Consider the following 56,076-nt stretch of genomic DNA (forward strand, 5'->3'; position numbering starts at 1 on the left):
CCGTGCGCGGGAGGCCGAGGCCATCAGCCCTTCACGGAGCCGATCATCACACCGGACACGAAGTGCTTCTGCAGGAAGGGATAGACGAACAGGATCGGGACGGCCGCCACCATGGTGATCGCCGATCGGAGGGCGATCGGCGTTGTGCCCTGCGCGCCCGCCGCTGCGGCAGCCGCGCCGCCCGCCTGTCCACCGCCGTTGATGCCTGTCGCCATCGAGCTCGACAGCAGCTTCTGCAGCTCGTACTGCAGAGTGGACAACCACTGCTCGTTCGAGTTGTAGAGCAGGGTGTCCAGCCAGGAGTTCCAGCTGCCCACTGCGACGAACAGGCCGATGACGGCAAGGGTGGGCTTGCACAGCGGCATGATGATCTGCCACCACGTGCGGAACTCGCCCGCGCCGTCGATTCGCGCCGACTCGACGATCTCGTCGGGGATCGACTTCATGTAGGTGCGCAGCAGGATCAGGTTGAACGCGCTGATGATCGTCGGCACCCAGTAGGCCTGGAAGGTGTTCAGCATGCCGAGGTCTTTGATGAGCAGGTAGTTCGGGATCAGTCCGGCATCGAAGTACAGCGTCAGCACGAAGATCAGGGTGATCGAGCGGCGGAAGATGAACTCCTTGCGGCTGAGCGCATACGCGAGCATCGAGGTGAAGAACAGGTTCGTCGCCACGACCACGATCGTCTTCAGGACGCTCATGAAGAACGCCTGATAGAGCGTGCTCATGTGGAACACGACGCTGTAGTTCTGCAGCGAGAACACTCGGGGCCAGATGCCGATCCCCCCGCGGACGGCGTCCTGGCCGTTGTTGAACGAGATGGCGAGAGTGTTGAGCAGCGGGTAGACCATGAGCCCCGCAAGGACGATCAGGAAGGTCGTGTTCAGCGTCGTGAACACGATCCGTTCGGCCGTCCACTTCTTCTGGGGCGAGCGGGAGCGCGACTTGGTCTGGGGCGCCTCAGCGCGCGATGGGCGGAGCGTCACCGGCTCCGGGGCAAGTGTGTCTGCCATGAGGTCCTCCTACACCAGCGTCTCTTGGTTGAAGCGCTTGGCCGCTAGGTTCGCCGAGCCCACCAGGATGATGGCGACGATGGTCTTGAAGATTCCCGCGACGACGGCGACGCTGTAGTTGCCCAGCTGGTAGCCGTAGCGCAGCACGAACACGTCGATCGTCTGGGCCCGCTGGGACACCAGGCCGTTGCCGAGGAAGTAGGGCAGCTCGAAGTTCGTCGACAGGATCCAGCCGCTGTTGATGATGAGCAGCACGATGATCGTGGGGCGGATGCCCGGAAGCGTGATGTTGAACATCTTCCGGTAGCGGCCGGCTCCGTCGACCTCGGCGGCCTCATAAAGAGTCGGGTCGATGGCGGTGATGGCGGCCAGGTACAGGATCGTGTTCCAGCCCAGCTCCTTCCACAGGTTCGTCCCGGCGACGATCTGCCAGAAGTAGTTCGGCTGGGTCAGGAACAGGATCGGGTGGCTGATGACGTGCAGGTTCAGCAGCGCCTGGTTGATGAACCCGCCGGAGCTGGGCAGCGACAGTGCCACTGAGGCCAGGCTCGCGACAATCACCCAGCTCAGGAAGTGCGGCATGTAGGTGATGTTCTGCAACACACGCTTGAACGGCAGGTTCTTGACCTCGTTGAGCAGCAGCGCCAGGACGATGGCCCCGACGGTCCCGACGACCAGGGAGAGCAGCGACTGCCCCAGCGTGTTGACGATGACATTGGCGAACTGCTTGCCGTTGACGCCCGTGAACAGGTTGCGGAAGTTGTCGAGGCCGACCCACTGCTGGTTCCAGATGCTGCCGAGTCCGGGCCGGTAGTGCTGGAAGGCGATCACCCATCCATAGGCGGGAACGTACTTGAACAGGATTTGGTAGAGAAGCAACGGGACTGCCATCGCCATCAAGGCGCGCTGCGCCCAGATCCTGTCCCAGGTGATCTTGCGCTTGGGCTCCTTCGCGATGTTCTTTTGGGCCTTTCGGTCCTTTCGCCTCGATGCACGCGAACTGGTCGCGAGCGGAAGGGCCGTTTCCGGCCCGCTAGCAGCGGTCGCATACGTGCTGACCGTGGTCTCAGTCATCTGTCCAACCTCGTCGTCGGGAGCAGTGGATGGTGATCATGAACGTGTCATGGTGGGGGGCTCGCGCCCCCCACCACGAATGCTCGCGACGAACTGTTACCAGTTCTTCAGGCGGTACTTGATGCCCTTGTTGATGGCGTCCTCGTAGCTCTTGACATCGATCTGCTTGAAGACGTCGGTGTAGGCCTTCCAGTTCTTATCGAAGGCGGACGTCTTGCCCGCGATGATCTTCGGCAGGTGCTGAACGGCGGCGTCGGTCATCTGCTGGTTGGCCTGGGTGGCGGCGTCATCGAGCTGGATGTTCCACGCGGGGTAGTACTTCGGGTTCTGCGGAGGCTTGTTGACGAACTCCATCCAGGTCTTCTTGTTGTACTTCTGCATGAAGGCCTTGTCGTAGGCCGACAGCGTCGCGTAGAACTCGGTGGGCTGGTCGTCGGGGCTGAAGGCGTTGCCGTCCGAGAACGTGCCGTTGTGCTTGGGAACCATGTCCATGAACGCCATGAGCTTGTTCTTGGACTGCCAGGTGAGGTCCTTGGACTGGGCGCGCTGCTGCTCCGTGCGGGTGAACTTGCCGTCGCTGCCGACCTCGTAGTCCTCACCCTCGATGCCCCACGAGAGCACCTTCTGCCATGGCTCCGAGAGCATCATGTCGAGGAACTTGAGCGCCTCCTTCTTCTGCTTGCTCGTGCTGGAGACACCGAAGCCCTGGTTGACGTTCATCACGGCACGGTCGGCGTAATACGGAGTGACACCCTCGTAAACGGGCATGAGCGGGACGTAGGTGTACTGGTCCTTGCCGGCGCTCTGCAGCGACGCGGTGGCGGTACCGAACTGCCACCCCTGGTCCTGCATGCCGAGGACGACGCCGCTGGCCAGCTTCGCCTGGAACTGGTCGTTCGTCAGGGTGAAGGTCTCGGGGTCGACGATGCCCTCGTTGTACTGCTCGTTAAGTGCCTTGTACCAGGTCTTCGCGATGTCCTTGTCCGCGTAGATCGTCGCGTGGTTCTTCTTGTCGACGATGACGCCGCCGTTGTTCGGCGAACCGGCCAGCATCGCCGGCGGGTTGGTCAGGATCCACTCCGATCCGGTCGGTGCGGGCGCCTCGAAGCCGACCGTCGGGGCGCCGTCGGTCGTCGGGTGCTTCGCCTTGTAGTCGGAGATGAGCTTGAAGTACTTCTCGATCGTCATGTTGCTCAGGTCCGGGTAGCCGGCCTCCTCGAGCACGCGCTTCTGGATCCAGAACGCGGCCCCGTTGTACGTACCGCCGGTGATGTCGCCGTAGAAGCGGTTGTAGTTCGGCAGGATGTACAGGCCCTTGTCCACCACGGTGCCCGAGTAGCTCATCTGGTGGATGTACGGCTTGACGTAGTCCTCGACGTTCGGGTACTTGCCCGTCTTGAGCATGCTGTCGAGACGCTCGAGCGCGCCGCCCTCGATGAACCGCAGCTTGAGGTCGCCGGTGCCGATGAGGTCAGGGAAGTCGCCGCCGGCGAGCATGACGCCGATCTTCTGGTCGGAGTTCTCCGGGGTGACCAGCTCGTACTTCAGAGTGACGCCGAGCTTGTCCTTGAGCAGCTTGGTCAGCTTGTTGTCGGCAGCCGGAATCTGGTGCGTCGACTCGATGTACACCGTGAACGTGGTGGGGTTGCTGGGGGTCAGCGTGCCCGACTTGTCGGCGAGGTCACCCGCCGGGATGACGGCCTTCTTCTTGGGGCCGGTCGTCGAGGCTGCACCCTTGGGCGTACATGCGGCGAGGGTCAGTGACACCGCTGCGGCCGGGGCAAGCGCCAGCATCTTCCTTCTTGTGATGCGCACAGAAGTTCTCTCTTCCTTGAGATCGGTTCCGGTCGCCAATGACGGGAACCCGTGCAAATCGGACGCGAGTCTGTGTCTCGCGCCGTCATCCCGAGCGGGATTTTAGCGATAAAGTAGAAGCGCGGCCGCGAGAAGTCAAACCCGCTCGCGTCTCACGGCGTCTCGAATTGGTAACAGAGTCGTCGCGCGAGGTGAGGGGCCGCATGAGTGTCATCGCGGTGCCGCTCTCCACCCGGCCGTTCGAACGAGCGCCCCGGGTGCACGTCTGGAGCGCGCAGTCGGGCGACGTGGCGGAACACTGAACGTCAGAGGAATTTTATCGATATACTCGGCGCTGTCTGGCGACGTGGCCAGGCAGTTCGCGTCCGGCGAGCTAGGCGCCTCTTCATCTTCCCGGACTAGCAGGACATTGCGGCCGAGGAGGATGCGCATGGTGAAGATGGCCGACGTGGCCCGCGAGGCCGGTGTGTCGGTCATGACTGTGTCCAACGTCCTCAACGAGCGTATCCCCGTCGGTGAGCCGACCCGCGCCCGCGTCATGGCGGCCGTCGAAGCCCTCGGGTACGAGGTGAACCTGACTGCGCGGAACCTGCGCGCAGGGCGTACCGACACGGTTGCACTCGTCGTGCCGAGCTTCCACGACTACTTCGGCGAGCTCGCCGACGAGGTCGCACCGCTCATCGAGGCAGGAGGACGGCACCTCGTCCTCGAGCGCACGAGCGCCAACGCGGAACAGGAGATGGAGGCGCTGAGCGTCGCACGGCTCCAGATCTACGACGGCGTCCTGCTGTCTATCGCTGGGCTCGACCTGGAACTGCTCGGGCGGGTCCGCACCACCAAGCCGATCGTCCTGCTGGGCGAGCGTGACGTTCCCGACCACTTCAACCACGTACGCCTCGCGAACGAATCAGGTGCCCGACTCGCCACGGCGCACATGATCGAGCACGGAGCGCGCCGCATTCTCGCCCTCGGGTGCGCGTTCGACGCAGCACACGTGATGGCCACGGACCGACGCGTCGGGTGGGAGCGCGCGCACCACGCAGCCGGACTCGAGGTCGATCCGGCGCTCGTCGTGCCGGTCGGCGACTACACCTCGCTCAGCGCCTATGAAACGATGCGCGAGGTCATCGCCAGAGGGACGGCCTTCGACGGCGTCTTCGCCGTGACCGACATCGTCGCCCTTGGGGCGCTCTCCGCCCTCGTGGAGAGTGGTCTGCGCGTGCCCGTCGACGTCCAGCTCGCCGGGTTCGACAATCTCGACATGTCGCGCTTCATCCCTCCCGGCATCACCTCGGTCGACGCCAACCACAAGGGCGTCGCAGAGGCGGCGGTCGGGCTGCTGCAGCGCCAGATGGAGGGCCGGGCAGGTCCCGCCGAGCACCTCGTCGAGCCCGTTCGCCTCGTGGTGCGTGGATCCACCCGCGGTGGCGCCTAGCCACACGGCTGCGACAGATCCTCCGCGCCACCCCACATCGCCCCGGTCAAAGGAGACCCATCCGCGCACCCCAGCGCCGACACCCTCACTTCTGTGACCCCAGACAGCACTTGACGCAAAGGAGCGCCATGACCATCACCACTGCCGTCATCGACCTGGACCTGCCGGGAGCCACCATCAGCCGGCACATCTACGGGCACTTCGCCGAGCACCTGGGCCGGTGCATCTACGGCGGGTTCTGGGTGGGCGAGGACTCACCGCTGCCCAACGTGCGGGGAATCCGCTCTGACGTCGTGGATGCGCTGAAGGCGATCCGGATCCCGAACCTGCGCTGGCCGGGCGGGTGCTTCGCGGACGACTACCACTGGCGGGACGGCATCGGCCCGCGCGAGCGCCGCCCGCGGATGGTCAACTCTCACTGGGGCGACGTCGTCGAGGACAACTCGTTCGGCACGCACGAGTTCATGGATCTGTGCGAGCTGCTGGGCGCCGACCCATACGTGTCGGGAAACGTGGGCTCTGGGTCGGTGGCGGAGATGTCGGACTGGGTCGAGTACCTGACCCGTGCGGACGACTCCCCCATGGCGGCGCTGCGCCGGGCGAACGGGCGCGACCAGCCGTGGCGGGTGCCGTTCTGGGGGCTCGGCAACGAGGCGTGGGGCTGCGGCGGCAACCTGCGCGCCGAGCAGTTCGCCTCACTGGCCCGCCAGTACGCCACCTATGCGCGCAACCACGGCGGCAACTCGCTGTACCGGATCGCGGCCGGAGCGAACGCCGACGACCTGCATTGGACCGAGACGCTCATGCGGTCCTTCAACGATCTGACCTCGGACCCCGCGGGGCACGCCGGCCCGTTCCAGGCCGTATCGCTGCACTACTACACGATGTCGGGCTCGTGGTCCGACAAAGGCGACGCCACCGGCTTCAGCACGGACCAGTGGTACATCACCATGGCCCGCGCCCGGCACATGGAGGAGTTGCTCACCCGCCACTCGACGGTCATGGACCGCTACGACCCGCACCGCAAGGTCGGCCTGGTCGTGGACGAATGGGGCACCTGGTGGAACGTGGAGAAGGGCACCAACCCCGGTTTCCTGTACCAACAGAACACGCTGCGCGACGCGCTGGTCGCCTCCGTTCACTTCGACGCGTTCCATCGCCACGCCGACCGCGTGGTCATGGCCAACATCGCCCAGACGGTCAATGTGCTTCAGGCCATGATCCTGACCGACCCCGATACGAACGCGCTGGTGCTCACCCCGACGTATCACGTGTTCCAGATGAACGCCGGCCACCAGGACGCCGCCGCGCTGGCGGTCCACCTGCGCGACGCCGATACCCGCACCGTCGAAGGCGACGAGCTCTCGCTCGTCTCGGCGTCCGCGTCCGTCAACGGGGACACCGCCCTGGTGTCGCTGTCGAACCTCGACGCCGAGATCGACCGCAGCGTGGTGCTCGACCTCCGGGGCCGCGACGTCGTCGGGCACTCCGCGCGAATCCTGACGGCGACGGCGCTCGACGCACACAACACGCCGGAGCGTCCCGACGCCGTCGCACCGGCTGCGCACGCGGGCGTGCGAGCGCACGCCCGCGGACTCGAGGTGGATCTGCCCGCTCACTCCTACGTGACCGTCTCCCTCGATCTGCGCTGATGGATGGCCGCCGCCGGGACGGTTGCTTCACGAACCCCGTCATCTTCTCCGACGTGCCCGACCCCGACGTCGTTCACGACGGCACGCACTATTACATGGTCAGCACGACCATGTACTTCGCGCCGAGCGTGCCGATCATGCGCTCGGACGACCTCGTGCACTGGTCGATCGCCGGATACACCGGCCCGATCCTCGATGACGTGGACGCTCTCGCGCTGCGCAATGGGCAGAACGCCTACGGGCAGGGCAGCTGGGCCGCGAGCATCAGGTTCCACGAGGGGACGTATTACGTCTCGGTCGGCAGCCTGACCACGAAGAAGACGTACATCTACGCGACGCCGAGCATCGAGCACGGGCCGTGGACGCGATCGGTGCTCGACGGCTACGCCCATGATCAGTCGCTCCTGTTCGACGGCGAGGACACCTACCTTGTGTACGGCGGCGGGGTGATCGACCTGCGCCGGCTGGGGCGGGCGGCGGACGGGACCTTCGTGTGGGACGGTCCCGCACAGCGGCTCGTCGAGGATGCGAATGTCGACCAGACGAGCGGGCTGAACGCCGAGGGCGCGCACGCCTACAAGATCGGCGATCACTACTACGTCTTCATGATCGAGTGGCCGACGGACGGGGTCCGCCAGGAGGTCGTGTGGCGGTCTGCGGCGCTGACGCCGCAGTCCCAGGGCGGAATCTGGGAGGGCAGAGTCGTGCTCAGCCAGGCGGTGCCTGTCGCGGGGCGCGCGGGCGGAGGCGCCGCGCAGGGCGGCGTCGTCCAGACGCCCGAAGGGCACTGGTACGCCATGGTGTTCCAGGACGAGGGGCCGCTCGGTCGATCGCCTCAGCTCGCGAGCGTGACCTGGGGCGAGGACGGGTGGCCGGTGTACACGTTGGACGCCACGATGCCGATGCCCCGAGGGGCGTCGCCGGCGAAAGGGCCCAGCCTGCTCGTCACCGACGACTTCGACAACGAGCCCACGCCCGCCGGCTACTGGAACACGGTCAACGCCGGAGCGCTGACGGCGTCGCAGGAGAACGCCTGGAACAGGTCGAACCTGGCGCTTCCGTGGCAGTGGAACCACAACCCGGACAACCGGTTCTGGTCGCTCACCGAGCGGCCCGGCCACCTGCGGCTGACCACGGGCAGCGTCGCGTCAGGCATCCTCGATGCCCGCAATACGCTCACGCAGCGCATGTATGGGCCGGCCAGCTCCGCGGCGATCTCGCTGGACGTCTCGGGGATGAAGGACGGCGATGTCGCCGGCCTGTCCGCCTTCCAGCAGAAATACGGGTACGTGGCCGTCGCGATGCAGGACGGCGCCCGTCGGCTGGTGATGCGCCGCGCGAACGGGCAGGGGAAGGTCGCATTCACGAGTGCTCCCGTGCCGCTCGCCGGCGAGATCGTCTTCCTACGGGCCGACGTGGACTTCCGCGGCGCCGCCGACCGTGCGTCGTTCGCCTACTCTCTCGACGGCGTCAGGTGGATGCCGATCGGCGACGACCTGGCGATGGAGTACAGCCTCGCGCACTTCACGGGCTATCGATTTGCGATCTTCTGCTACGCGACGGCCCAGACCGGCGGCCACGTGGACGTCGACTGGTTCAGGGTCGACGACGACATCGAACGGACGAGGCCCTGACGAGACCACCGATGCCGGTCTCGTATTCGCCGAGCGGCGCATTCCCGAGAAATGAATGCAGCCGGGTGGCCGATGAAGTGCCCCGTATTGGATTCGAACCAATGGCCTTCTGCTCCGGAGGCAGACGCTCTATCCCCTGAGCTAACGGGGCCAGGGCGACCTCAGGCTATCAGAGGCCGGGCGTGCAAAGGGGCGGATGCCGGAAGCATCCGCCCCTTCGCGCACTAAGGAGCTACGCCGCGATCTTGCTCGCGACGGCCTTTCCGTGGCGCTCGGCGGCCGCGTGCGCGTCGGCGAGGTTCTTGCGGGCGAGGTCGACGAGCTCGGCCATCGCCGGCGTGGTCTCGGCGAGCGTGAGCTCGGCCTCGATGACGGTGACCTCGTAGCCCCAGACATCCTCGAGGACGCGCTTCAGCCACGCGGTGGCGTGGTCCCAGCCGAAGCGGGGCGTGCCCTCGCCGTAGCCGCCGCCGCGCGCGATGACCAGGAAGGCGGACTTGCCGGCGCCGGCGGGCTGCTCAGCGCCCGGGCCGAAGCGGCCGTCGGTGAGCACGAGGTCGAACCACGTCTTGAGGTGCTGGGTGACGCCCCAGTTGTAGAACGGCGCGCCGATGATGGCGACGTCGGCCGAGGCGAGCTCGTCAGCCAGCTCGGTCGCGAGCGCGACGGCGGCGTTCTGCTCGTCGGTGCGCTGCTCGGCGGGCACGTAGCCGGCGAAGGCGGCGGTGGCCCAGGCATCCGACGGCAGCGGGTTGAGGCCGATCGAGCGCGTGGTGACGGTCACGTCGCCACCGAGCTCGGCGACGATCGCGTTCTCAAGCGTCTCGGAAACGGCCCGCGAGACCGAGCCCTCTGGCTTGATGCTCGCGTCGAGGCGGAAGACAGTGCTCATGGGAATGCTCCTCGTGATGGCTAGGTTGTATAAGCCAGCGTTATTCACAGCAGATGTTCTGTGATCTATACGATCATAAGCACAGACGATCTGAGAATCGCAACAGAGTGGCATACGGGCGGATAAAGTGAGCGACATGGCAGGCACCCAGGAACGACAGGCCGATCTCGGCTGGTCACTCGGCACCCTGCTGCGCGGCTATCTCAAGCTGTCCGCCGACGCGCTCGGCGACCTGCCCGGCGGCGCGCGCGGGTTCCAGGTGCTGTCGATCGCCGGCTCTGGCTCGTGCAGCAATCAGGCCGCCATCGCCGAGTCCACGGGGCTCGACCGCACCGTGCTCACCTACCTGATCGACGACCTCGAGAAGGCCGGCCTCGTCGTGCGCACGCCCGACCCGAACGACCGCCGGTCGCGCCGCGTGACGCTGACGGATGCCGGGGCCACCCGCCTCGCCCAGCTGACCAGCCGCATGAACCAGGTCGAAGATCAGCTGCTCGCCGGGCTGCCCGCTGAGGACGCCGCAGCATTGCGCGACATCCTGGTGCGGGCGGCTCACTCGCTCGATGCGGACCCGCACGAGGTCTGCAGCACGGTGGACGAGGTGGCTGCGGAGGTTTCCGCGTAGGAGATCGTTTCGAGACGCGCGCTCCTCAGCGCTCGTGCACTTCGCGCGTAAGCGCACGCGGGTCTAGGGTCGGCGTTCGCCCGTTCTAGGCGGTGACGAAATCGATCAGCTGCTCGACGCGACCGAGCAGCGCCGGCTCGAGGTCGGCGTAGGTGCGCACCCGGCCCAGGATCCGCTGCCAGAGCCGCGCGATGTCCTCCTGAGTCTCGTGCGGCTGTCGCAGCGCCTGGGCGATGCCCTTCTTCCACTCGATGCTGCGCGGAATCTCGGGCCAGGCTTTGAGGCCGATGCGTTCCGGCTTCACGGCCTGCCAGATGTCGACGAACGGATGCCCCACCACCAGCACCTCGGAGCCGTACGGCCCCGTCGCCACCGCCTCGGCGATGCGGCTCTCCTTCGACCCCTTCACGAGGTGGTCGACGAGCACCCCCACACGACGGCCGGGGCCGGGCTGGAATTCGGCGAGCAGCTGCTCGAGGTTGTCGACGCCCTCGAGGTACTCGACGACGACGCCCTCGACCCGCAGGTCGTGACCCCACACCTTCTCGACGAGCTCGGCGTCGTGCCGGCCTTCGACGAAGATGCGACTGCCCCGTGCGACGCGCGCCTTGACCTCGCCGGCATGGAACGAGCCCGACGCACTGCGCGCGTGGCCTGTGGGGGCGGCCTTCGGTGCAGGCTTGGTCAGCACGACAGGGCGGCCGTCGACGAGGAATCCGTGCCCCAGGGGAAACACGCGCACCTTGCCCAGCCGATCCTCCAGCTGCACGAGGCCGCCCTCTGCGATGCCGACGACGGCGCCGACGAAGCCGCCGTCGACCACCTCGACGACCAGGTCGCGCTCGGCCGGCGTGGGCACGGGCTGCACCACTCCGCGGCGGCGCCAGTTCTTGTCGGCGAGCACATCTGAGCCGTACGGGTCGTCCCAAGTCACCCGATCGAGGCTACCTATCGAATCGTTTCGAAACGGGGCGACTCGCGACTAATCTGAGCCTCATGGCGACGAAGACGTTCTTGTTCATCGGTGGCACCGGCACGATCTCGGCGAGCAGTGTTCGGCTCGCCGTCGAGCGCGGCCACCGGGTCACTGTGCTCAACCGCGGGCGCGAGTCGAGCCGGGCGCTGCCCCCTGAGGTCGAGACCCTCGTCGCAGACATCCGCAACCCCGAGTCGGTGCGCGCCGCGCTCGGAAGCCGCGAGTTCGACGTGGTGGCCGAGTTCCTCGCCTTCACTCCGGAGCACCTGCAGACGGACCTCGGGCTGTTCGGCGGTCGCACGGGCCAGTACGTGTTCATCAGCTCGGCGTCGGCCTATCAGACGCCACCTGCGCGCCTTCCCGTCACCGAGTCGACGCCGCTCGTGAACCCGTTCTGGAAGTACTCCCAGGACAAGATCGCCTGCGAGGACATCCTCGTGGCTGCGGTGCGCGAGCGCGGGCTGCCGATCACGATCGTGCGCCCATCGCACACCTACGACGAGACGCGGCTGCCGACGACCGGCGGCTGGACGGACGTCGCCCGTATGCGTGCCGGAAAGCCCGTGGTCGTGCACGGCGACGGCACCAGCCTGTGGACCATCACCCACGCGCGCGACTTCGCGGTCGCCTTCGTCGGCCTTCTCGGCAACCCGCTCGCGATTGGCGAGACGTTCCACATCACGGGCGACCACTCCCCCACCTGGAACCAGATCTACACCTGGATCGGCGAGGCCGCCGGCGTGCCGGAGCCCGAGCTGGTGCACGTCGCGAGCGAGACGATCGGGCGCGTGCTGCCAGACCAGCTCGCGGGCCTCATCGGCGACAAGGCGCACTCGATGGTCTTCGACAACTCGAAGGTGAAGGCGCTCGTGCCCGAGTTCACGACGACGGTGCCGTACTGGCAGGGCGCCGCCGAGGCGATCGCCTGGTTCGACGCGCACCCCGAGGCGCAGCAGACGGATGCCTCGCTCGACGCCGCCTTCGACAAGCTGGTCGCGCACGCGCGTTCGCTCTGAGCTCGCCCGTTCGCTGTGACGCCGCCCGCGTGCGCCACTGGCTTCCGCTGTCCGCTACTCGGATCCGAGTGGCGCATGGCGGAACCTGGTGGCGCAACAGCGTGCGTGCGATCGACCCTGCCACGATCGCGCGCTGCTCGATAGGGTGACCACATGCCCGCGCGCTTCCTCGTCGTGCCCCAATGGCAGGGCTCAGGGTCGTCGCGAGCGATGCGTCTCGCCGACGGCGCCAATGCCATCGCGGGCGACCTGCCCGCGGCCGCCACGACTCCGGTCGAAGTGCGTATCGAAGCCGGGGAATCCCTCGGCACGGGCGTGCAGCGCTACTCGTCGATCCGTGCCGTCGCCGACCAGGTGCGCGCGGCGCTCGACACCTTCGACGACGACGAGACCGTCTTCCTGATCGGCGGCGACTGCGGCGCGGATCTGGCGACCGCGACGCGAGCGGCCGAGCGCACTCCCGGCGTGCTGCTCGTCTGGTTCGACGCGCACGGCGATCTGAACACGCCGGATTCCTCGCCGAGCGGCGCCTTCAGCGGAATGGTGCTGCGCACGCTGCTCGGCGACGGCGCAGAGGGGCTCGCTCCGGCGCCGGCGCCGTTCGAGCCGGGCCGTGTGGTGCACGCCGGTGCCCGGTCGCTCGACGATGCGGAGGCGGAGTATCTCGACACTTCGCGTATCCGCGCCGTCACGGTCGCCGAGCTTGCGACGCCCGACGCGCTCGTCGAGGCGGCTGCGGCCACCGGCGCGACCAAGATCTACCTGCATGTCGATCTCGACGTGCTCGACCCTGCGGTGATCGAGGGCGTGGGGTACCCGGAGCCGTTCGGGCTCGAGGTCGAGCAGCTCACCGCAGCGATCCGTGCGCTGCGGGCGCGCTTCGAGCTGGTCGGCGGCGCGGTGACGGGTTTCGCTCCGGCGTCGCCTGAGGCTGCAACATCCGATCTCTCGGCCATCCTGCGCGTCCTCGCGGCGCTGACCCGCCCGCTACCCGACCCACCTGCGGAGGAATCATGAGCACCAGCTACGACGTCATCGTCATCGGCGGCGGCGCGATCGGCGAGAACGTCGCCGACCGGGCCGTGCAGGGCGGCCTGAGCGCCGTCATCGTGGAGGCAGAGCTCGTCGGGGGCGAGTGCTCGTACTGGGCATGCATGCCGTCGAAGGCGCTCCTGCGCAGCGGCTCGGTGCTCGAGACCGTGCGCACCGTGCCCGGCGCCGCAGAGGCGGTCACCGGGAAGCTCGACGTCGAGAAGGTGCTGGCCCGCCGCAACACGGTGACGAGCAATTGGAAGGACGACGGCCAGCTCGAGTGGCTGGATTCCGCGCACATCGACCTCGTGCGCGGCCACGCCGTGTTCACCGGCCCCAAGGCCCTGAAGGTCACAGCCGCCGACGGCACCGTGACCGAGCTCGCCGCGAACCACGCGATCGCCGTCTCGACCGGGTCGCTGCCCCAGTTGCCCGACACCCCGGGCCTCGCCGAGGCGCAGCCGTGGACGAGCCGCGACGCCACGAGCGCCCAGACGATTCCCGCCTCGCTCGCGATCATCGGCGGCGGGGTCGTCGCAGCCGAGATGGCGACGGCCTACACCTCGCTCGGCGCGCAGGTGACGCTCATCGCCCGCGGAAAGCTGCTCGGCAACCAGGAGCCCTTCGCCGGCGAGAAGGTCGCCGAGGCGCTCACGAAGGCCGGTGCCGATGTGAAGCTCGGCGTCGCGGTCGAGCGGGTCGAGACCGACGCGGCGGCGGCCGGCGGGCACACCCTGCTGCTCTCCGACGGCAGCGCCGTCGTCGCCGAGAAGATCCTGGTCGCGACGGGCCGCGTGCCCCGCACGAGCGACCTGGGGCTCGAGGCCATCGGCCTGCCCACGGGCGAATACCTGAAGACGGATGACTCGCTGCGCGTGCTCGACCCGGGCGGCAACCCGATCGAGTGGCTGTATGCCGCCGGCGACGTCACGGGCCGCGCGCTACTCACCCACCAGGGCAAGTACCAGGCGCGCATCGCCGGCGACGCGATCGCCGCGCGCGCCCTCGGCAAGCCGGTCGACACCTCGCCGTGGGGCGTGCACTCTGCCACCGCCGACCATGCGGCCGTGCCGCAGGTGACGTTCACCACGCCCGAGGTGGCGTCCGTCGGGCTGACCGCCGCCGAGGCCGAGAAGCGCGGCATCCGCACCCGCGTCGTCGACTACGAGATCGGCTGGGTCGCGGGCGCGACGATCCATTCGGACGGCTACGAGGGCACCGCCCGCATGGTCGTCGACGAGGACCGCCGCGTGCTCGTCGGGGTCACGTTCGTGGGCGCGGATGTCGGCGAGCTGCTGCACTCCGCAACGATCGCCGTCACCGCCGAGGTGCCCATCGAGCGACTCTGGCACGCGGTGCCGTCGTACCCGACGCTCAGCGAGGTGTGGCTGCGGCTGCTCGAGGCCTACGGGCGCCCGACGGCATGAGCGCCCTCTCGCGCCTGATCTCCTTTCCTGGCTACGTGTTCGCGACCTGCGTCGGGCTGGTCTGGGGCTTCCTCTGGAGCACCGGCGAGGTGCAGCACCGTGGCGGCCTGTTCGTCTTCACGGGCATGCCGAGCTGGACCTTCGGCCGCGGGGGCTCGTGCGTCGGCGCCTGCTATCTGACGGCGCACAACGTCAGCGATGCGATCCTCGAGCACGAGGCCGTGCACAAGCGGCAGTGGCAGCGCTACGGAATGCTCTTCCCCTTCCTCTACGCGCTCGCCGGGCGCGACGCGCTGCGCAACCGCTACGAGATCGAGGCGGGGCTCAAGAAAGGCGGCTACCTGTGAGCACTCCCCGTGTCATCGTGGTCACCGGCGCGAGCTCGGGCATCGGGCGCGAGACCGCACGGGCCGTCGCCGAGCGTGGCGACCACGTGGCGGTCGTCGGGCGCAACCCGGAGCGCACGCACTCCGTCGCGCGCGAGTGCGACGGTGAGGCATACGTCGCCGACTTCGATCGCTTCGATGACGTGCGGATGCTGGGCGAGCAGCTCCTCGCCCGCTACGACCGCATCGACGTGCTGGTCGGGAACGCGGGCGGTCTGATCAGCGAGTGGAAGCTCACCGCGGACGGCCACGAGCGCACCCTGCAGTCGAACGTGCTCTCGCCCTTTCTGCTCACCCAGCTGCTGCTGCCGCGCCTCCAGGCGACGGCGGCGCTGGCCGACAGCGCGCCCGGCACCGTGCGGGTGCTCGCGACCGCGTCGATGGCGAACCAGTGGGGAAAGCTCGCGCTCGACGACCTCGAGTGGGCCGAGCGGCCCTATCGCCGCGGGTGGCCGGTGTACGCCGCGGCGAAGCTGGCCGTCGTCATGTGGATCCGCGAGCTCGCCGAGCGGCTGACGGGCACCGGCGTCGATGCGTACTCGGTGCACCCGGGCACGGTCGCGACCAGCTTCGGCGGCACGTCCCGCCTGGTGCGCTTCGGCAACGCCGTGCTCGGCGGGCACTGGGGGCGCAGTGCGCTGAGCGGCGCGGAGCCCCTCATCGCCTTCTCGAGCACGCTGCCGATGCAGGCGCCGAGCGGCACCTACTTCTCGCGATTCCGACCGTTCGGCGGCACGGGGGCGCAGGCCGCGGACCCCGCGCTGCGGCGCGAGCTGTTCGACCTGCTGGCCGAGCTGACCGGGGTCGGGCCGGTCTAGCCCTCACGCCAGCCGCGGAGCCGCTGCCAGCAGGCGGCGGGTGTACGGGTGCTGCGGCGCGCCCAGCACCTCTGCACTGGCGCCCTGTTCGACCAGCTCGCCGTCGTGCATGACCAGCACGCGGTCGGCGATGTGGTGCACGAGCCCGATGTCGTGCGAGACGATCACCATCGCGAGACCGAGCTCGTGGTGCAGACTGCGCAGCAGCTCGAGCACCTGCGCGCGCACGGTCACGTCGAGCGCCGAGAGCGGCTCGTCGCCGATCAGCAGGCGCGGCCGGTGCACGATGGCGCGTGACAGCGCCACGCGCTGGCGCTGGCCGCCCGAGAGCTCATGGGGGTAGCGCTCGGCCAGCTCCGGGTCGAGGCCGACGCGCTCGAGCACCCCGCGCACGAGCGCAGCCCGGTCGCCGTCGATGCCGAGCGCCCGCAGCGGCTCTGCGACCGACGTGCCGATGCGCATGCGGGGGTCGAGCGACGAGTACGGGTCCTGCAGCACAATGCCGGTCTCGCGGCGCAGCCAGCGCAGCGAGCGCGCCGGACCGGCGACGACCTCGCGGCCGTCGAAGCGCACGGTCCCGGAGCTCGGGCGGTCGAGCGCGAGCAGCAGGCGCATCAGCGTCGTCTTGCCGGAGCCCGACTCGCCGATCACGGCGAGCGTCTCGCCCGCTGCGAGATCGAAGTCGATGGGTCGCAGGGCATGGGTCACGGAGCCGTCGCCTCGCGCACCTGCACGGGGATTCCGGTAGCTGCGGCTGAGCCCGCGCACTTCGAGCAGGCTCATGCCGCACCGCCTTCCGCCGGCCGCCAGCTGGTGGCGCGAGCAGCGGCGACGAGCCCCGCGGTGACCTCGTGCCGCGGCGCCGCGAGGATCTGCTCGACGGGACCCGACTCCACCTCGCGCCCGTGGGCGAGCACGAGCACGTCGGTCGCGATCTGCGAGAGCACGGCCAGGTCGTGCGTCACGAACACCAGCGAGGCATCCGTCTCGCTCACCAGCCGCCCGAACAGCGCGAGGATCTCGGCCTGGATCGTCACGTCGAGGGCCGTCGTCGGCTCGTCCGCCAGCAGCAGCCCGGGCCGGCAGGCGACGGCGATGCCGATGGCGACGCGCTGGCGCTGGCCGCCCGAGAGCTGGTGCGGGTAGCGCCCGACGATCCGCTCGGGGTCTGGCAGGCGAACGAGCTCGGCGAGGCGCACGGCGGCGTCGTGGCGCTCGGAGCGCCGCAGCCCGCCGTGCAGCTCGAGCGGCTCGACCAGCTGGCGCCCGATCGTGCGCAGCGGGTTGAGCGCCGTGAGCGGGTCCTGGAAGACGGTGCCGATGCGCGAGCCTCGAACGGCGGCGAGTTCGCGGTCGGGGCGGCCGAGCAGCTCCTCGCCGTCGAGGCGGATGCTTCCCGTGGCGGTCGCGCCCTCGGGCAGCAGCCCGAGGATCGCGAGCGTCGTGAGCGACTTGCCCGAGCCGGACTCGCCGATAAGCCCGAACCGCTGGCCCGCGGCGACCGAAAAGCCCACCCCGTCGACGACGCGCCGGCCGCCGATCTCGATCACGAGGTCATTGACGTCAAGAGACACGAGTGGCCTCCTTCCCGGCATCCCCGGCCCCTCTTCTGCTACGACGCAACCGCGGGTCCGTCGCCTCGCGCAGCGCGTCGCCGAACAGGTTGAAGCCGAGCACCGTGATCGTGATCGCGAGACCGGGCCACACGACGGTCGCCGGGTAGATCGTGACGTAGTTCTGCAGGATCGACAGCATCCGGCCCCACGACGGCGTGGCCGACGACACTCCGTAGCCCAGGAACGACAGGCCCGCCTCGGCGAGCACCGCGACCGCCGCGCTCAGCGAGAGCTGCACGATGAACACCGGCGCGATGTTGGGCAGCAGGTGTTCGCGCAGGATGCGCCATGGGCCCGAACCGGATGCCTGCGCGGCGACCACATAGTCGGCACGCGCCACCCGGCGGATCTCGCCGCGCGACACCCGCGCGATGTTCACGCCGAAGCCGATGCCCACGGCGATGACGACCGTCCACAGCGACGAGCCGAAGACGGCGGCGAGCATGATCGCGATCAGCAGCGTCGGGAACGCGATCAGGATGTCGATGAGCACGGCGATCGACTCGCGGACACGTCGCGCGGTGAGCGAGCCGAGCGCGCCGAAGGCGAGGCCGACGATCGCGGCGACGACGGACGACAGGAAGGCGACGGCGACGGTCGTGCGCGTTCCGGCGAACAGGTAGCTGAAGATGTCCTGCCCGGTTCCGGTGGTGCCGAACGGATGCTTCGCCGAGGGCCCCTGCCACTGGTGGAAGGGGTCGACGTCGAACGGGTTCTGGGGTGTCCAGAACAGGCTGACCGCGGCCACGATCAGCAGCCCGAGGATGATCACGACGCCGATCACACCGGCGGGGCGGCGCAGCACCTCGCGCAGCCAGTCCGGAGCGCCCGGCGCTCGCCGGCGGCGCGTCGTCGCAGTGCTCATGCCCGCTCACGCTCCCGCGGGTCGATCAGACGGTGGGTGATGTCGACGGCGGTGCCGACGACGAGGATCAGGGCGGTGAGCACGAGCAGCTCGCTCTGCACCTTGGTGAAGTCGCGGTTGCCGACGTCGCTGACGAGCATGCGGCCGACGCCGGGCAGCTGGAACAGCGCCTCGACGATCACGGCGCCGACGATCAGCCCGGCGATCTGGATTCCGATGACGGACACGACCGAGAGCAGCACGTTCGGCAGGCCGTGCGTGATGAGCGCGCGAGTCGTGGTCATGCCCTTCGACGCGGCGGTGCGCACGTAGTCCTGGCCGAGGGCCTCGAGCGCGGCCGAACGGGTGAAGCGCAGGATCACGGCGCCCTCGACCAGCGCGATGGTGAGCGCCGGCAGGATGAGCGCCTGCAGCGCCCGGCCCGGCTCGCGCCAGCCGTCGAGCGGGAAGCCCTGGGTGGGCAGCGCCTTGAGCGTGAGCGCGAAGACCACGATGAGCAGCACACCGGCGAAGACGACGGGAACCGCGGCGACCGCCTGCGCGGCGCCGCTCAGGAGGAATCCGCTGACCTTGCGGTGTCGCAGCGCCGAGACGACGCCGAGCGGCACGCCGATCACCAGGCCGAACAGCAGCGACAGCCCGGCGAGAGGCAGGGTGACCTGCAGCTTCTGCCCGAGCTCGTCGGCGACCGGCGTGTGCGTGATCAGGGAGCGGCCGAGATCGAGGCGCACCAGGCCGCCGATCCAGTCGCCGTACTGCTGCCAGATCGGCCGGTCGAGCCCCAGCTCGGTGCGGATCGCCGCGACCTGCGCGGGCGAGGCCTGCGTGCCGCCGATCACCTGAGCCACATCACCCGGCAGCACGCGCAGGGTGAAGAAGATCAGGATGCTGGCGACCGCGAGCCCCACCACGAGCAGGGCGATGCGGGTCAGAAGGAAGCGGATCACTCCGTCACTTCGAGGTCCGCGAGGTTGATGCGGCTGTTCGCGCCGTCAGTCGGGAAGCCCTTGACCCCGCTCTTGATCGCGGTGATCGGCGTCCAGTTGTAGAGCCAGTCGGCCGGGGCGTCTTCAGAGACGAGCTTGGCCGCCTGCGCGAGCTTCTGGGATTCCTCGCCGGGCTTCGTCGAGGCGAGCGCCTGCGCGTACAGCTCGTCGACCTTCGGATTGTCGTAGTTGAAGTAGTAGCCGGGGGTGGCCCAGCTGCTGAAGTCGTGCGCCTCGGAGTGGTCGACGAGGCTCAGGTCGTAGTTCTTGTTCGTGAAGACCTGGTTGAGCCACGTCGTGAACTCGACGCTGTTCACCTTGAGGGTGATGCCGACCTTGCCGAGCTCGCTGACCAGCACGTCGCTCGTCGCCGTGCCGTAGATGTTCGGCAGGGTGAGCGTGAGGGTCAGCTTGTCTTTGCCTGCTTCCTTGAGCAGCTTCTTGGCGTCGTCGGGGTTGTACGAGTCGATCGAGGTGAGGTCCTCGTAGCCGGGGTCGCTCTTGGGGATGGGGCCGCCGAGCGGCACCCCGGCCCCGCCGTTCGCGGCGATGACGGCCTTAGGGTCGATCGCCTCGCGGATCGCCTTGCGGACCCGGATGTCGTTCAGCGGCGCCTTCTTGCTGTTGAACGCGAGCACGTACTTGTCGGTCGATGCGCCTGTCGTCAGGGTGAAGCCGTTCTGGTTGTCGAGCTTCGACTTGAGCGTGGGGTCGACGGGCGTGACCACCTGCAGGTCACCGCTCACGGCGGCGTTCACCGCCGCGGACTGCTGCGTGTAGTAGTGCCACACGACCTTCGCGACCTTGGCCTTGGGCCCCCAGTAGGACGAGTTGCGCTCGAAGGTGATGCTGTCGCCCTGCTTCCACGAGGTCAGCTTGTAGGGGCCGGTGCCGATGGCGCTCGTCGCGAGGTCGTTGGTCGCGCCCTGTTCGAGCACGAGGCCGGCGCGGCCCGCGAGGTTGTACAGCAGCTCGGCGTTCGGCTTCGAGAGCTTGATGTCGACGGTGTCGTCGTCGGTCGCGGTGATGCTCGAGACGTCCGCGAGCTGCAGGTTGCCGACGTATTTGGGGTTGCTCTTCACCTGGTTGATCGACCAGGCGACGTCCTGTGCGGTGAGCTCCGTGCCGTCGCTGAAGGTGACGCCGCTCTTGAGGTCGAAGGTGTAGTCGAGGCCGTCCGTCGAAACCGTGTGGCTCTTGGCGAGCACGTCGACGATCTTGCCGCTCGGGTCGAGGCCCACGAGGCCCTGGTAGACGTTGTCGATCAGCACCTGGTCGAGTGCCACGCCCGAGGTGGTGCGCACGTTCAGGTCGGTCGGCTCGAGCACGAGGCCGACGTTGAGCGTCGCGTTCGGGTTCGCCTTGCCTGAGGACGATCCGCCGGTGGTCGCGGACTGGCCGCCGCCCGAGCAGGCGGCGAGGGCAAGGGCCGTCGCCGCGGCGAGGCCGGCGACGAGGTACTTCGTGGGGCGCATGGTCTGCTTTCTATGACGAAGAAGTCGGGTGATGCGGGTCGGCTCTTCCGACGCTAGGCGGCGCGCGGCGCGAGCGCACAGCGCCGCGTAACACACGTACAAACGGTGCCATATGTAGGGCAAGGGATGCTGCGCGGCGGTGCGGCGACAGAAGACGCCGGCTACGACTCGCTGAGGGATCCGCCGATGGCGGCAGCCAGTGCGGCCGGCTGCTGCTCCTGAACGTTGTGGCCGGCGTCCAGCTCGACGGTCGTCGCGCGCGGCACGCGCGTGCGGAACTCCGCGATGCGGTCTGCCGAGAGGAAGCCGTGCGTGCCATGCACGAGCAGCACGGGAAAGTCGCCGTTCTCGAGCGGGGACCACAGCGCGCTGAAGTCCACCTCGGGGCGGGCCCCGGCGGGCGGCGCAGCGAGATGGTGTTTGAACACTACGGAGCCGTCTTCGCGCACCCGGGTGTTGAGCACCACGCCGCGCTCGAGCTTGCGCCGGTCGCTGCCGATGCCGGCCGCGAGTGCCGCTTCGACGATCTCGTCACGCGACGAGAACACGAGCGGGCCGGCGAGGAAGTCCTTCACCTGCGCAGCATCGCCTGCCGTCAGACCGGGAGTGATGTCGACCAGCACCAGTGCCCGCACGAGCTCGGGCCGCTGCGCCGCGAGGGCCACTGCGGTGACACCCCCGAGCGACTGCCCGACCACTGTCTGCGCGCGCCCCTCGGCCCAGTCGTCGATCGCGGCTGCCACGGCCCCGGCGTTGGTCGCCGCCGAGTAGTCGAAGTCGTCCCGCCACGCGGATTCCCCGTGCCCGGGCAGGTCGAGCGCGAGCGCCGCGCGCCCCAGGGCGAGCAGGGTGGCGTCCCAGGTGTGTGCGTTCAGCCCCGCGCCGTGCACGAAGGTGAGGTCGGGTGCGTCGCCCCAGAGCAGCGTGCTGACGCGTCCGCCGGGTGAATCGGTCTCGACCCGTCGCACGGGCAGTCGGGCGCCGGTGGCGCCGACTTCGCGTGCCTCCTCGTCGAGGTAGCCGAATTCGTCGAGCACCTGGGTCACGTGCGTTCCTTCCCGTTCAGATGCGGATGCTGGTCCGGATGCCGCCACTGTAGGCACGCGCCGAGGTCACGGCTGCGCTCGTTACGCCGCTTTACTCGTCGTGCGCCGCAGCACCTCGGACGCTCGCGCTCGGCCACGCCCTCTTGCCGCCCCCGCACTCGTTGCCGCGCCCGCACTCGCGAACCCGGTGCAGCTCTGGCCTCGCCCGCTCACCACAGCGGCGGTCTTCTGAACCGCCAGCGGATCACCCGCTCGAGCTGCGCGCTCAGGGCGAGCAGCGTGCGCTCGCCACCAGGTCGGCCGATCAGCTGCACGCCCATCGGCAGGCCGGCTGGGGCATCCGGCGTCGCCTCTGTCTGATAGACGGGCACCGTGATCGCGGGCAGCCCGGCCACGTTCACCATCGACGTGAAGGGCGTATAGCGGCACTGCTGCTCGAAGTTCAGCTCGGGGTCGAGCCGGTCGTACCAGCCGTTCGGCCGAGGAGTCATCGCAACCGCCGGCGTCAGCACCGCATCGAAGCCGGCGAACCGCGTGATGACGTCGCGCTCGAAGCGGCGCAGCACCCGAAGGGATTCCATGACGCGGCCGGCGGGCAGCGCGCGCCCCTGTTCGACGAGCCATTGGGTCAGCGGGTCGGCGAGCGGCAACTGTTCGTCAGTGAGCGGCAGCGTTGCCGCGCCGCCCTGCCAGATGTCGCGGAATGCGGGAGCGTAGCCGGAGTCGAGCGGCAGTGCGGTCTCTTCAATGCCGTGTCCGAGCCTGTCGAGAGCGGCGACGGCGACGTCAAGGGCGGCGGATGCCTCGGGCGAGAGCTCGATCGGGCCGTACTCGGCGTCCCACGCGGAGCTCGTCATGACCCCGATCTGGAAGCGCTTCGTGCCGTCGTCGAGCTCGCCGCGCACGGCCGCCGAGAGGAACGGCCCGTCGCCGCCGGGTGCTCTGACCGCGTAGCGGTGGTCGATCGAGCCGTCAGAGCGCCGAGCGACCAGGCCTTCCAGCAGCAACGCGGCATCGGCGGTGGTCCGCGCGATCGGTCCGGTGACGATCAGTCCTTCGGGGGTTCCGAGCCCGCTGCCGTCGGGAACGAGCCCGCGCCCGGGCTTCAGGCCGACGAGTCCGCAGGCTGCGGCGGGGATGCGGATTGAGCCCCCGCCGTCGGTCCCCGGCGCGAACGGCAGCAGTCCGGCGGCGACAGCGGCCGCCGCTCCCCCGCTTGAGCCGCCGGCGTTGCGACTCAGGTCCCACGGGGTTCGCGCCGGGGGCCCGACGAGCGACTCGGTGTAGCTCGGCAGCCCGAACTCGGGCACTGAGGTCTTGCCGAGGCTGATGCCACCCGCGGCGTCGAGCTGGGCTACCTGGTCGTCGTCCGTGTCAGGGATGAATCCGGTCATCGCTCGCGACCCGAAGCCGGTCGGTACGCCGGCGCGGTTCCAGAGGTCCTTGTCGGCGAAGGGCAGTCCCCACAGCGGGACCGATTTCGGGACAGACGTCTCGACGTACCGTGCTCGTTCGAGTGCCGCGTCACCGGTGACGGTCACAAGCGCGCCGAGGGTGTCATTCATCGCTTCGATGCGCTCGAGATACGCCTCGGTCAGCTCGACCGGGCTGATCTGCCCGTTCTGCAGCAGCTGCCACTGTTCGAGCGCCGTGTATTCGTGCAGATCAGCGAAGTCGTCTGCGTCATCCACGGCACTCGTCACGTCGCTCACTCCCCCACTCTGGCACCGCCAGCCCCCTTGAACGTTCTCGATGACCCTGTGATCGGGCCAAGGGTCCGACTACTCCCGGGAGGCGTTCCAATCGCCCGCACCGTCTTCTCGCCACGCACCGTCTTCTTGCCACGCACCGTCTCCGCAATCGAGGCGCTGAAAGCCGCCGAGGCATCGGCCTATCGACCGGGTGGCTCTCCAGATGGTGCTCCTAGTGCTCCTGGCGCTCCCGGTGGCGCTCCCGGTGGCGTTCCGGGTGGTGCCGCCGCTGCGGGCGGTATCCCTGGTGGCGCTCCGGGTGGTGCTGCGGGTGGTGCTCCGGCGTGCTGTTTGAGCCTGGCGGCTTGTCCGTTTCCGGCGGTTGTCCAGTCGATGACCCGCCCGCCGTGGGCGTAACGCACCTCGGGAGTGCCGTTGATGATCCGGACCTGCCAGGGGCCGGTGTCGATTTCGTGGTGATGGAACCAGCACAGGAGCACCCCGTTGTCGAGGTCGGTGTTGCCGCCGTTCTTGTAGCTGATGACGTGGTGGACCTCGCACCACTGCGCCGGGACCGTGCACCCCGGGATCAGACAGGTGCCGCCGTCCCGCAGGGCGATCGCGCGCCTTTGGCGGCGGGTGAATCCGCGCACGCTGCGCCCGAGCCGCAGGACTTCGCCGTCGTCGCCGAAGATCACCGTCTGGATCCCGCCCGTGCACGCGGCCTGCTCGGCCTCAGCGACGGGGACGGGTTCGGGGGTGCCGGCGTAGAACGCCAGCCCCTCACCCGAGTGCAGTTCTTTGGCGGTGGTGGAGATCCACACGGTGGGGTGGTCCCCGTCCATGTCCGGCACCTCGGCCGAGCGCGCCTGGGAGGCGAACACGTCCCGCAGCAGATCGGCGTTCACCTGCCCGCGGGTGCGCCCATCAGCAGGTGCCCGCCCATCACCCGGCGTCAGCTCGTCGGACGGCTGGAAGGTGACCGTCTTCTTCCCTTTCGGGTTCCCGAACGCGTCCAGCACTCCCCGGATGACGGCGGCGTGCCCGGCTGGCAGCAGGCCGGACACCTTCGCCACCCCATCCACCGTGGGGCTGATCCAGAAGAACCGCTCCGCCATCGCCTTCGCCGCCTGGTCTTCGACGACCCGAACGTCCAACAGCGCGGCCTTCTCCGCCGCCTTAGCTTTCACCTCATCCGCCCCGGCCGTGGTCGCGAGCTCCACGAGCTCCACCTCCACCAGCGAGAGTTCAGCGGCATCCGCACGGCCGAGATCCTTCCCGGCGGCCTTCTGCAGCTCCGAGCTGATCGCCGCGGCCGCCTCCCGGCCGATCCGCCCGTCTAGAACCGCCTGCTCGACCGCGGGCAGCTTCTTGAGCTCGGTCACCTGCGCGACGAGCTTCGCGGCTTCCTTGCCCGAGCTCTTCGTCAACCCCTGGATCGCCCCGGCGGCGGTCTTGAACCCCAGACGCCTCGCCAGGGAGTCCGGCGACTCGGGGTCCGAGCGGTGCTGCACCTCCCCGGCCACCGCGAGCTCCACCGCATCCAGGTGACGGTGCACCGCGGCAAGATCCTCCGCCAGCCGCACCAACTGCCCATCCGTCAAAGCCGACGGGTCAACAGGCAGCACGCCCGCCAGGCGCGCAAGCGCCCCGCACGCGGCAGACCCGACCTTCGACATGCTCCGAGTCTACCGAACACAACTTCGAATTGGAAGACGCAGTTACGAATACTTATTCACATGCGCCCGAGCACGCCGACTTCTCCACAAGCCCGCCCGGCACACGCATCCGCCCGCAGAATCACGCTAAACCGAGCCACCGACACCCTCGCCGTCAGTCACCCGCGCCCGGTGCGCCCGCACCCGCAGCCGATTCCCGCACGACTGATCGGTGCACCACCGCCGGCGCCCGGTCGGGTCGAAGAAGATTCCGGCACAGGTGTCATCCCCGCACGCGCGCAGCTGCGCGCGGCGCGGCCCGGTCAGGTCCTCGACGGCGGCCCGAGTCAGCCGCGCAAGTGCCTCTTGCGCAGTCGCAGGCCGGCGCACCAGCAGACCGTCGGCGCCTCGCGCGACGCGCAGCCCCGAGTCAGCCGCCAGCGCATCCCCGATGACCCGCACGTCCCCAGCGCCAACCGCCGCGACGCCAGCACGAGCACCCGCACCGCCCACCACAGCCACCGCGACCCGATGCAGCGCCTCGCGCACCTGCGCGAAGCGCTCCACATCCGCAGCCCCGACGGCGCGAGCAGGCGCGAGACCATTCGCCGCGAGCCACTCGCCAAGGGCGGCGGCGCTCGAAATGCGGTCGCGATGCCGATCGGCAGTCCGATAGCGCCCCTCGCGCGTCGAGAGCAGGTCGAGCCAGGCGGCGCCGTTGCCGCTGCGGAACGTCGTCATGGCATCAGCGTAACGCTTTGACGCATTACGAAGCCCGTGCCACTCTGTAACACGTGAAAGCATTACGCGTCGACGCGCTCGGCATCACGTTCATCCTGGTCTGGGCGAGCGGCTACGTGGTGGGCAAGCTCGCGACGGACGTGATGCCGCCCCTCACCGTGATGCTCTGGCGCTTCGTGCTCGCGCTCGCGGCACTTGCTGCGATCGCCGCCATCCGCCGCGAAGCATGGCCGAGCGGCCGCGAGCTGTGGGGCCTCGCCGGTATCGGCATCCTCATGTTCGCCCTGCAGTTCGGCGGCCTCTACACCGCCCTCGCCGAGGGCATGCCTGCCGGCACCGTCGCCCTGATCGCCTGCTCGTCGCCGCTGCTGATCGCCGCCGCCAATGCCGCTCTCCGCTGGGAGCGACTGTCGCCCGCCCGCTGGCTCGGCATCATCCTCGGCGTCATCGGCGTGGTCATCACCCTCTCCGATCGGGTCGGCCGACCGCCGAGCAGCACCGCGCTGCTCTGGACGCTGCTCGGGCTTGTCGGCCTGGCATCCGGCACCATGCTGCAAGCCCGCCTGCGGCCGACGAGCGGCCCGACCGCACAGGGCACGGTCGAAGTCGCGGCCGCCACGATCGTCATGGCCGCCTGGGCGCCCTGGAACGGCAGCCTCGCGATCCCCCTCACCGCCCAGGCACTCAGCAGCTACCTCTGGCTCGCCATCGGCGGAAGCGTGATCGCGCCGCTCATGCTCTTCGCCCTCATCCGCCGCCGCGGTGCCACCGGTGCGAGCACCCTGCTGCTCGTCGTGCCGGCTGTGACTGCGATCGCGTCGTGGCCGGTGTTCGGCACCCCGATCGGCCCACTGACGATCATCGGCCTCGCTGTCGCCGGCCTCGGCCTCTGGCTCGCTCAAAGACGCGCAGCGCCTCGCCCGCTCCTCGTCACCACGGCACCGTCCCGTTCCGATCGGTGAAGGTCCCGGTCGGCGCCGCGCCCCCGAGCAGCGCAAGCCGCACGACGGCATCCGTGCCCTCCTGAACCGTCTGCGTACCCGTCCGTCCGTTGAGATCGGTCGCCGTGTAGCCAGGGTCCACGGCATTGAAGCGGATGCCTGGCAGGCCATTCGCGTACTGAATGGTCACCATCGTCACCGCGCTCTTCGACGAGCAATAGGCCACGCTGCCGAAGCGCGCCCACTCGGTCTCGGTCATCGCGGCGAAAGACCCCATGCCGCTTGACACGTTGATCACCGACGGCGCCTCGGCCGCCTTCAGCAGCGGCAGGAACGCGTGTGTCACGCGCACCACGCCGAACACGTTCGTCTCGTAGAGGCGCCGTAGGTCGTCGGCCGTCACCTCCTCCGCAGCGGCGCGGCCGCCGATTCCCGCGTTGTTGATGAGGATGTCGAGGCGGCCGACCCGCTCACCGACAACCGAGACCGCCGCACCGACTGACGCGTCATCTGTCACGTCGAGCTGCACGAAGCGCGCACCGAGCGCCGCGGCCGCCGCCTGCCCGCGCTCTGGGTCACGCGCCCCGATCCAGACGTCCTGCCGGCCTCGAGCAGTCGACGGGCGGTTTCGTAGCCGAGGCCCTTGTTTCCCCCGGTGATGAGTGTGATGGTCATATCTCGATGCTCGGCGCGCCGCGCGCGGCACCACAGGCACGCCTGATCGGTAGGACTGCCGGTACTACCCGGGCGATCGCCGGGGATGCCAGGATGCCGTCATGCCGCACGCGAGTGGAGCCGAGCGCCAGCGCACCTCGGGCTCACCGGCCAAGTCCGAGCTCGCGGCCGCGCTGCGCTCATGGCGCGAGCGCGTCACGCCGGCGCAGGCCGGGCTGCCGTCGGGCGGCGACCGCCGCGTTCCCGGACTGCGCCGTGAAGAGCTCGCGCTGCTCGTCGGGATCTCGGTCGACTACCTCGTGAGGCTCGAGCAGGGCCGCGCCACCGCGCCGTCGGCGCAAGTGCTCGGTGCCTTCTCTCGCGCCCTGAAGCTCGAGCCGAACGAGCGCGAACTGCTGTTTCGACTCGCCGGCCTCGTGCCGCCGCCCGCCGGGTCGGTGCCACGCGTTGTGCCCCGCGGCGTGCAGCTCATGATCGACCGCATGTCGGACACACCACTCGCCGTCTTCAGCGCCGCGTGGGACACCGTGCAATGGAACCCACTGTGGGAGGAACTGCTCGGGAACCCCGGCGATCTCGACAACCGCGCGCGCAACCTGATCTGGCGCCATTTCGCCGACCCCGCAAGCTCGCGGGTCGATCGTGAGCCTGACGAGAATGACACTTTCGAGCGCGAGATGGTCGCCGACCTGCGCCGCGCCGCCGAGCGCTACCCCGACGACCGCGGCGTCGCCGAGCTCATCGCGGCTCTCCGCCAAGAGAATGCGCACTTCGCCGAGCTCTGGACCCACTACGACGCGGTACAGAGCTCGACCGCCCGCAAGACCGTCGTGCACCCTCGGCTCGGCCCGATCACCCTCGACTGCGACGTGCTCACCATCGACGGGCACGACCTGCGCATCGTGCTCTATTCGGCGGCTCCCGGCACCCGCGGCGCCGAGCTGCTCGACCAGCTGCGCGCGATCAGCTCGCGGCGTACGGCCGATCGCGGAAGCGCTCCACCGCCTCTGCCGTCTCTGGCTTGAAGAGACCCACGAGGTTGCCGTCCGGATCACGCAGGAAGAACACACGATTGCCCCACGGCATCACCGCGGGCTCTGTGACGATCTCGACGCCGGCCGCCGAGAGCCGCTGATACTCCGCGTCGACGTCGTCGACCAGGAACTCGAAAATGGCCGAGCGGTTCGCCGCCGCCTCAGCCGCTCCCGGCGCGAAGACGGGCACCATGCTGACGTCGCCGATCGCGAAGGTCGCAGTCGCGGTGATCAGCTCGGCGAAGACCGGGGCGGGGCGTATCGCGGCGACCCCGGTGACGAGCTCGTAGAAGTCGGCCAGGCGCGCAACGTCGGCCGTGACAACGCGGGTGGAGACGAATTTCATGACGGATTCCTTTCCTGTCGGCGCCCTCGTTGAAGCGCCTCGTGCCCGACGCTAGGAGCAATAGCGGGCAGCATCCGCCCGGTTATGAAAAGATGCGCGCATGACCCGCCCGACCGCGCGCGTGCTCGCCCTGCTCGAGCTGCTGCAGCGCGGCGGAACTCACACGGCGGCGCAGCTCGCCGCCGAGCTCGCGGTCGACGAGCGCACGGTGCGTCGCTACGTCGAGCACCTGGTCGAGCTCGAGATTCCGGTGCAGAGCGCGCGGGGACGCTATGGCGGCTACCGGCTGGCGCCGGGCGAGCGGATGCCTCCCCTGATGCTCACCGACGACGAGGCACTTGCCGTCATGCTCGGCCTCGTCGCGGCCCGGCGCAGCGGCCTGGTCACCGCGGCGAGCGCGGCCGAATCCGCCGGTGCGAAGGTGCGCGCCTCGTTGCCGACGCACAGCGCCCGCCGTCTCGAGGCTGTGCTCGAGGGTGCTGCGTTCACAGCATCCGACGTGTCCACCGCGCCCTCTTCGCCCGGCGTCGGCGTCGAGACGCGCACGCTGCTGCAACTCGCGACTGCGGCTCGCGAGCGGCGCCCGCTGTGGTTCCGCTACGTCTCGCGCGACGGCGGCGCGAGCGACCGCACGCTGCTCCCCTACGGACTCGTCGCGCACGCCGGCCACTGGTACGCGACCGGCCACGATTCCCGCAGCGGCCAGGTGCGCACCTTTCGCGTCGATCGGATATCTGACCCGTCCCTGCTTCCTGGCGGGTTCGAGCCGCCCGAAGGCTTCGACCCGATGGCCACCGTGCTGCACAGCCTCGCGACCACTCCGTGGGCGCACGAGGTCTCGGTGCTCGTGCGCGGCACCGCCGACGAACTGCGGACAGCGCTGAGGCCGGGACTCGCGACGATCGAAGACGCGACGATCGAGGTCCCGGCGACCGAAGCCCCGGCGACCAAAGTCCCGCCGACGCAGACGGCGGCGGGGCCGCGCGACGGTGCCCACGACGGCGAACCCGCCCACGATCTCGCCGACAACCGCGACGCGAGCTGGACCCGCGTCCGCCTGCGCGCCGAGCAACTCGACTGGGTCGCCGCCTTATTCGCCGGGCTGAACCGCGATTTCGCCGTCGAGAGCCCCGACGAGCTGCGCACCGAGCTGCGCCGCCTGGCCGACCGACTGCAGACGGCCGCGGCCGGCGCCCTCGACGCAGATCTCTCTTGACACCCGCACGCTTCGGTGGTTCATTAGTCGAGTAATGAACCAACCAACGAGGGCATCCGCATGATCGATGAGGGCAAGCCGATCTTCCTGCAGATCGCAGAGCAGATCGAGAACGACATCATCGCCGGAACACTGGCCGAGGAATCCCAGGTCCCGTCGACGAACGAGTTCGCCGCCTTTCACCGCATCAACCCCGCGACGGCCGGCAAGGGCGTCAACCTGCTGGTCGACGAGGGGGTCCTCTACAAGAAGAGGGGCATCGGCATGTTCGTCGCCACCGGCGCGCGCAACGCGCTCATCACCAAGCGGCGCACGCAGTTCGTCGACGACTACGTGCGCCCCCTGCTCACCGAGGCCGAAAAGCTCGGCATCGACCCAACGACCTTGAAGGGCCTGATCACGGATGCCTCGCGAGAGGCACCTGAGCAGAAGCCCGTCACCCCCGCAGCCAGCTAGGACACGACCATGACCAGCCTCACTCCCGCGATCGAGGTCCGCGACCTGACCAAGCGCTTCGGCGCCATGACGGCGCTCGACAGCGTGTCGCTCACCATCCCGACAGACTCCATCACCGGTCTGCTGGGCCGCAACGGCGCCGGCAAGACCACCCTCATGCACGTGCTCACGGGGCAGGACTTCCCGACGGCGGGCGAAGCCCGCGTCTTCGGCCAGACCCCCGCAGAGAACGCCGCCGTGCTGCAGCACATCTCGTTCATCAAAGAAAGCCAGCGCTACCCCGACGACTTCAAGCCGAAGCACGTCTTCCGCACCGCCCCCTGGTTCTTCGAGAACTGGGACGCGGACTTCGCCGATCAGCTCGTCGAGGACTTCCGCCTGCCGACGGGCCGCCGCATCAAGAAGCTCAGCAGGGGGCAGCTGAGCGCGGTCGGGGTCATCGTGGGCCTCGCATCCCGCGCCCCGCTCACCTTCTTCGACGAGCCGTACCTCGGCCTCGACGCGGTCGCGCGCCAGATCTTCTACGACCGCCTGCTCGCCGACTACGCCGAATTCCCGCGCACGATCGTGCTCTCGACGCACCTCATCGACGAAGTGGCGAACCTGCTCGAGCACGTGATCGTGATCGATCAGGGCCGCATCGTCCTCGACGCTCCAGCCGACGAACTGCGTGGCCGTGCCGCCAGCATCGCCGGCTCCAAGGCCGACGTCGACGCGTTCGTCGCCCGCCACCGGCTCGAGGTGCTGAAGCGGGATGAACTCGGTGGCGCCGCCTCTCTGCTCGTCGACGGCGTCGACGAGGTCGTGCGCGCCGACGCACTGAACTCGGGCCTGCAGCTCACGCCCGTCTCGCTGCAGCAGCTGATCGTGCGCCGCACGGGCGGCGCGCTTTCGGGGTCGGATGCCGACTCCGCGGACCATGCACAGGGCAGCGCCGCGCGCCGCGGTCGCTCTGCGCGCGCCACGGAAGGAGCCTCACGGTGACCGCCGTCAGCATCACCGAACTCGGCACCCGCGTCGGCGGGTCGCGCACCCCCAGCGCCTTCGCGCGCATCTGGCGCATCGTGCGCCTGCACTACGCGAATCGCGTCAGCACGATCATCGCGCCGCTCGGCGCCGCCGCAGCCATCTTCGCGGTCTACCTGATCGTGCAGGCGATCGTCGTGCACGAGGTCGGCCCGTCCGCCAAGCACGGGGAGCAGTACTCGACGAGCCTCGTCTACTTCCTGCCCTACCAGGTCGTCTTCGCCGTGCAGGCGATGAACCTCACCTTCCCGTTCGCACTCGGCATGTCGTCGACGCGGCGCGACTTCTCGTTGGGCACCTGGCTCGTCTTCGTGATCCAGTCCGCGTTCTTCTCCGTGCTGTTCACGGTGCTGTCGTATCTCGAGCAGTGGACCCACGGCTGGGGACTCGGCGCGCAGATCTTCCAGACCTTCATCTATGGCAGAGGCGAGGTCGGCCAGCGCCTGCTCACCTTCTTCGCCGGCATCCTGCTCTTCCAGTGCATCGGCTCGGTGTTCGGCGCGGCCTTCGTCAGGTGGCGGGCCAACGGGCTCATGGTGCTCAGCTGCACCGTGATGGTGCTCGCGCTGGGCGCGGCCGTGCTCATCACCTTCACGAACTCGTGGGCCGCCGTCGGCCGCTGGTTCGTCTCAGTCGGGCCGTCGGGCTTCGCCGCCTGGCTGCTGCTGCCGGCTGCCGTCTTCGCCGTCATCGGGCACCTGGCGCTGCGCCGGGCCACCCCCAAGAGCTGACCACCTCAGAGAGAAGTGCACGCAACCATGACCGCTTTCACCGCGCCGGTGCAGGCATCCGCCCGCCCGTTCACGCCCCTCGCACGCGTGTGGCGCATCGTGCGCCTGCATTACGCGAACTGGCTCGTCGCCGTGGTCTGGCCATGGGCGATCCTGATCGGCATCCTGCTCATCAACATGACCATCTGGTACCTCGTGCGCTATACGGCAGGGGCGTCGGCCGACATGCAGACGCAGTACACCGGCTCGATCTTCTACCTGTTCGTCCACCAGGCGATCGTCGCCATCCAACTCATGAGCCTGACCTTCTGCTACGCGCTCGGGCTCTCGTCGACGCGACGCGACTACTTCCTCGGCACCGCGCTGTGGATGCTGGTTCACGCGGCGCAGTTCACGGTCGGGTTCGTCTTGCTCAGCTACCTCGAGCAGTGGACGAACGGATGGGGCGTCGGCGGCCACGTCTTCCAGACGATCTATTTCGGCACCGGGCCGCTCGGCGAGCGGCTGTTCACCTTCTACTTCGGGCTGATCGGCGTGATGTTCCTCGGGTCGATCTTCGGAGCGGTGTTCGTGCGGTGGCGCGTGTACGGGCTGTATGTCGTCGGCGCGATCTTCGTGTTCGGGCTGCTCGGAGTCGCCGCGCTCATCGGATTCACGGACTCATGGGGCGCGGTCGGCGAGTGGTTCGCGACGCACAGCACAGTGGGTGTGGTCGCCTGGTCGATCCCACTCACGGCGGCGTGCGCGGTCGTCGGATTCCTCGCACTGCGCCGCGCCGTCCCCCGCGCCTGACCGAGTGCCGCACCGGTTGCGCCACTGCCTTCCGCGATGCGCGCCTCGGATCCGAGTAGCGCACAGCGGATCCTGGTGGCGCAACCGAGCGCGGGCTACTTCTTCCCGCGCAGCGAGAGCTGCATGGTGATCGTGCCGAGCCAGCGGTCGAACTTGAAGCCGACCCGGCCCATGCGCCCGACCTCCTTGAAGCCGAGCTTCTGGTGCATCGCGACGGACGCGTCGGCACCCTGGTCCGCGATCACGGCGATGATCTCGCGGATGCCTGCCGCCCGTGCCGCCTCGATGAGGGCCTTCAGCAGCGGAGTGCCGAGGCCCTTCCCCGTCGCGGCCGGCCCCAGGTAGATCGAGTTCTCGACCGTGTAGCGGTAGCCGGCCTTCGCCGACCACGGCGAGACGAGGGTGTACCCGAGGATCTGCCCGCTCGGGCTCTCGGCCACGAGGAACGGCATGCCCGCCTTGCGGATGTGGTCGTACTTCGTGCGCCACGCCCGCAGCGTCATCGGCTTGTCGTCGAAGGTCACCGTCGAGTTGGTGACGTAGTAGTTGTAGATCTCGCGCACGCTGGGCAGGTCCTCTGGCACGGCGTCGCGGATGCTGTAGGAGAACGGCGCCTCTTCAGGCACCGGCTTGCGCAGGTGGCGCGGCAGCACGCGCCGAGTCTGGTACTCCTCTTCCAACACCCGTTCAGCCTACGGACTCGCGAGCGTTTCGAGACGCGCGCTGCGCAGGCTCCGCGCGCTCCTCAACGATCGAGCGACCAGTCCACGGGCTCTGCGCCCTGAGCAACGAGCAACTCGTTTGCTCTGCTGAACGGGCGCGAGCCGAAGAAGCCGCTTGAGGCCGACAGCGGCGACGGGTGCGCACTCGCGACGACGGGGGTCTCACCGAGCAGGGGCCGCAGCGTGCCGGCATCCCTGCCCCACAAAATGGCGACCAACGGCCCACCGCGCGCGACGAGGGCGCGGATCGCGTGCTCGGTCACGGCCTCCCAGCCCTTGCCGCGGTGCGACGCCGGCGCGCCCGGCCGCACGGTCAGCACCCTGTTGAGCAGCATGACGCCGTGCTCGCTCCACGCGGTGAGGTCGCCGTGCTCGGGCGTCGGAACGCCCATGTCCTCACGTAGCTCGCGGTAGATGTTCTGCAGCGAGCGCGGCACCGGCCGCACGTGCCGCTCGACGGCGAACGACAGGCCGATCGGGTGGCCGGGCGTCGGGTACGGGTCCTGCCCGACGATCAGCACGCGCACCTCGGCGAGCGGGTACGAGAACGCGCGCAGCACGTTCGCGCCTGCCGGCAGGTAGCCCCGGCCCGCCGCCGTCTCTGCGCGCAGCCAGTCGCCCATGCGCGCGATCTGCGGCGCCACCGGTTCGAGCGCGCGCGCCCAGCCCGGGTCCATCGCCCCGTCTGCGGCGAGCTCGGCGAGCGACTTTCCCGGCACCATCAGAACTCCAGCATGAGCCACGGCGTGCGCTCGGCCGCGAACGTGCGCTCGAGCGTCAACGCGGCGCCCGGCGTGCGCTCAGTGATACGGCCCGCGCGGGCGAGCGTCGTCGGCGCGATGCCGCCGAGAACCGTCGCCGAGAGCTCGCTGATGGGCAGAGCGAGGGATGCCGCGCCCTGCGGCACCTCCCCCGCGAGAGGCTTCACCCGCCCGATGCCGTCTGAGCCTGCCTCGAGCAGGAAGCGCCCCGCCGCGAACTCGAGCGGGTCGTCGACCTCGAGCGCGATCGTCGCGGGAGCCGCGTAGCGCCGCGCCTCGAGCACGGCGGGCAGGTCGAGGATGCGCAGCCAGAGTCGATCCTTCGGGGTGCGCTTCGCTGCGCGCAGATCGCCGAGCTGCCAATTGACGGGCTCGTCGACGGGTCGCTCGATCGCGCGCACCGTGGCGACCAGGTCGAGCTCGAGCAGGAAGCGCCACAGCGCCGCCGTCGCCTCGTCGGTCGCGCCGACCAGCCATCGCACGGTGACGAGGTGCTTCGTGAAGTCGGCCGGATTGCCCGTCAGCGTGTAGCTCGCGAAGCCCTGCGGCACCCCCTCGGCGTCGTCATAGCGCACCGTGCGAACCTGCGCGCGGTCGCGCCCGTACAGCCCGGTCGCGAGGCCGACCATGAAGTCGTCGTACCTGATGCCGCCCGGCTGCACGGCCCGCGCGCGATCGATGATCGCGAGGGCGTCGGGCAGAAGCGCGGCGGGGTCGACGAAGCGCGTGCGGCCCGGGGCATCCGGCCCGGTCCATCGCACCCGCTTGGTCTCGATCTCGGTGTTCTCGCCGATCGTCGCGACGCCGAATCCATAGCGCCCGTACAGCACCGTCTCGCTGGCGGTGAGTCCCGCGATCGGCACGCCCTCTGCCGCGGCGGTGCGCAGCTCGCTCTCGAGCAGCGCCCGCGCGATGCCGCGGCGGCGGTGGGTCGGAGCGACCGTCACCGACGCGATCGACCAGAGCGGGACCGCAGCCCCGCCGGGAAGCGTGAGCGGGGCGACCCAGCTCTGCGTCGTGCCGACGGGTTCGTCGATCAGTCCCTGCGCGTCGTAGACGCCGGTCACCCGGCGGCTCGGCGCATGCTCGCGCACCTCGGCGAGCCGCTCCGGCTCGTCGGCAGGGCCGTGGAAGCCGCGGCTGTCGGCCTGCAGCCACGCCTCGAAAGCGGCGGTGTCTGCACGGTCGACCAGCCGAAGCTCGAGGCCGGCCTGCTCGAGACGGTCGGCGGAGATCGGGTCGATGGGCGCGTCGTCGAAGCTCACCCGACCACGCTATCGAGCACCCGTGGTGTGTTCCCACAATTCCGGCGCGGCCGGGCGGAGGCCGGGCCAGCCGTTCCTACAGGGAACCGCGGGCGAAGCATCCGCTCTCACTAAGATCGCGGCTATTGACCAGCTGACAACAGGGAGGTTCGCGCGATGGAGCGTGACATCTACGACGAAGACCATGAGGCATTCCGCGACCTGGTGAAGTCGTTCGTCAAGAAATACGTCACCAACGAGTCGATCCAGCGCTGGGACGCCGAGGGCGAGATCGACCGCGCGACGATGAAAGCGGCCGCAGAGTCCGGCCTCATCGGTCTGTCGGTGCCCGAGGAGTTCGGCGGCGCCGGCATGCTGCAGGACTACCGCTTCCGCACCGTCGTCAGCGAAGAGGTCATCGCCGCCGGTGCCGGCTCGCTCGCCGGTGCGTTCGGCATCCAGGACGACCTGGCCGTGCCGTATCTCGTGCACATGGGCACCGACGAGCAGAAGGCCAAGTGGCTGCCGAAGATGGCGACCGCCGAGGTCATCGGCGCGCTCGCGATGACCGAGCCGGGCGCCGGTTCCGACCTGCGCGGCATCTCGACCACGGCGAAGAAGGTCGAGGGCGGCTACGTCGTCAACGGCGCGAAGACCTTCATCTCGAGCGGCAAGACCGCCGATCTCGTCGTCACCTTCGTGAAGACCGGCGAGGGCAACCGCCCAGACGCCTTCAGCATCGTGCTGATCGAGAACGGCATGGAGGGCTTCGAGCACGGCAAGAAGCTCAACAAGCTCGGCTCGCACGGCCACGACACGGCAGAGCTGTCGTTCACCGATGTCTTCGTGCCAGACGAGAACCTGCTCGGCGGCGAAGAGGGCCGCGGGTTCATCCAGCTCATGACGAACCTGCCGCTCGAGCGCCTCTCGATCGGCGTCGCCGGCGCCTCCGCCGCACAGGCCGCCCTCGGCTGGACGCTCGAGCACACGAAGGCCCGCGAGGCGTTCGGCCAGCGCATCATCGACTTCCAGAACACGCGGTTCAAGCTCGCCGACGTCGCGGTCACCGTCGACGTCATGTGGGCCTATATCGACCGCGCTCTGCTCGCCTACAAGGAGGGCAAGCTCACGGCGGAAGAGGCGGCCAAGGTGAAGTTCTGGGCGAGCGAGCGCGAGTGGGAAGTGCTCGACACCTGCCTGCAGCTGCACGGCGGCTACGGCTACATGAACGAGTACCCGATCACCCGTGCCTTCGCCGACGCCCGCGTGCACCGCATCTACGGCGGCACGAACGAGATCATGCGCGACATCGTGAGCCGTCAGCTGGCGGGCAAGCGCTGACCGGCTGAGTCTCCTCGCACGACGCCACCAGGCCGTGCACCCGCAACGGGGTGCACGGCCTGACGCGTCGCGGGGGCCGGTTGTCAGTAACATCCGTCCATGACGACGACGGTGCCTTCGGGGCGCACCTCCCTCGGGGTCTCGGCCTCACTCATCGGCCGGCTCTTCTGCGTCGAACTGACGAGCGGCATCCTGCAGGGCTACTACGTGCCGCTGATCAGCGACATCGTGACGCATCTCGGCATCCACGACGCGGACTACAACTGGTTCGACGCCGCCCAACTGCTCGCGTCGGCGATCGTCGTGCCGATCCTCGCGAAGCTCGGCGACATGTACGGGCACAAGCGGGTGCTGCTCGTCGCGACCGCCCTCACCGCCGGCGCGACGTGGTGGCTGGCGTTCGCGGGCAGCTTCACGACGTACCTGATCGCGTTCGCGCTGCAGTGCTTCTATGTCGTCTGGCTTCCGCTTGAAGTCGCGTTGATCTTCGAGCGCGGCAGGCGATCGGATGCCGGCGTGTCACGCACCCGCAGGGCGGCCGGTCTTCTCGTCGTCGCGCTCGAGACGGGTGCCATCGCGGGCGCTCTGCTGTCAGGCATCCTGTTCACCGCCACCGGCTCGCTGCCGGCCACGCTCGCGCTGCCGGCGGTCTGCGTCACGCTCGTCTTCTTCGCGATCCTGTTCGGGGTGCCGGAGTCCGAGCCGCTGCCCGGCCGCCGCCTCGACTCCACCGGTTTCGCCGTGCTCGCCGTCGCGCTGCTGCTCGTCACCGGTGGCCTGACGCTCATGCGCGCCCAGGGGCCTGGAAGCGTCTGGGTGTGGCTGCTGATCGCGCTCGGGGTGCTCGCCTTCCTGCCGTTCGGGTTGATCGAGCTGCGCAAGGACGACCCCGCGATCGATCTGCGCGTCATGCGCAAGCCGGCGATGTGGCCCGTCATCACGACGGCGGGGCTCATCGGCATCAGCCTGCTCGGGGCGCAGGCGCCGCTGTCGACCTTCGCGGGCACAGACCCCGCCAACGGCTACGGACTGGGGCTCGCGGCATCCGGTCGCTCGCTGCTGATCGGCGTGTACCTGATCTCGATGATCGTCGGCGCGCTGCTGTTCCCGCTCGTCTCGAACTGGACGAGCCCGCGGTGGGCGCTCATCATCGCCGCCGCGCTGGTGGGAGTCGGCTATCTGCTGTTCCTGCCGTTCCACGCGCAGACGCTGCAGGTGCTCGTGAACATGCTGATCGCGGGGCTCGGATCAGGCGCCCTCGTCGGCGCGCTGCCCGCCGCCGCCGCGGCCGCCGCCCCGCGCGGCCAGACCGGGGTCGCCACCGGCATGACCAACACCACGAAGACGATCGGCGGCTCGATCGCGTCGGCGATCTTCGGAGTCGTGCTGCTGACGGGCGCGTCGGAGACCGTCACCTCGACCGCCGCGAGCCTCACGGGCTACATCGCGGTGTGGCTCATCTGCGCGCTGGGCGCCTTCGCCGCGGTCGCCCTGCTGTTCTTCGTGCCGAAGGCGGCGCTCGTCGACGCCCCGGTCGAGTCGCCCGCGGCTTCCCCCGTCATCTGACGCGCGGCTGCGCCCGAACGGCGCATTCGTGCCCGGTACAGCGGGCACAGGTGCGCCGTTCGGGCACATCGCGGCGCCGAACGGACGCGGCTACGCCTTCGGGGCGAGCTTGCCGCGGTGCACCGCGAACTGCGCGGCCTGCGCGATGGGGCGCAGCACGATGAGGTCCTGGTTCACGTACCAGGGCTGCTCGAGCGCGTTCACGATGACGGATGCCACGTCGTCGGCCGTGAGCGGGTGATCGACCCCCTCGTAGATCGCGGAAGCCCGATCGGCATCGCCGCCGAAGCGATTCAGCGAGAACTCCTCGGTCTGCACCATGCCCGGCGCCACCTCGATGACGCGGATCGGCTCGCCCTTGAGGTCGAGACGCAGCGCCCCCACCAGCCCGTGAACGGCGAACTTCGCGGCGTTGTAGCCTCCGCCGCCCCCATAGGCCTGCAGTCCGGCGGTCGACGAGACCGTCACGATGTCGGCCGACCCCGCCGCCCCCGCGGCGGCCCGGCGCAGCAGCGGCAGCAGCGCCTGCGTCACGCGCGCGACGCCCACGACGTTCACCTCGAGCATCCACTGCAGGTCGTCGATCGAGAGCGCGTCCACCGCGTCGGAGCCGCGCGCGCCGCCGGCGTTGTTCACGAGCGCGTGCACGGGGCCGCTCTCGGCCAGGTAGGAGGCGAGGGCTGCGACATCCGCCTCGCTCGTCACGTCGGCGACGAAGGTGTCGATGCCCGCAGAGCCCGCCAGCGCCGCCAGCCGGTCCTCGCGGCGGGCGACGCCGACGACCTTCCAACCGCGCGAGGCGAACAGCCGCGCCGTCGCCTCCCCGATTCCCGAACTGGCACCCGTGACGACTACGCGCTTTACCTCGCTCATGGCTCAATTGTGGAGGCTCGAAAGTGGGCACCGTACCGTTGATGGCGATGACGGCACCGGACACGGCGAAGCAGACGGCACAGAAGACGAAGCGCGTTCCCTTCTGGGACAACGCGCGCTGGATCGCGGTGACGCTCGTCATCATGGGCCACGCGACGCTGAAGCTCATCGGCAAGAGCGACGTCGCGTACGCCTTCTACCTCTTCGTCTACACCTTCCAGGTGCCCGTTCTGGTGCTGGTCAGCGGCTATTTCGCCAAAGCCGACCCGCCGAGCGCCCGCCAGCTGAAGCGCCTGCTGACCGACGTCGTGCTGCCCTACCTGATCTTCCAGTCGATCTGGATCGTCATCCAGTGGGCCGTCGAGCCGGGGCATCCGTTCAAGCTCGACTACACCAGCGCGAAGTGGACGCTGTGGTTCCTGATCGCCCTCGCGATCTGGCGCATGGTGCTGCCATATCTCGCAATGTTGAAGTTCCCGTTCCTGATCAGCGTGCTGATCTCGTTCATCTCGGGCTACGCGGGAAGTGCCGACGACACCCTGTCGCTCGCCCGCGTCGCCGCGCTGCTGCCGTTCTTCGTGCTCGGCTGGGAGCTGCGCCGCCGCAGCCAGTACGCAAGGTGGTGGATCGCCGCCCGTGCCACGATCGTGTGGCCCGTGCGCGCCGTCGCGGCCGCGATCCTCGTCACGGCCGGCGTCACGATGTACTTCGGCATCGACGCGTGGCGCGATCTGCTCGTGCGCCGCTTCCTCCTCTTCGACGAGGAGTACTCGAGCTTCGGCTACGACCAATGGTGGGCCGGCTTCGTGCGCCTGCTCGTGATCGTGCTGGCGCTCGTCATGACGGCCGCGGTGCTCGTGCTCGTGCCACGTCGCGAGACCTTCTTCACCGCATGGGGCTCGGCGACGATGTACATCTACCTGCTGCACCCCTTCTTCCTGTACCCGCTGCGCGAGTCGGGCTGGCTCGAGGACCACTCGACCGTGCCGGTGCTCGCGGGCATGGTGCTGCTGTCGATCGGGGTCGCGGTGCTGCTCTCGCAGCGCTTCGTCAGGAGGGCGCTGCACCCGCTCGTCGAGCCGCGGGCGAAGTGGCTCTTCCATCAGCGGCGCGCGCCGGCGTAGGCATTCGCTCGCCCTCGACGCCGCGCGCGTAACAGAGGCGCGCGCGCCTTCATGACGTGATATTGCGCGCGGCATGACGGCGTATGTCGGGCGCATTGAAATCACGGATGCCTCACTCCTAGCCTCGCTTCGACACCGCGACCCAACTCGTCAGGAGCACCGATGACCGCCGACCCCACCACGTGGAAGTTCGAGACCAAGCAGATCCACTCCGGTGCTGCGCCCGACCCGACGACGAACGCACGTGCGACGCCGATCTATCAGACGACGTCGTATGTCTTCAACGACTCCGACCACGCGAAGAACCTGTTCGCGCTGGCCGAGTTCGGCAACATCTACACCCGGATCCAGAACCCCACGCAGGCGGTCGTCGAAGAGCGCATCGCGGCGCTCGAGGGCGGCACCGGGGCGCTGCTGGTCGCGAGCGGCCAGGCCGCTGAGACCTTCGCGGTGCTGAACATCGCGCAGGCCGGCGACCACATCGTCTCGTCGAGCTCGATCTACGGCGGTACCTACAACCTGTTCAAGTACACGCTCGCGAAGCTCGGCATCGAGACGACCTTCGTCGTCGACCAGGACGACCCCGACGAGTGGCGCCGTGCGGTGCGCCCGAACACGAAGCTGTTCTTCGCCGAGACGATCGGCAACCCGAAGGTGAACGTGCTCGACATCGAGACGGTCGCCGGCATCGCCCATGCGAACGGCGTTCCGCTGATCGTCGACAACACGATCGCGACGCCCTTCCTGCTGCGCCCGATCGAGCACGGCGCCGACATCGTGATCCACTCGGCCACCAAGTTCCTAGGCGGCCACGGCACCACGATCGGCGGCGTCATCGTCGACGGCGGCCGCTTCGCGTGGTCAGAGCACGCCGACACCTTCCCTGGCCTCAACCTGCCCGACGAGTCGTACCACGGCGTGCAGTACACCCAGGCGGTCGGCGACTCTCTCGCCTACATCATCAAGGCGCGCGTGCAGCTGCTGCGCGACCTCGGCTCGGCGATCGCGCCGATCTCCGCGTGGCTGCTCATTCAGGGCCTCGAGACGCTGTCGCTGCGCGTCGAGCGCCACGTGCAGAACGCGCAGGAGATCGCGGAGTTCCTCGAGCGTCACCCCGACGTGGCCTCGGTCAACTACGCCGGCCTGCCGACGAGCCCCTGGTACGCGCAGGCGAACAAGTACACGCCGAAGGGCGCGGGCGCCGTGCTGTCGTTCGAGCTCAAGGGCGGCGTCGACGCCGGCAAGGCATTCGTCGACAGCCTCAACCTGTTCAGCCACCTGGCGAACATCGGCGACGTGCGCTCGCTCGTGATCCACCCGGCCTCGACCACGCACTCGCAGCTGTCGCCCGAGGCGCAGCTCAACAGCGGCGTGACGCCCGGCCTGGTGCGCCTCTCCGTCGGCATCGAGAACATCGACGACCTCAAGGCCGACCTCGAGCTCGGTCTCAAGGCCGCGCGCGAGGTCACCCTCGCGGCGCGGAACGCCTAGCGCGAGGCATCCCCGGTCGTCACAAAGGCGCCCATCGCGGCAACGCGAGCCGCGTTTGTGACGACCGGGCTCAGCGTTTTGACAGAATCGCTCTATGGAGTGGCAGACCGCTGAAGACACGGTGCCGTCGAGTTTCATCACCGACGCGCAGATCCGGTCGCTCCTCGGCAAGCCGCCCGCCACGGGCGCCTGGCGCGAGAGCGACCCGCCCGGGAATCGGCGGTTCATGGGGATCGGCGCCTTTTCCTTCGAGAGCGGGCAGTCGCTGCCGTTCGTGCGCATCGCGTATGAGACGTGGGGCGAGCTGAACGCGGATGCCTCGAATGCGGTGCTCGTCGAGCACGCTCTCACCGGCGACAGTCACGCGGTCGGCGAGGCGGGGAACGGCCACCCGACCTCGGGCTGGTGGCAGGGCATCATCGGGCCGGGGAAGGCGATCGACACCGACCGCTGGTTCGTGGTCGTGCCGAACATGCTGGGCGGATGCCAGGGCACCACCGGGCCGGCCTCCGCCGCCCCCGACGGCGAGTCCTGGGGCGCGCGCTTCCCGTTCACGACGATCCGCGACCAGGTCGCGGCGCAGGCGGTGCTCGCCGACAAGCTCGGCATCGAGCGCTGGGCGGCCGTCATCGGCGGCTCGATGGGCGGAATGAACGCGCTCGAGTGGGCCGTGAGCTACCCGGAGCGCGTCGAGCGGCTCGCGGTGATCGCCGCTCCCCCGCTGACGACGGCCGACCAGGTCGCGCTCAACTCGGTTCAGCTCGAGGCGATCCGCACCGACCCCCTGTTCCACGGGGGCGACTACTACGACGCCGGCGACGGCGAGGGGCCCCACCGGGGGCTCGCGCTTGCCCGCCGCATGGCGCTGCTGAACTACCGCAGCCCCGACGAGCTCAACGCGCGCTTCGCCCGCAGCTGGCAGAGCGACATCAGCCCGCTCGGCGCAGGCGGGCGCTTCGCCGTCGAGTCATACCTCGACTTCCACGGCAACCGCTTCACGCGGCGCTTCGACGCGAACAGCTACATCACCGTCGTCGGCGCGATGAACTCGCACGACGTGGGTCGCGGCCGGGGCGGCATCGCGGCGGCGCTCGAGCGGGTCACCGCCCGCACGCTCGTGGTCGGCATCGACACCGATCGGCTCTTCCCCGTCGAGGGGCAGCGCGTGATCGCGGCGGGAATCCGGGGCAACATCGACGCAGGACACGCCGTTGTCATACGGTCGGAGTACGGTCATGACGGGTTCCTCATCGAAGACGAGCTCATCGGCGAGCAGCTGACCCGGCTGCTGGCTGAGTAGCCAGACGTGAACGCTGACGACGGGTCCCGGCTTCTATGAACATCCAGCCCCTATGAATCGCATCTCCAAAGAGCGCGACCGCCTGCTCGCCGCCGCCGCGCGCGTCTACGGCTCTGCGCTGACGCTCACGGCGATCGTCTGCTTCCTGCTGCCCCACGCGTTCGCCAGCACCGGCCGCGAGATCGCCGTCGTCGCGCTGCTGTTCTTCGCCCTGCTCGGCTTCCTCTACTTGCGGGTCTCGAGCGGCATCTGGTGGATCATCGGCATCGACGCCTTTGCCGTCGCGGCGCTGATCGTCGCCGGCACCGAGGTCGCGAGCCACGGGACGAGCACGTCCGTCGCCCTGGCCTACGGCGTCGGGCTGATCGCCGGCGGCTCGATCGCGGGCGTCGCCATCATGCTCGGCACGACGGGCCCCCGCATGCTGCTCTATGTCGTGACCGCCGCCATCTCGCTGGCCGGCCTGATCATTCCCGACATCAAGACCGAGTACAAGTTCCACTCCATCACGCTCGGCGTTGCCGGCTGGGTGCTGTGCACGGTGCTCGCCCTCTGGCTCGGCCGCATCGTGCCTCAGGCGATGCGCCGCATCGCGAACATGAGCGACGCCTACCGCGCAGAGCGCGTGGCGAGCGAGACCGAGGCGCGTCGCCGCCAGGGCGCGCGTCTGCTGCACGACACGGTGCTCGCGACGCTCACGCTGCTCGCGCACTCGGGCGTGGGCGTCGGCGAGGCGTCGCTGCGCGAGCAGGCCGGTGAGGATGCTGCGCTGCTGCGCCAGCTGCGCATGGGCTTCACCCCGAACCCCGCTGCCAGCGGCGAGTACAAACTGCGCCCCGTCGAGGAATCGACGCTCGGCAACACGCTCGAGTCTGTCAAGCAGCGGTTCCGCCGCATGGGACTCGAGGTCACCTGGCACGGCAAGGGCCAGGTGCTGCTGCCGAGCGACACGCTCGACGCCTTCCTGCTCGCGCTCTCCGAGAGCCTCGAGAACGTGCGCCGTCACTCCGGCGTGGGCGAGGCGCACGTGACGATCACCGACGACGACCAGAGCGTGCGCGCCATGGTGACCGACGACGGTGTGGGCTTCTCGATCGACCAGATCGCGCCGGGGCGTCTGGGCTTCAGTGAGTCGATCGTGGCGCGGCTGCGCGACGTCGGCGGCGACGCCCGCCTGTTCTCCGCCCCCGGCAGCGGAACGACCGTCGTCCTGGAGGTTCCGAAATGAGCCACGTCGCCCCGCGGCCGAAGCCCGTCGTCGAGTCGGTGCCCAGCGTCGACCGCCTGTCGTACGGGCTGAACCTCGCCGCGAACATCGTGCTGGGCCTGTGCTTCCTGTTCTTCATCGCGGACATCACCTTCGTCGCGGTGCTGCCGCTCACCATCTCGGCCTGGGTCATCCTGATCGTCGTCGTGACGCTCACCCAGCTGGGCACCGCGCGGCGGCTGCAGCTGCCGAAGAACTGGTTCACCTATGCCCGCATCGCGTTCGCGGTGGTGCTCGTGCTCGACGTCTTCGGAGTGCTCGACAAAGTGGGCGAGAACGGGTGGGGTCCGTTCCCCACGGCCGCGATGGCCACCGGGGCGGGCCTCGCGATGTTCGCGACCACCGAGCGGGCGCGCGCGCTCAACCTGGCGGCCACCGCGCTCGGCATCCTGCTCATCGTCGACATCATGTTCACGACGCACCCGTCCTCTGCGGGCGAGTTCGCCCCGGGCATCGTCTCGGTCGCGATCGCCGTGACGCCGCCGATCGTGGCCGTGGCGATCGTGAACTCGTTCCGCAACATGGTCGAGTTCCAGTCCGACCTGTCGCAGGCGAAGGGCACCACGAGCGGGGCGGGCATCAGCCTCGGGCTGTCGGCCTCCGAGCAGCTGGTGCGTCTCGACGCACAGGCAGAGAAGCTGCTCGACGACGTCGCGAGCGGCCGCACGCCGCTGCCTCTGCCCGACGAGATCGCGGAGGAGGCATCCACGATCGCCACGCAGCTGCGCATGAATCTCGTGGCGGGCAAGAGCGAGACCTGGCTCTATCACGCGCTCACCGAGTCGAGCGTGCTCGGCTCGATCTCGACGATCGACGACCCCGACGGCCTCGCCGCCGGGCTCGCGCCCGACCAGCGCGACGGCCTGCTGACCGCCATCTGGATGTTCGCGGGCGACGGCGAGCGGGTCGCGCAGTCTCTCACCGTGACGGTGCGGCGCTCGAGCGGCGCGGCGGGCCAGAACCAGCGCCTCGCCATCACCCTCGAGCTCATCGGTGTGCCGAAGCGCCGCATCGACCCCGCGGCATGGCAAGCTATCAGCCGGGTGGGTCGTTATTCGGACTCGTTCCAGACGCCTACGCTGAGAATCGATGTCGATTGCGCACTTGACGTGGTCGCCGATCGATGACACCTCGAGAGGAAGTACTGTGACAGGCCAGCCGATTCGCATCGCCATCGTCGATGATCACCGCATGATCCTCGGCGCTCTCACCGAGTGGATCCGCAACGCCGCCGACGACATCGAGGTCGTCGCCGCCGTCGCCACCTGGCCCGAGCTGCTGACGAGCCCCGCCTTCCCCGTGGACGTCGTGCTGCTCGACGTCGACCTCAAGGACAACATCCCCGTCTCGGTGAAGCTCTCGGCGCTCAAGACCGCCGGGGCGCGAACCGTGCTGATGAGCGCCCTCTCCGACCCGAACGTCGTGCGCGAGGCGCTGGCCGCCGGCGCGAGCGGGTACGTCGTCAAGAGCGAAGACGCGGCGATGATCGCGGAGGCGATCCGCGCCGCGGTCGCCGGCGAGTCGTTCGTCTCGGCCGAGCTCGAGGTGCAGCTCAACGAGACCGAGGGCTCGAGCCCCAAGCTCTCCGCCCAGGAGCGCCGTGTCATGGCGCTCTACGGCGCGGGCGAGCCGGTCAAGTCGGTCGCCTACAAGCTCGGCATCAGCGACGAGACCGCGAAGAGCTATCTGAAGCGCATCCGCGAGAAGTACCGCCTCGCGGGCTTCGACGTCGGCACCAAGGTCGCGCTGCGCAAGCGCGCCATCGCCGACGGCATCCTGCTGCACAACGACTGATTCACGACTCGCGAAAAGCGGCGCCCGGGATGCCTGGCGCCGCTTTCCGCGTCACGCGGTGCTCGCGTCGCGCTCAGTCCGCGAACGCCGCAGCGGCAATCCCGGCCTGCCGGTCCTCGTGGCTGGCGCGCGCCCCGTAGACCGCCCAGATGACGACCAGCATGATCGCCGCCACGACCGCGCAGCTGCCGAAGAACAGGAAGTTCGAGGTCGGGTCCGCTCCGCCGGCGAGCGCGAGCAGCCAGCCGCCGACCTGGGGCGCGGCCACGGCGCCCACGCGGCCGATACCGAGGCCCCAGCCGAGCGCCGTGCCACGCAGCTGGTCGGGGAAGTACGTGGCGATCGCAGCGATGATCAGGCACTGCGTGCCGTGGCTGCCGATGCCCGCGAGCACGAGGATGACGTAAATCCAGGCCTCGGCGGGATGCGTGAGCAGAAGCAGCAGCCCGACACCGCCGAGCCCCGCCGCAACGGCGGCGACCGGAACCGGCCCGAAGCGGTCGCCCAGGATCGCGGTGATCACCGAGCCGGCGACGGCGCCGAGATTGAGGGCGAGAGCGTAGAGCAGCGGCTGGCTCAAGTCGATGCTGCCGGACTTGAGCATCAGCGTCGGCAGCCAGGTGCCGAGTCCGTACCAGGTGGTCAGCGTGACGACCGTCGCGATCGCGAACAGGATCGAGATCGCGAGGTACTGGGGCTTGAGCAGCGTGCGGAATCCCGTACGCGTCTGCGTGTGCACGACGGGCTCACCCGCGGGCCGCGCGTCGCTCGGGATCCGGAACTGCGCGAGGGGGACGACGACGATCAGGCCGAGCAGCGCGATGACGAACATCCAGCGCCACGACGCGTGGGCGAGGATCGGGATGCCGAGCAGCGACGCGATCGTGCCGCCGATCGGCACGCCCGACATCATCAGGGTCGCAACGGCCGCCCGCCACCGCTTCGGGACGTAGTCGGCGGCGAGCGAGTTGGCAGACGGCACCAGGCCGCCGAGCCCGAGCCCGGCGAGGAAGCGGAAGAGGCCGAACACCTCCCAGCTCGGCGAGACGGCGCACAGCACGCTGAAGACGGAGAGCACGATGCCGCACCAGACGATCACGCGCTTGCGGCCGAGCGAGTCCGACAGCCGGCCCGCGACCAGCGCGCCGATCATCATGCCGAGGAAGGCGAGCGAGCCGACCGTGCCGGCGAGCGCGGGCGACAGCCCCCACTCGGCCATGAGCCGAGGCTGGACGGTGCCGTAGACGATGAGGTCGTAGCCGTCGAAGAGGACGAACAGCCAGGCGACGATGACCGGAGTCAGATTCTTCATGTGCGTGCTTTCGGTCGGGGCGCGTCATTGCGCCGAACCAGGGTCAGAACCAGCGGGGGATGTCGGGCAGCTCGCCCGACGAGGCAGAGAGACGGCGCGCGCCGCGCCCGGTGAGCCAACGGGCCAGGTCGGCGGCGGCTCCGCTGACGACGGGGCCGCCGGTGCCGAGCACGATCCGCCCGTGATCTGCGAGCCGGGGGCGATCGTTCGGCGTGAGGGCGAGGTCTACCGACTCGCCGCGGCGCTGCCACGTGCCGAGCACGTCGGCGATCAGCCGATCGACGAGCTCGGGCGGGAAGTCGAGGAACGACCCGTCGTTCGCGAGATCGACGGCGTGCACCCAGACCTCGCGGGAGCGCATCCAGGCGGTCTCGCGCACGGGCACCGTGCGGCCCTGGGCGGTCTTCACCTCGACGTCCCACTGCTCGTCGGTGAGATCGCGCCACTCGACATTGAGATGCACGGCCGCGTGGTCGAAGAGGTTCCGCAGGGCGCGCGCGGGCAGGGTCTCCCCGCGGGCGAGCTGCCGATCTCGGGCATCCGCGCTCGCATACATGGGCGTCTCGATGCCCGTGCGCGCCCACTCGGTGAGGTGAGTGAGTGCGCGCGCGTTGTAGCCGACGTGCGCGATCACGTGGCGGCGTGACCAGCCGGGCAAGAGGCTCGGCGCGTCGAGGTCGTCGTCGGAAAGCTCGCTGAGCTTCCGTGCGAAGTAGGCGGTGCCGCGGCGGGCGAACGCGAGCTCGGCGTGCGGGGCGGCCGCCGCGTCATAGCGCGCTCCCGCGCCCTGGCGCTTGCGCAGCTCGCTCTCGGCATCCGTCAGCTCGGTCGCGCTCATGACGCGCCTTGCGCGACCGGCTCGGGCACGCCCTGCCCGGCCCCGGCCCCGCGCTCGCTGCTGCGCTCGGCGACCGTCGTGTTGCTCAGCGTGCCGATGCCGTCGATCGTGACGGTGACCGTCTGCCCGGCCGACAGGAACTCCTGCGGCTCGCGCGCATGCCCGACGCCACCCGGGGTGCCGGTGACGATGACGTCGCCCGGGTTGAGCGGCAGGACGGTGGAGATGTACTCGACGAGCTGCACGGGGTCGTGCACGAGGTCGTGGATGTCGCCGCGCTGCTTCTCGACCCCGTCGACCGTCGTGACCAGATATGCCTCATCGGGAATCTCGTCGGGCGTCGCGAGCACGGGGCCGAGCGGCGTCGAATCCGCCCAGATCTTGCCCTGCAGCCACTCGCGGGTGCGGAACTGCCAGTCGCGCATCGACACGTCGTTGCAGATCGAGTAGCCGGCGATGGCGGCCTGTGCCTGCTCGGCGGTCGCTCGACGCACCCTGGTGCCGATCACGACGGCGAGCTCGCCCTCCCAGTCGATCTGGTCGCTCTCGGGCGGCAGCACGATGTCGTCGCCGTCGCCGACCAGGCAGTCGGCGAACTTGGCGAACAGCACCGGGTACTCGGGCAGGTCGCGCTTCATCTCGAGGATGTGCGCGCGGTAGTTGAGCCCGACGCAGATGATCTTGCCGGGCTCGGTCACGAGCGGCGCGTAATCGAGCGATTCGACGGGATGCTGCGTGCCGACGGTTTCCGCCACGGCGCTCAACTCCGCGCCGCGCAGAACGGCGCCGACGTCAGGCACACCGAGTTCGGTGGCGGTGTCTCCATCGATGCGGACGGCGACGGTGGACCCGTCGGGGCCGCGGACGGTGGCGAGCTTCATCGGGCTTCTCCTTCGATGTGGGTGCGAGCAAGCGCGAGCTTCTCGAAGATGGGGTGGTCGTTGAAGTGGAAGAGGTCGAGCTGGTTCTCCGCCTTGATCGAGTAGCGCACCCAGCTCGGCACGACGAACATGTCACCGTGGCCGACGTGGTACTCGGCGTCCCCCAGCTCGACGAGGCCCTCACCCTCGAAGACCTGGAACATGCTCGTGCCCACCTCGCGGCGCGGCGCCGTCGCGACGCCGGGGCGCAGGCGGTGGAACTGCGCGCGGATCGTCGGCATCACGTCGCCTCCGGTCGTGGGATTCACGTAGCGCACGGCCGCGTGGCCCTGCTCGACCGTCGCGGGGTGGCCTTCGTCTTCGAGCAGCAGCTGGTCGGTGAGCGCGCGGTCGGTGTTCTCCCACCGATAGGCCCCGATCGGCGAGTTCACCGTGTTGTGGAGGCCCGAAAGGGGGCGCAGCCCGGGGTGGCACCACAGGCGCTCTGAGCGCGAGAAGTTCGGCGTCGCGTAGTCGGTCACACGCTCGGAGCCGAACTCGAAGAATCCGGTGTCCATCTGATACGCGAACGGGATGTCGAGGCCGTCGATCCACGTCATCGACTGGTCGGTCTCGTTGTGGTGGCCGTGGAAGTTCCAGCCGGGCGTCAGCAGGAAGTCGCCACGGCTCATGCGCACCGGGTCGCCGTTGACCACGGTCCACACGCCCTCGCCGCTCGTCACGAAGCGGAAGGCGTTCTGCGAGTGCCGGTGCTCAGGAGCCGTCTCATGCGGCCCGAGCTGCTGGATCGCAGCCCACAGCGTCGGCGAGATGTACGCCCGCCCGCCCATGCCCGGGTTCGCGAGGCCGATCGCCCGCCGCTCTCCCCCGCGGCCGACGGGCACGAGATCGCCCGCGCGCTCTGCGAGCGGCTGCAGCTTGCTCCAGCGCCACACCCACGGCACCGCCTTGGGGTTCGGTGCCATCGGCATCAGGTCGTCGAGCTGCGTCCACAGCGGAATGAGGTTCTCACGCTCGAAGCCGGCGTAGAGCTCGCGCAGCTCAGGCGTGTCCTCGGGCTGCATGCTGTTCTCGACCTCGGAGTGGTCGTTCACGTCTTCCCAGGTGTCGGTCATGTCCGTTCCTTCTCGTGCGTCGGTGGGGCGGGTTGCGGTCAGCCGACGGTCGCGGTCTCGAGGGCATCGAGGGATGCCCCGCCCGCACCGCCTTCCTCGAGCGCCGGCCCATACAGCCAGTCGTAGAGCTTGTAGTCGTAGCGGTCGATCGTCGCGAACAGGTGGTCGCGCAGCATCACCGCGCCGACGGTGTCGACGTGCCACATCTCGCCCCAGAAGCGGCTCGTGGCCTGCACCCGGCTCGCCTGCGGCACCCGCTCGGCGTCGTAGGCGGCGAAGGCGCGGGCGACCTCGTCGTCGGACCACGGCCCGTCGCCGAGCGCGGCGAGGTTCGTCGCGAGGCTCGACCCGTCGAGCAGCGACTGACCCGCGCCCTGAGCGAGGTACTGCAGGGTGGCGTGCGCGGCGTCGCCGAGCAGTGCGACGCGGCCGCGGACGTAGGTCTCGAGCGGCTCGCGATCGACCATCGGCCAGCCGCGCACCATGCTCAGACCCTTGACGCCCTCTTCGACCGGCGGAAACAGCCCCTGGAAGCGCTCGGACAGCTCGTCGACGCCGCCCCAGTCCTCTTCGCCGCGCTCGTAGGCGGGCGAACGGAACACGGCGACCTGGTTCAACTCGTGCCCGTCACGGAGTCCGTACTGGATGAAGTGCAGGCCGGGGCCCATCCACAGGGTCAGGTCGTTGAAGTCGAACTCGCCGGTCAAGCGGTCTTCGGGAAGGGTGCCCCGGTAGGCCACGTAGCCGGTCGGCACCACCGCGTCGCCGTGCCAGGTGCGGCGCACGAGCGAGTGGATGCCGTCGGCGGCAAGCAGCACCTGGCCCGTGACCTCGGCACCGGCATCCGTTCTCACACTCACGTGATCGCCGTGGTCGGCGAACTCGGTGACCTTCGCCGAGTTGATGATCGTCACGTTGCCGGTGGCGCGGGCGCCGCGGGCGAGCGCCTGCAGCAGATCGTTGCGGTGCATGACCGCGTAGCGCGAGCCGTAGCGGCGCTCGAAGTCGTCGCAGTCGAGGTAGTTGAGGAAGGCGCCGGTGGTCGCATTGCGGAACGCCAGCCGCTTGGGGAAGACCATCAGCGGCGCGATCTCGTCGAACACGCCCTCGCGCTTCAGCATGCGGGTGATGTTCGGGCCGAGCTGCAGCCCGAAGCCGCCTTCGGTGAGCTCGGGGTCGCGCTCGAGAACCGTGACGCTGATGCCGCGGCGGCCGAGCATGAGCGCCGCCCCGATGCCGCCGATGCCGCCGCCGGTGATCACGACCTGGGTGTCCGTCATTGTGCCTCCTCGTTGAAGCGCGGGTCTGCGCCCGCCGGTTCTGAGGTTAGACAGCCTCTTCCGTGACACGCAATTGATCACTAGCCTTATTGCGTGATGCGGAATTCAAGGCGAGAGACGGATGCGTCGCGCGTCGGCACCGTCGACAAGGCGATGGTGCTGCTGCGCCTGCTGATCGACCGCGGCGAACTCGGGGTCAGCGAGGCGGCCGCGACTCTCGGCGTGGCGCCCTCGACCGTGCATCGGCTGCTCGCGACGATGGCGGATCACGGCTTCGTCGAGCGTGCGTCCGACCGCCGCTACCGGCCGGGGTCGGCACTCGCCGGTCCGCGCGGTGGTGCGCGGCGCATCGCGAACCTCGTCGGCGTGCTGCACCCGGTTCTGCAGCAGCTCTACGACGAGATCGGCGAGACCGTGCACCTGATGGTGCTGATCGGCTCTGATGTGCAGTTCGTCGACGGGGTCGAGGGCACGCAGGCACTGCGCATCGGACTGCGCATCGGGTCGCGCCTTCCCGCCTACTGCACCTCAGGAGGCAAGGCGATGCTGGCGCAGTTCGACGACGAGACCGTCTCGGCGATGCATCCCCAAGGCCTGCGGCCGTGGCCGGGAAGCCGGCTGCGCTCGGTGGCCGAGCTGCAGGGCGAGCTTGCGCAGGTGAGGCTCAGCGGGGTGGGCATCAACACCGGCGAGAGCGAAGACGGCGTGCGTGCGCTCGGCGTCGCGGTCGGCCGCGACCCCTCGCAGCCCCTCGCGGCGATCACCGTCTCGCTGCCGGCCGAGCGCTTTCGGAACGTGGATCAGAACGCCCTCGCGAAGCGCTTGCTCACGGCACGCGATGCGGCGAACGCGGTGCTCTGACGCCTACGAGGTCGGGAAGTTGCCGGTCAGTTCATTGAGCTGCCGCGTCAGCGCGCCCACGAAACCGGCGGCCCAGATCGCCGACGAGATCATCGTCACGACGTAGGCGGCGATCATGACCCAGATCGCTGCGAGACCCCGCGGCGCGGCGACCTTCCGTACGATCACGCTGCGGCCGATGACGTAGACGATGCCGCTCAGGAATGCCCACGCCCAATGGAACGGGCGCACAACGCCGAGGCGCTCGAGCCTGCGCTGGTCGAAGACGGCGAGCACGATCTGCGCGGCGTACAGCAGCGGGCTCAGCGCGAGCATGACCCAGTAGCCGGGGCCGAACATGGCGAACGGGTTGAAGTCGGGCATCGGGCCGGTGCCGTCGTAGTTGTCGAGCTGCTGCAGCTGCGAGACGTACTGCGAGATGTCGACGTGGACGAACCAGATGTAGACGCCCGCGAGCAACGGCAGCAGCGCGAGGACCCAGATCAGCGGACCGTAGATCGGGGCGCCGTCCGGCAGGCGCGGGCGGTCGAGCCCGCCCGCGGTCGGCGCAGCGTGCTCCGTCCACTGGGTGCCGTCCCAGAAGCGCTGGGCGGAGGGGTTCCACGGGTCGGGGTACCAGCCAGGCGGCGTCGCGTTGGTCACCATCGCAGGCTAGCGGGCGACGGATGCTCGGGGCATCCGCTCTGGCTATGAATCCGCGCGTCAGCGCGGGGTCGATACGGTCAGGTCCATCGGGCGGGTGTGAGCGCGCAGGCGGCCCGTGCGACGCTCGATGAGGAACGACGTCGACGCGATCACGAACCCCAAGAAGGTGAGGCCGATGCCGATCCACACCGGAGCTCGGTAGCCGAAGCCGAGCGCGATCACGACGCCGCCGAGGTACGCGCCGAGCGAGTTGCCGAGGTTGAACGCCGAGTGGTTGAGGGCGGCGGCGATCGAGTGAGCGTCGTGCGCGACGTCCATCAGGCGCGACTGCACCGTCGGGCCGACGGCAGAGGCCGCGACGCCCACGAGGAACACGCCGATGAACAGCAGCACGGCGTTCGCCGCGAACAGGCCCGTGAAGCCGAGCGCGATGATGACGGCGAGGAACGCGCCGAGGATCGTGAGCTTCACCGAGTAGTCGCCCGCGCGGCCGCCCGCGAGGTTCCCGAAGAACATGCCGATGCCGCACACCACGAGCACGAGCGGCACCCACGGCTGCTGCGGCAGGTGCGCGACGTCGGTGACGAGCGGGGCGACGTAGGTGTACAGCGCGAAGAATCCGCCGAAGCCGATCGCGCCCATGCCGAGCGCGAACCAGAGCTGGGGATGCCGGAACGCGGAGAGCTCGCGCCGGAAGGTCTGCTCGGGGTTCCCCGGCTGCCACGGCACCGCGACGGCCACCGCGGCGAACGTGAGAGCGAACAGCGCGGCGACGAAGAGGTAGGCGATGCGCCACCCGTAGGTCTCGCCGACCCAGGTGATCGCCGGAACGCCGATGATGTTCGCCACCGTGAGACCGGTCATCACGAAGGCCACCGCGCGCACCCGCTTGCCGGGGCCCATCAGGTCGCCGGCGACCAGCGAGGCGATGCCGAAGTAGGCGCCGTGCGGCAGCCCGCACAGGAAGCGGAAGACGAGCAGCGAGCCGAAGTTCGGCGAGAGCGCCGCGGCGACCGTCGCCAGGGTGAAGGCGACGAGCAGCCACAGCAGCAGCTTCTTGCGGGGCAGCTTCGCCGCACTGGCCGCGATCGTCGGGGCGCCGACGACGACGCCCAGTGCGTACGCGCTCACCATCCAGCCGGCGCGGGCGTTGGCATCCTCGTGGTTCTGCGCCCACAACTGCGGCAGCATCGCGTGCGCGATGTCGGGCAACAGGCCCATCGCGACGAACTCGGTCGAGCCGATGGCGAAGCCGCCCAGCGCGAGGGCGACGAGTGCGAAGCGGATTCGAGCCGGCGACAGCGTCGCCGACCCGGCGGCGGTGCGGGGCATGACGTCGATTCTACGCGAGAGTCGAAACGATTCGACCCCTGCGGCGGGCGGACGCAGCCGCCCAAGACACACGGAGGGGAGGACGGATCTCGAGAATCGTCCTCCCTAGCCTGCGCATTGGGCGGAACCAGCCGAACCTAGTCGCCCAGCGCGGCCTCGAGCCGCTCGATCTTGCCGTCGAGCTCGCCGGTGCGGCCGGGGCGGATGTCGGCCTTGAGCACCAGCGACACCCGCGTTCCGAACGGCAGCACGGCCTCGGTGGCGCGCTTGACGACATCCATCACCTCGTCCCACTCCCCCTCCAGCTCGGTGAACATCGACGAGGTGCGGTTCGGCAGCCCCGATTCGCGCACGACCCGCACCGCGGCGGCGACCGCGTCGTGCACCGAGCCGTCGTCGTTGGCGGATGCCCCGCCCGACGGTGCGACTGAGAAAGCGACGATCATGATGACCTCCTGTGTGTCGATCCAGTTGACCCCGCACGCCAGAGCGCGACAAGGGCCCACGCGAAGACCGCGAGCTCGAGCGCGTTGCGCACCGTGAGCACGGCGAGCATGACCGGGTTGAGCGCGAGCATCGCGTCGTATAACCACGGGTAGATGAGCTGGGTGAGCACGGTGGATGCCAGCACCAGCCACGCCGGAAGAGCGAACCGCCGTGCAGAGACCATGACCCCGAGCATCACGGGCACGGCGAACCACGCGTGGTACTGCGGCGACCCGACCTTGTCGAAGGCGCAGAACCCGACCGTGAGCGCGAGCGCGAGCGCCGCCGTCGCGAACCGCGGCTCTGCGCGCCGCAGCGCCGCCCGCAGCCCGAGCAGCATGGCCGCGAGCACCGCGAGCGGCATCGACCAGTCGGCGATGCGAGCGAGCGTCTCGGACCCCGGGCCCGAGACCTGGAAGGTGTAGATCGACGTGTCGTAGTAGACCGCCAGATGGGGAATCCGCGCCCAGGCCGCCCACAGCAAGGGCGTCGCGAACGGCGACTCGACCTGCAACCCGCGCCCGGACTGCTGCCCGACGAAGCTGAGCAGGAATCGCGCGCCGAGCGCGAACCAGGAGATCGCAACGATGGCGATCGTCGTGCCGACAGCCGCGACGAGCACTCGCCAGCGCTCTTTCGCGGCGACGACGACGGCGAGCACGATCGCCGCCGGCCAGAACTTCACCCAGGTGCCGAGCGCGAGCAGCACCCCCGAGAGCCACGGGCGCGTCGCGAGCGCGACCACCCCGAGCA

At 69.3% G+C, this 56,076-nt stretch carries 55 protein-coding genes and 1 tRNA gene (1 of these 56 only partly in view); 25 read left to right on the forward strand and 31 right to left on the reverse strand.

The window, feature by feature from the left end; translation table 11 throughout:
* Positions 1-23 precede the first annotated feature (23 nt).
* The 3 genes from ABD736_RS14005 to ABD736_RS14015 all read right to left on the reverse strand — a co-directional run bounded on the left by ABD736_RS14005 (position 24) and on the right by ABD736_RS14015 (position 3,881).
* Complete coding sequence (locus ABD736_RS14005) at positions 24-1,013, reverse strand: carbohydrate ABC transporter permease (RefSeq protein WP_344792486.1); 990 nt, start codon at positions 1,011-1,013, stop codon at positions 24-26.
* Between the two features lie 9 nt (positions 1,014-1,022).
* Entirely contained in the window at positions 1,023-2,087 is a 1,065-nt protein-coding gene (locus tag ABD736_RS14010; protein ID WP_344792487.1) for an ABC transporter permease, read from the reverse strand.
* Between the two features lie 96 nt (positions 2,088-2,183).
* Entirely contained in the window at positions 2,184-3,881 is a 1,698-nt protein-coding gene (locus ABD736_RS14015) for an extracellular solute-binding protein (protein WP_344792488.1), read from the reverse strand.
* A gap of 451 nt (positions 3,882-4,332) precedes the next feature.
* Here ABD736_RS14015 and ABD736_RS14020 point away from each other — a divergent pair, with 451 nt between their 5' ends.
* From ABD736_RS14020 to ABD736_RS14030, 3 genes are all read left to right on the forward strand, one after another.
* Positions 4,333-5,337 (forward strand): LacI family DNA-binding transcriptional regulator, encoded by a 1,005-nt coding sequence (locus ABD736_RS14020; protein WP_344792489.1) that lies wholly within the window; start codon positions 4,333-4,335, stop codon positions 5,335-5,337.
* 128 nt (positions 5,338-5,465) lie between these two features.
* Positions 5,466-6,989: an alpha-N-arabinofuranosidase gene (locus ABD736_RS14025; RefSeq protein ID WP_344792490.1), complete on the forward strand. Its 1,524-nt coding sequence runs from the start codon at positions 5,466-5,468 to the stop codon at positions 6,987-6,989.
* Positions 6,989-8,623, forward strand: coding sequence for a glycoside hydrolase family 43 protein (locus ABD736_RS14030; protein ID WP_344792491.1), 1,635 nt, complete (start codon positions 6,989-6,991; stop codon positions 8,621-8,623). The genes ABD736_RS14025 and ABD736_RS14030 overlap by 1 nt, the downstream gene beginning before the upstream one ends.
* A 78-nt stretch (positions 8,624-8,701) precedes the next feature.
* Here the strand turns inward: ABD736_RS14030 and ABD736_RS14035 are convergent.
* A tRNA-Arg gene (locus tag ABD736_RS14035) sits at positions 8,702-8,774 on the reverse strand.
* A gap of 81 nt (positions 8,775-8,855) precedes the next feature.
* Complete coding sequence (locus ABD736_RS14040; protein WP_344792492.1) at positions 8,856-9,515, reverse strand: FMN-dependent NADH-azoreductase; 660 nt, start codon at positions 9,513-9,515, stop codon at positions 8,856-8,858.
* A 136-nt stretch (positions 9,516-9,651) separates the two neighbouring features.
* Between ABD736_RS14040 and ABD736_RS14045 the strand changes: the two genes are divergently transcribed.
* Positions 9,652-10,140, forward strand: coding sequence for a MarR family winged helix-turn-helix transcriptional regulator (locus ABD736_RS14045; RefSeq protein ID WP_344792493.1), 489 nt, complete (start codon positions 9,652-9,654; stop codon positions 10,138-10,140).
* 85 nt (positions 10,141-10,225) lie between these two features.
* On the opposite strand, the gene ABD736_RS14050 is transcribed toward ABD736_RS14045, so the two are convergent.
* Positions 10,226-11,074, reverse strand: a complete 849-nt coding sequence (locus tag ABD736_RS14050) for a DUF3097 domain-containing protein (RefSeq protein WP_344792494.1) — start codon at positions 11,072-11,074, stop codon at positions 10,226-10,228.
* A gap of 62 nt (positions 11,075-11,136) precedes the next feature.
* Between ABD736_RS14050 and ABD736_RS14055 the strand changes: the two genes are divergently transcribed.
* From ABD736_RS14055 to ABD736_RS14075, 5 genes are all read left to right on the forward strand, one after another.
* Positions 11,137-12,132: an SDR family oxidoreductase gene (locus ABD736_RS14055; protein ID WP_344792495.1), complete on the forward strand. Its 996-nt coding sequence runs from the start codon at positions 11,137-11,139 to the stop codon at positions 12,130-12,132.
* 153 nt (positions 12,133-12,285) lie between these two features.
* Entirely contained in the window at positions 12,286-13,149 is an 864-nt protein-coding gene (locus ABD736_RS14060; protein WP_344792496.1) for an arginase family protein, read from the forward strand.
* Complete coding sequence (locus tag ABD736_RS14065) at positions 13,146-14,591, forward strand: dihydrolipoyl dehydrogenase family protein (protein ID WP_344792497.1); 1,446 nt, start codon at positions 13,146-13,148, stop codon at positions 14,589-14,591. The genes ABD736_RS14060 and ABD736_RS14065 overlap by 4 nt, the downstream gene beginning before the upstream one ends.
* Positions 14,588-14,938, forward strand: coding sequence for a Fe-S oxidoreductase (locus ABD736_RS14070; protein ID WP_344792498.1), 351 nt, complete (start codon positions 14,588-14,590; stop codon positions 14,936-14,938). The genes ABD736_RS14065 and ABD736_RS14070 overlap by 4 nt, the downstream gene beginning before the upstream one ends.
* The gene (locus ABD736_RS14075) at positions 14,935-15,795 is read left to right on the forward strand and encodes an SDR family NAD(P)-dependent oxidoreductase (protein WP_344792499.1); all 861 of its coding nucleotides are present in this window, start codon (positions 14,935-14,937) and stop codon (positions 15,793-15,795) included. Before ABD736_RS14070 ends, ABD736_RS14075 begins: the two co-directional genes overlap by 4 nt.
* 3 nt (positions 15,796-15,798) lie before the next feature.
* On the opposite strand, the gene ABD736_RS14080 is transcribed toward ABD736_RS14075, so the two are convergent.
* The 9 genes from ABD736_RS14080 to ABD736_RS14120 form a co-directional block, all read right to left on the reverse strand.
* Positions 15,799-16,578, reverse strand: coding sequence for an ABC transporter ATP-binding protein (locus ABD736_RS14080; protein ID WP_344792500.1), 780 nt, complete (start codon positions 16,576-16,578; stop codon positions 15,799-15,801).
* Entirely contained in the window at positions 16,575-17,369 is a 795-nt protein-coding gene (locus ABD736_RS14085) for an ABC transporter ATP-binding protein (protein ID WP_344792501.1), read from the reverse strand. Before ABD736_RS14085 ends, ABD736_RS14080 begins: the two co-directional genes overlap by 4 nt.
* Positions 17,359-18,276, reverse strand: a complete 918-nt coding sequence (locus ABD736_RS14090; RefSeq protein WP_344792502.1) for an ABC transporter permease — start codon at positions 18,274-18,276, stop codon at positions 17,359-17,361. Before ABD736_RS14090 ends, ABD736_RS14085 begins: the two co-directional genes overlap by 11 nt.
* A complete protein-coding gene (locus ABD736_RS14095) occupies positions 18,273-19,223 on the reverse strand; it encodes an ABC transporter permease (RefSeq protein ID WP_344792503.1) in 951 nt (316 codons plus the stop codon). Before ABD736_RS14095 ends, ABD736_RS14090 begins: the two co-directional genes overlap by 4 nt.
* Entirely contained in the window at positions 19,220-20,737 is a 1,518-nt protein-coding gene (locus ABD736_RS14100; RefSeq protein ID WP_344792504.1) for an ABC transporter substrate-binding protein, read from the reverse strand. Before ABD736_RS14100 ends, ABD736_RS14095 begins: the two co-directional genes overlap by 4 nt.
* 161 nt (positions 20,738-20,898) lie before the next feature.
* A complete protein-coding gene (locus ABD736_RS14105) occupies positions 20,899-21,783 on the reverse strand; it encodes an alpha/beta fold hydrolase (protein WP_344792505.1) in 885 nt (294 codons plus the stop codon).
* A 209-nt stretch (positions 21,784-21,992) separates the two neighbouring features.
* Complete coding sequence (locus ABD736_RS14110) at positions 21,993-23,495, reverse strand: amidase (RefSeq protein WP_344792506.1); 1,503 nt, start codon at positions 23,493-23,495, stop codon at positions 21,993-21,995.
* Positions 23,496-23,674: 179 nt separating this feature from the next.
* Positions 23,675-25,153 carry an HNH endonuclease signature motif containing protein gene (locus ABD736_RS14115; protein WP_344792507.1) on the reverse strand — a complete coding sequence of 493 codons (1,479 nt, stop codon included), beginning with the start codon at positions 25,151-25,153 and terminating at the stop codon, positions 23,675-23,677.
* A 126-nt stretch (positions 25,154-25,279) separates the two neighbouring features.
* Positions 25,280-25,873, reverse strand: a complete 594-nt coding sequence (locus ABD736_RS14120; protein WP_344792508.1) for a CGNR zinc finger domain-containing protein — start codon at positions 25,871-25,873, stop codon at positions 25,280-25,282.
* A gap of 53 nt (positions 25,874-25,926) precedes the next feature.
* On the opposite strand from ABD736_RS14120, the gene ABD736_RS14125 reads away from it, so the two are divergent.
* Positions 25,927-26,835 (forward strand): DMT family transporter, encoded by a 909-nt coding sequence (locus ABD736_RS14125; RefSeq protein ID WP_344792509.1) that lies wholly within the window; start codon positions 25,927-25,929, stop codon positions 26,833-26,835.
* Here ABD736_RS14125 and ABD736_RS14130 read toward each other — a convergent pair.
* Both ABD736_RS14130 and ABD736_RS14135 read right to left on the reverse strand, forming a co-directional pair.
* Complete coding sequence (locus tag ABD736_RS14130) at positions 26,804-27,403, reverse strand: SDR family NAD(P)-dependent oxidoreductase (protein ID WP_344792952.1); 600 nt, start codon at positions 27,401-27,403, stop codon at positions 26,804-26,806. The two genes, ABD736_RS14125 and ABD736_RS14130, sit on opposite strands and share 32 nt — an antisense overlap.
* On the reverse strand, positions 27,328-27,489 hold the full coding sequence (locus tag ABD736_RS14135; protein ID WP_344792970.1) for a hypothetical protein: 162 nt from the start codon (positions 27,487-27,489) through the stop codon (positions 27,328-27,330). The genes ABD736_RS14130 and ABD736_RS14135 overlap by 76 nt, the downstream gene beginning before the upstream one ends.
* A 101-nt stretch (positions 27,490-27,590) precedes the next feature.
* Here ABD736_RS14135 and ABD736_RS14140 point away from each other — a divergent pair, with 101 nt between their 5' ends.
* Positions 27,591-28,514, forward strand: coding sequence for a helix-turn-helix transcriptional regulator (locus tag ABD736_RS14140; protein WP_344792510.1), 924 nt, complete (start codon positions 27,591-27,593; stop codon positions 28,512-28,514).
* On the opposite strand, the gene ABD736_RS14145 is transcribed toward ABD736_RS14140, so the two are convergent.
* Positions 28,453-28,869 carry a VOC family protein gene (locus ABD736_RS14145; RefSeq protein WP_344792511.1) on the reverse strand — a complete coding sequence of 139 codons (417 nt, stop codon included), beginning with the start codon at positions 28,867-28,869 and terminating at the stop codon, positions 28,453-28,455. The two genes, ABD736_RS14140 and ABD736_RS14145, sit on opposite strands and share 62 nt — an antisense overlap.
* A 100-nt stretch (positions 28,870-28,969) precedes the next feature.
* Between ABD736_RS14145 and ABD736_RS14150 the strand changes: the two genes are divergently transcribed.
* The 5 genes from ABD736_RS14150 to ABD736_RS14170 are packed head-to-tail and all read left to right on the forward strand — an operon-like array spanning position 28,970 to position 33,090.
* On the forward strand, positions 28,970-30,085 hold the full coding sequence (locus ABD736_RS14150) for a helix-turn-helix transcriptional regulator (protein ID WP_344792512.1): 1,116 nt from the start codon (positions 28,970-28,972) through the stop codon (positions 30,083-30,085).
* Between the two features lie 60 nt (positions 30,086-30,145).
* Positions 30,146-30,541 (forward strand): GntR family transcriptional regulator, encoded by a 396-nt coding sequence (locus ABD736_RS14155; protein WP_344792513.1) that lies wholly within the window; start codon positions 30,146-30,148, stop codon positions 30,539-30,541.
* Between the two features lie 9 nt (positions 30,542-30,550).
* Positions 30,551-31,525, forward strand: a complete 975-nt coding sequence (locus ABD736_RS14160; protein ID WP_344792514.1) for an ABC transporter ATP-binding protein — start codon at positions 30,551-30,553, stop codon at positions 31,523-31,525.
* The gene (locus ABD736_RS14165) at positions 31,522-32,298 is read left to right on the forward strand and encodes a hypothetical protein (RefSeq protein ID WP_344792515.1); all 777 of its coding nucleotides are present in this window, start codon (positions 31,522-31,524) and stop codon (positions 32,296-32,298) included. Before ABD736_RS14160 ends, ABD736_RS14165 begins: the two co-directional genes overlap by 4 nt.
* A 27-nt stretch (positions 32,299-32,325) precedes the next feature.
* The gene (locus ABD736_RS14170) at positions 32,326-33,090 is read left to right on the forward strand and encodes a hypothetical protein (protein WP_344792516.1); all 765 of its coding nucleotides are present in this window, start codon (positions 32,326-32,328) and stop codon (positions 33,088-33,090) included.
* 95 nt (positions 33,091-33,185) lie between these two features.
* Here ABD736_RS14170 and ABD736_RS14175 read toward each other — a convergent pair whose 3' ends face one another.
* From ABD736_RS14175 to ABD736_RS14185, 3 genes are all read right to left on the reverse strand, one after another.
* On the reverse strand, positions 33,186-33,773 hold the full coding sequence (locus tag ABD736_RS14175; RefSeq protein ID WP_344792517.1) for a GNAT family N-acetyltransferase: 588 nt from the start codon (positions 33,771-33,773) through the stop codon (positions 33,186-33,188).
* Between the two features lie 62 nt (positions 33,774-33,835).
* On the reverse strand, positions 33,836-34,534 hold the full coding sequence (locus ABD736_RS14180) for a uracil-DNA glycosylase (RefSeq protein ID WP_344792518.1): 699 nt from the start codon (positions 34,532-34,534) through the stop codon (positions 33,836-33,838).
* Positions 34,534-35,838 carry a GNAT family N-acetyltransferase gene (locus ABD736_RS14185; RefSeq protein WP_344792519.1) on the reverse strand — a complete coding sequence of 435 codons (1,305 nt, stop codon included), beginning with the start codon at positions 35,836-35,838 and terminating at the stop codon, positions 34,534-34,536. The genes ABD736_RS14180 and ABD736_RS14185 overlap by 1 nt, the downstream gene beginning before the upstream one ends.
* A gap of 156 nt (positions 35,839-35,994) precedes the next feature.
* Here ABD736_RS14185 and ABD736_RS14190 point away from each other — a divergent pair, with 156 nt between their 5' ends.
* Together ABD736_RS14190 and ABD736_RS14195 are read left to right on the forward strand one after the other, a co-directional pair.
* Positions 35,995-37,158: an acyl-CoA dehydrogenase family protein gene (locus tag ABD736_RS14190; protein ID WP_344792520.1), complete on the forward strand. Its 1,164-nt coding sequence runs from the start codon at positions 35,995-35,997 to the stop codon at positions 37,156-37,158.
* A gap of 99 nt (positions 37,159-37,257) precedes the next feature.
* The gene (locus tag ABD736_RS14195) at positions 37,258-38,724 is read left to right on the forward strand and encodes an MFS transporter (RefSeq protein WP_344792521.1); all 1,467 of its coding nucleotides are present in this window, start codon (positions 37,258-37,260) and stop codon (positions 38,722-38,724) included.
* A 90-nt stretch (positions 38,725-38,814) separates the two neighbouring features.
* On the opposite strand, the gene ABD736_RS14200 is transcribed toward ABD736_RS14195, so the two are convergent.
* Positions 38,815-39,597, reverse strand: a complete 783-nt coding sequence (locus ABD736_RS14200) for an SDR family oxidoreductase (protein WP_344792522.1) — start codon at positions 39,595-39,597, stop codon at positions 38,815-38,817.
* A 47-nt stretch (positions 39,598-39,644) separates the two neighbouring features.
* Between ABD736_RS14200 and ABD736_RS14205 the strand changes: the two genes are divergently transcribed.
* The 6 genes from ABD736_RS14205 to ABD736_RS14230 all read left to right on the forward strand — a co-directional run bounded on the left by ABD736_RS14205 (position 39,645) and on the right by ABD736_RS14230 (position 46,573).
* Positions 39,645-40,721, forward strand: a complete 1,077-nt coding sequence (locus tag ABD736_RS14205; RefSeq protein ID WP_344792523.1) for an acyltransferase family protein — start codon at positions 39,645-39,647, stop codon at positions 40,719-40,721.
* Between the two features lie 162 nt (positions 40,722-40,883).
* Positions 40,884-42,212, forward strand: coding sequence for a bifunctional o-acetylhomoserine/o-acetylserine sulfhydrylase (locus ABD736_RS14210; RefSeq protein ID WP_344792524.1), 1,329 nt, complete (start codon positions 40,884-40,886; stop codon positions 42,210-42,212).
* A 94-nt stretch (positions 42,213-42,306) separates the two neighbouring features.
* Positions 42,307-43,512 carry a homoserine O-acetyltransferase MetX gene (metX, locus tag ABD736_RS14215; protein ID WP_344792525.1) on the forward strand — a complete coding sequence of 402 codons (1,206 nt, stop codon included), beginning with the start codon at positions 42,307-42,309 and terminating at the stop codon, positions 43,510-43,512.
* Between the two features lie 52 nt (positions 43,513-43,564).
* Positions 43,565-44,740 (forward strand): sensor histidine kinase, encoded by a 1,176-nt coding sequence (locus tag ABD736_RS14220; RefSeq protein ID WP_344792526.1) that lies wholly within the window; start codon positions 43,565-43,567, stop codon positions 44,738-44,740.
* Complete coding sequence (locus ABD736_RS14225) at positions 44,737-45,906, forward strand: hypothetical protein (protein WP_344792527.1); 1,170 nt, start codon at positions 44,737-44,739, stop codon at positions 45,904-45,906. Before ABD736_RS14220 ends, ABD736_RS14225 begins: the two co-directional genes overlap by 4 nt.
* Positions 45,907-45,925: 19 nt before the next feature.
* A complete protein-coding gene (locus ABD736_RS14230) occupies positions 45,926-46,573 on the forward strand; it encodes a response regulator (RefSeq protein WP_344792528.1) in 648 nt (215 codons plus the stop codon).
* A gap of 73 nt (positions 46,574-46,646) precedes the next feature.
* Here ABD736_RS14230 and ABD736_RS14235 read toward each other — a convergent pair whose 3' ends face one another.
* The 5 genes from ABD736_RS14235 to ABD736_RS14255 are packed head-to-tail and all read right to left on the reverse strand — an operon-like array spanning position 46,647 to position 51,999.
* Positions 46,647-47,885 carry an MFS transporter gene (locus ABD736_RS14235; protein WP_344792529.1) on the reverse strand — a complete coding sequence of 413 codons (1,239 nt, stop codon included), beginning with the start codon at positions 47,883-47,885 and terminating at the stop codon, positions 46,647-46,649.
* Between the two features lie 43 nt (positions 47,886-47,928).
* Positions 47,929-48,723 carry a maleylpyruvate isomerase family mycothiol-dependent enzyme gene (locus tag ABD736_RS14240; RefSeq protein WP_344792530.1) on the reverse strand — a complete coding sequence of 265 codons (795 nt, stop codon included), beginning with the start codon at positions 48,721-48,723 and terminating at the stop codon, positions 47,929-47,931.
* On the reverse strand, positions 48,720-49,604 hold the full coding sequence (locus ABD736_RS14245) for a fumarylacetoacetate hydrolase family protein (protein ID WP_344792531.1): 885 nt from the start codon (positions 49,602-49,604) through the stop codon (positions 48,720-48,722). Before ABD736_RS14245 ends, ABD736_RS14240 begins: the two co-directional genes overlap by 4 nt.
* Complete coding sequence (locus tag ABD736_RS14250; protein ID WP_425555032.1) at positions 49,601-50,719, reverse strand: cupin domain-containing protein; 1,119 nt, start codon at positions 50,717-50,719, stop codon at positions 49,601-49,603. Before ABD736_RS14250 ends, ABD736_RS14245 begins: the two co-directional genes overlap by 4 nt.
* 38 nt (positions 50,720-50,757) lie before the next feature.
* Positions 50,758-51,999 (reverse strand): FAD-dependent oxidoreductase, encoded by a 1,242-nt coding sequence (locus ABD736_RS14255; RefSeq protein ID WP_344792532.1) that lies wholly within the window; start codon positions 51,997-51,999, stop codon positions 50,758-50,760.
* 96 nt (positions 52,000-52,095) lie between these two features.
* Between ABD736_RS14255 and ABD736_RS14260 the strand changes: the two genes are divergently transcribed.
* Positions 52,096-52,860 carry an IclR family transcriptional regulator gene (locus tag ABD736_RS14260; RefSeq protein ID WP_344792954.1) on the forward strand — a complete coding sequence of 255 codons (765 nt, stop codon included), beginning with the start codon at positions 52,096-52,098 and terminating at the stop codon, positions 52,858-52,860.
* Between the two features lie 3 nt (positions 52,861-52,863).
* Here the strand turns inward: ABD736_RS14260 and ABD736_RS14265 are convergent, their stop codons facing one another.
* The 4 genes from ABD736_RS14265 to ABD736_RS14280 all read right to left on the reverse strand — a co-directional run.
* Complete coding sequence (locus ABD736_RS14265; protein ID WP_344792533.1) at positions 52,864-53,502, reverse strand: DUF2510 domain-containing protein; 639 nt, start codon at positions 53,500-53,502, stop codon at positions 52,864-52,866.
* A gap of 60 nt (positions 53,503-53,562) precedes the next feature.
* The gene (locus ABD736_RS14270) at positions 53,563-54,837 is read right to left on the reverse strand and encodes an MFS transporter (protein ID WP_344792534.1); all 1,275 of its coding nucleotides are present in this window, start codon (positions 54,835-54,837) and stop codon (positions 53,563-53,565) included.
* A gap of 137 nt (positions 54,838-54,974) precedes the next feature.
* A complete protein-coding gene (locus ABD736_RS14275) occupies positions 54,975-55,283 on the reverse strand; it encodes a thiamine-binding protein (protein ID WP_344792535.1) in 309 nt (102 codons plus the stop codon).
* Positions 55,280-56,076, reverse strand: partial view of a glycosyltransferase 87 family protein gene (locus ABD736_RS14280; protein ID WP_344792536.1) — the 3' portion only. Its footprint extends 424 nt past the window's final position; only the last 797 of its 1,221 coding nucleotides appear in the window; the start codon falls outside the window, past its right edge; it ends in the stop codon at positions 55,280-55,282. Before ABD736_RS14280 ends, ABD736_RS14275 begins: the two co-directional genes overlap by 4 nt.

Source organism: Gryllotalpicola daejeonensis, assembly GCF_039538145.1.
In the GTDB taxonomy this organism is placed as follows: Bacteria; Actinomycetota; Actinomycetes; order Actinomycetales; family Microbacteriaceae; genus Gryllotalpicola; species Gryllotalpicola daejeonensis.

Coding starts and splice junctions, on each gene's coding strand:
- ABD736_RS14005 (WP_344792486.1), bottom strand. CDS start 1,013: ATGGCAGACACACTTGCCCCGGAGCCGGTGACGCTCCGCCCATCGCGC.
- ABD736_RS14010 (WP_344792487.1), bottom strand. CDS start 2,087: ATGACTGAGACCACGGTCAGCACGTATGCGACCGCTGCTAGCGGGCCG.
- ABD736_RS14015 (WP_344792488.1), bottom strand. CDS start 3,881: ATGCTGGCGCTTGCCCCGGCCGCAGCGGTGTCACTGACCCTCGCCGCA.
- ABD736_RS14020 (WP_344792489.1), top strand. CDS start 4,333: ATGGTGAAGATGGCCGACGTGGCCCGCGAGGCCGGTGTGTCGGTCATG.
- ABD736_RS14025 (WP_344792490.1), top strand. CDS start 5,466: ATGACCATCACCACTGCCGTCATCGACCTGGACCTGCCGGGAGCCACC.
- ABD736_RS14030 (WP_344792491.1), top strand. CDS start 6,989: ATGGATGGCCGCCGCCGGGACGGTTGCTTCACGAACCCCGTCATCTTC.
- ABD736_RS14040 (WP_344792492.1), bottom strand. CDS start 9,515: ATGAGCACTGTCTTCCGCCTCGACGCGAGCATCAAGCCAGAGGGCTCG.
- ABD736_RS14045 (WP_344792493.1), top strand. CDS start 9,652: ATGGCAGGCACCCAGGAACGACAGGCCGATCTCGGCTGGTCACTCGGC.
- ABD736_RS14055 (WP_344792495.1), top strand. CDS start 11,137: ATGGCGACGAAGACGTTCTTGTTCATCGGTGGCACCGGCACGATCTCG.
- ABD736_RS14060 (WP_344792496.1), top strand. CDS start 12,286: ATGCCCGCGCGCTTCCTCGTCGTGCCCCAATGGCAGGGCTCAGGGTCG.
- ABD736_RS14065 (WP_344792497.1), top strand. CDS start 13,146: ATGAGCACCAGCTACGACGTCATCGTCATCGGCGGCGGCGCGATCGGC.
- ABD736_RS14070 (WP_344792498.1), top strand. CDS start 14,588: ATGAGCGCCCTCTCGCGCCTGATCTCCTTTCCTGGCTACGTGTTCGCG.
- ABD736_RS14080 (WP_344792500.1), bottom strand. CDS start 16,578: ATGAGCCTGCTCGAAGTGCGCGGGCTCAGCCGCAGCTACCGGAATCCC.
- ABD736_RS14090 (WP_344792502.1), bottom strand. CDS start 18,276: ATGAGCACTGCGACGACGCGCCGCCGGCGAGCGCCGGGCGCTCCGGAC.
- ABD736_RS14100 (WP_344792504.1), bottom strand. CDS start 20,737: ATGCGCCCCACGAAGTACCTCGTCGCCGGCCTCGCCGCGGCGACGGCC.
- ABD736_RS14115 (WP_344792507.1), bottom strand. CDS start 25,153: ATGTCGAAGGTCGGGTCTGCCGCGTGCGGGGCGCTTGCGCGCCTGGCG.
- ABD736_RS14120 (WP_344792508.1), bottom strand. CDS start 25,873: ATGACGACGTTCCGCAGCGGCAACGGCGCCGCCTGGCTCGACCTGCTC.
- ABD736_RS14135 (WP_344792970.1), bottom strand. CDS start 27,489: ATGACCATCACACTCATCACCGGGGGAAACAAGGGCCTCGGCTACGAA.
- ABD736_RS14140 (WP_344792510.1), top strand. CDS start 27,591: ATGCCGCACGCGAGTGGAGCCGAGCGCCAGCGCACCTCGGGCTCACCG.
- ABD736_RS14145 (WP_344792511.1), bottom strand. CDS start 28,869: ATGAAATTCGTCTCCACCCGCGTTGTCACGGCCGACGTTGCGCGCCTG.
- ABD736_RS14150 (WP_344792512.1), top strand. CDS start 28,970: ATGACCCGCCCGACCGCGCGCGTGCTCGCCCTGCTCGAGCTGCTGCAG.
- ABD736_RS14155 (WP_344792513.1), top strand. CDS start 30,146: ATGATCGATGAGGGCAAGCCGATCTTCCTGCAGATCGCAGAGCAGATC.
- ABD736_RS14160 (WP_344792514.1), top strand. CDS start 30,551: ATGACCAGCCTCACTCCCGCGATCGAGGTCCGCGACCTGACCAAGCGC.
- ABD736_RS14170 (WP_344792516.1), top strand. CDS start 32,326: ATGACCGCTTTCACCGCGCCGGTGCAGGCATCCGCCCGCCCGTTCACG.
- ABD736_RS14180 (WP_344792518.1), bottom strand. CDS start 34,534: ATGGTGCCGGGAAAGTCGCTCGCCGAGCTCGCCGCAGACGGGGCGATG.
- ABD736_RS14190 (WP_344792520.1), top strand. CDS start 35,995: ATGGAGCGTGACATCTACGACGAAGACCATGAGGCATTCCGCGACCTG.
- ABD736_RS14195 (WP_344792521.1), top strand. CDS start 37,258: ATGACGACGACGGTGCCTTCGGGGCGCACCTCCCTCGGGGTCTCGGCC.
- ABD736_RS14200 (WP_344792522.1), bottom strand. CDS start 39,597: ATGAGCGAGGTAAAGCGCGTAGTCGTCACGGGTGCCAGTTCGGGAATC.
- ABD736_RS14205 (WP_344792523.1), top strand. CDS start 39,645: ATGACGGCACCGGACACGGCGAAGCAGACGGCACAGAAGACGAAGCGC.
- ABD736_RS14210 (WP_344792524.1), top strand. CDS start 40,884: ATGACCGCCGACCCCACCACGTGGAAGTTCGAGACCAAGCAGATCCAC.
- metX (WP_344792525.1), top strand. CDS start 42,307: ATGGAGTGGCAGACCGCTGAAGACACGGTGCCGTCGAGTTTCATCACC.
- ABD736_RS14220 (WP_344792526.1), top strand. CDS start 43,565: ATGAATCGCATCTCCAAAGAGCGCGACCGCCTGCTCGCCGCCGCCGCG.
- ABD736_RS14225 (WP_344792527.1), top strand. CDS start 44,737: ATGAGCCACGTCGCCCCGCGGCCGAAGCCCGTCGTCGAGTCGGTGCCC.
- ABD736_RS14235 (WP_344792529.1), bottom strand. CDS start 47,885: ATGAAGAATCTGACTCCGGTCATCGTCGCCTGGCTGTTCGTCCTCTTC.
- ABD736_RS14240 (WP_344792530.1), bottom strand. CDS start 48,723: ATGAGCGCGACCGAGCTGACGGATGCCGAGAGCGAGCTGCGCAAGCGC.
- ABD736_RS14245 (WP_344792531.1), bottom strand. CDS start 49,604: ATGAAGCTCGCCACCGTCCGCGGCCCCGACGGGTCCACCGTCGCCGTC.
- ABD736_RS14250 (WP_425555032.1), bottom strand. CDS start 50,719: ATGACCGACACCTGGGAAGACGTGAACGACCACTCCGAGGTCGAGAAC.
- ABD736_RS14255 (WP_344792532.1), bottom strand. CDS start 51,999: ATGACGGACACCCAGGTCGTGATCACCGGCGGCGGCATCGGCGGCATC.
- ABD736_RS14260 (WP_344792954.1), top strand. CDS start 52,096: ATGCGGAATTCAAGGCGAGAGACGGATGCGTCGCGCGTCGGCACCGTC.
- ABD736_RS14270 (WP_344792534.1), bottom strand. CDS start 54,837: ATGCCCCGCACCGCCGCCGGGTCGGCGACGCTGTCGCCGGCTCGAATC.
- ABD736_RS14275 (WP_344792535.1), bottom strand. CDS start 55,283: ATGATCGTCGCTTTCTCAGTCGCACCGTCGGGCGGGGCATCCGCCAAC.